At 71.3% G+C, this 56,479-nt stretch carries 49 protein-coding genes and 5 pseudogenes (2 of these 54 only partly in view); 21 read left to right on the plus strand and 33 right to left on the minus strand.

Annotation, left to right across the window (positions count from 1 at the left end; translation table 11 throughout):
• Positions 1 to 387, plus strand: a pseudogene (locus tag OHT61_RS30320) (GNAT family N-acetyltransferase) (its annotated part extends 54 nt beyond the left edge of the window); the annotation flags it as partial.
• Here the strand turns inward: OHT61_RS30320 and OHT61_RS32600 are convergent.
• A pseudogene (locus OHT61_RS32600) lies at positions 382 to 474 on the minus strand (hypothetical protein); the annotation flags it as partial. The pseudogenes OHT61_RS30320 and OHT61_RS32600 overlap by 6 nt on opposite strands.
• A 188-nt stretch (positions 475 to 662) precedes the next feature.
• Between OHT61_RS32600 and OHT61_RS30325 the strand changes: the two are divergent.
• The 5 genes from OHT61_RS30325 to OHT61_RS30345 all read left to right on the plus strand — a co-directional run bounded on the left by OHT61_RS30325 (position 663) and on the right by OHT61_RS30345 (position 6,263).
• Positions 663 to 1,031: a nuclear transport factor 2 family protein gene (locus OHT61_RS30325; protein WP_329042583.1), complete on the plus strand. Its 369-nt coding sequence runs from the start codon at positions 663 to 665 to the stop codon at positions 1,029 to 1,031.
• Between the two features lie 280 nt (positions 1,032 to 1,311).
• Positions 1,312 to 2,157, plus strand: a complete 846-nt coding sequence (locus OHT61_RS30330; RefSeq protein ID WP_329042585.1) for a GNAT family N-acetyltransferase — start codon at positions 1,312 to 1,314, stop codon at positions 2,155 to 2,157.
• 156 nt (positions 2,158 to 2,313) lie between these two features.
• A complete protein-coding gene (locus tag OHT61_RS30335) occupies positions 2,314 to 3,213 on the plus strand; it encodes an ABC transporter ATP-binding protein (RefSeq protein ID WP_443049585.1) in 900 nt (299 codons plus the stop codon).
• Positions 3,210 to 4,190: an iron-siderophore ABC transporter substrate-binding protein gene (locus OHT61_RS30340; protein WP_329042586.1), complete on the plus strand. Its 981-nt coding sequence runs from the start codon at positions 3,210 to 3,212 to the stop codon at positions 4,188 to 4,190. The genes OHT61_RS30335 and OHT61_RS30340 overlap by 4 nt, the downstream gene beginning before the upstream one ends.
• A gap of 6 nt (positions 4,191 to 4,196) precedes the next feature.
• Entirely contained in the window at positions 4,197 to 6,263 is a 2,067-nt protein-coding gene (locus tag OHT61_RS30345) for an iron ABC transporter permease (RefSeq protein ID WP_329042587.1), read from the plus strand.
• A 121-nt stretch (positions 6,264 to 6,384) separates the two neighbouring features.
• On the opposite strand, the gene OHT61_RS30350 is transcribed toward OHT61_RS30345, so the two are convergent.
• From OHT61_RS30350 to OHT61_RS30365, 4 genes are all read right to left on the minus strand, one after another.
• Positions 6,385 to 8,013: a hypothetical protein gene (locus OHT61_RS30350; RefSeq protein ID WP_329042589.1), complete on the minus strand. Its 1,629-nt coding sequence runs from the start codon at positions 8,011 to 8,013 to the stop codon at positions 6,385 to 6,387.
• Between the two features lie 406 nt (positions 8,014 to 8,419).
• Entirely contained in the window at positions 8,420 to 9,310 is an 891-nt protein-coding gene (locus tag OHT61_RS30355) for an LLM class F420-dependent oxidoreductase (protein ID WP_329042590.1), read from the minus strand.
• A gap of 108 nt (positions 9,311 to 9,418) precedes the next feature.
• Positions 9,419 to 10,342: an RNA polymerase sigma-70 factor gene (locus OHT61_RS30360; protein WP_329042593.1), complete on the minus strand. Its 924-nt coding sequence runs from the start codon at positions 10,340 to 10,342 to the stop codon at positions 9,419 to 9,421.
• Between the two features lie 559 nt (positions 10,343 to 10,901).
• A complete protein-coding gene (locus tag OHT61_RS30365) occupies positions 10,902 to 11,519 on the minus strand; it encodes a hypothetical protein (RefSeq protein WP_329042595.1) in 618 nt (205 codons plus the stop codon).
• Between the two features lie 570 nt (positions 11,520 to 12,089).
• On the opposite strand from OHT61_RS30365, the gene OHT61_RS30370 reads away from it, so the two are divergent.
• Positions 12,090 to 12,539: a spore-associated protein gene (locus tag OHT61_RS30370; protein WP_329042596.1), complete on the plus strand. Its 450-nt coding sequence runs from the start codon at positions 12,090 to 12,092 to the stop codon at positions 12,537 to 12,539.
• A 139-nt stretch (positions 12,540 to 12,678) separates the two neighbouring features.
• Here the strand turns inward: OHT61_RS30370 and OHT61_RS30375 are convergent, their stop codons facing one another.
• The 7 genes from OHT61_RS30375 to OHT61_RS30405 form a co-directional block, all read right to left on the minus strand.
• Positions 12,679 to 13,677, minus strand: coding sequence for a nuclear transport factor 2 family protein (locus OHT61_RS30375; RefSeq protein WP_329042597.1), 999 nt, complete (start codon positions 13,675 to 13,677; stop codon positions 12,679 to 12,681).
• A gap of 107 nt (positions 13,678 to 13,784) precedes the next feature.
• Entirely contained in the window at positions 13,785 to 15,131 is a 1,347-nt protein-coding gene (locus OHT61_RS30380) for an MFS transporter (protein WP_329042599.1), read from the minus strand.
• Between the two features lie 272 nt (positions 15,132 to 15,403).
• Entirely contained in the window at positions 15,404 to 16,240 is an 837-nt protein-coding gene (locus OHT61_RS30385) for an HpcH/HpaI aldolase family protein (RefSeq protein ID WP_329042600.1), read from the minus strand.
• Entirely contained in the window at positions 16,237 to 17,010 is a 774-nt protein-coding gene (locus OHT61_RS30390; protein ID WP_329042601.1) for an SDR family NAD(P)-dependent oxidoreductase, read from the minus strand. The genes OHT61_RS30385 and OHT61_RS30390 overlap by 4 nt, the downstream gene beginning before the upstream one ends.
• Complete coding sequence (gene hisD, locus OHT61_RS30395; RefSeq protein WP_329042602.1) at positions 17,007 to 18,317, minus strand: histidinol dehydrogenase; 1,311 nt, start codon at positions 18,315 to 18,317, stop codon at positions 17,007 to 17,009. The genes OHT61_RS30390 and hisD overlap by 4 nt, the downstream gene beginning before the upstream one ends.
• A 118-nt stretch (positions 18,318 to 18,435) precedes the next feature.
• Positions 18,436 to 19,194: an alpha/beta fold hydrolase gene (locus tag OHT61_RS30400; RefSeq protein WP_329042604.1), complete on the minus strand. Its 759-nt coding sequence runs from the start codon at positions 19,192 to 19,194 to the stop codon at positions 18,436 to 18,438.
• A complete protein-coding gene (locus OHT61_RS30405; RefSeq protein WP_329042605.1) occupies positions 19,191 to 20,414 on the minus strand; it encodes a hypothetical protein in 1,224 nt (407 codons plus the stop codon). The genes OHT61_RS30400 and OHT61_RS30405 overlap by 4 nt, the downstream gene beginning before the upstream one ends.
• Positions 20,415 to 20,732: 318 nt before the next feature.
• Between OHT61_RS30405 and OHT61_RS30410 the strand changes: the two genes are divergently transcribed.
• Entirely contained in the window at positions 20,733 to 21,728 is a 996-nt protein-coding gene (locus tag OHT61_RS30410) for a LacI family DNA-binding transcriptional regulator (protein WP_329042606.1), read from the plus strand.
• A 40-nt stretch (positions 21,729 to 21,768) separates the two neighbouring features.
• Here the strand turns inward: OHT61_RS30410 and OHT61_RS30415 are convergent, their stop codons facing one another.
• The 3 genes from OHT61_RS30415 to OHT61_RS30425 form a co-directional block, all read right to left on the minus strand.
• Positions 21,769 to 22,143 (minus strand): hypothetical protein, encoded by a 375-nt coding sequence (locus OHT61_RS30415; protein ID WP_329042608.1) that lies wholly within the window; start codon positions 22,141 to 22,143, stop codon positions 21,769 to 21,771.
• Positions 22,144 to 22,339: 196 nt separating this feature from the next.
• On the minus strand, positions 22,340 to 23,857 hold the full coding sequence (gene glpK / locus OHT61_RS30420) for a glycerol kinase GlpK (RefSeq protein ID WP_329042610.1): 1,518 nt from the start codon (positions 23,855 to 23,857) through the stop codon (positions 22,340 to 22,342).
• A 27-nt stretch (positions 23,858 to 23,884) separates the two neighbouring features.
• Entirely contained in the window at positions 23,885 to 24,730 is an 846-nt protein-coding gene (locus OHT61_RS30425; protein WP_329042611.1) for an MIP/aquaporin family protein, read from the minus strand.
• A 516-nt stretch (positions 24,731 to 25,246) separates the two neighbouring features.
• On the opposite strand from OHT61_RS30425, the gene OHT61_RS30430 reads away from it, so the two are divergent.
• The 3 genes from OHT61_RS30430 (at position 25,247) to OHT61_RS30440 (ending at position 26,703) form a co-directional block, all read left to right on the plus strand.
• Complete coding sequence (locus OHT61_RS30430; RefSeq protein ID WP_329042612.1) at positions 25,247 to 25,477, plus strand: hypothetical protein; 231 nt, start codon at positions 25,247 to 25,249, stop codon at positions 25,475 to 25,477.
• On the plus strand, positions 25,477 to 25,734 hold the full coding sequence (locus tag OHT61_RS30435; protein ID WP_329042613.1) for a hypothetical protein: 258 nt from the start codon (positions 25,477 to 25,479) through the stop codon (positions 25,732 to 25,734). Before OHT61_RS30430 ends, OHT61_RS30435 begins: the two co-directional genes overlap by 1 nt.
• A gap of 114 nt (positions 25,735 to 25,848) precedes the next feature.
• Positions 25,849 to 26,703, plus strand: a complete 855-nt coding sequence (locus OHT61_RS30440) for an SDR family oxidoreductase (RefSeq protein ID WP_329042615.1) — start codon at positions 25,849 to 25,851, stop codon at positions 26,701 to 26,703.
• 45 nt (positions 26,704 to 26,748) lie between these two features.
• Here OHT61_RS30440 and nhaA read toward each other — a convergent pair whose 3' ends face one another.
• The gene (nhaA, locus tag OHT61_RS30445) at positions 26,749 to 28,629 is read right to left on the minus strand and encodes a Na+/H+ antiporter NhaA (RefSeq protein WP_329042616.1); all 1,881 of its coding nucleotides are present in this window, start codon (positions 28,627 to 28,629) and stop codon (positions 26,749 to 26,751) included.
• Positions 28,630 to 28,857: 228 nt separating this feature from the next.
• Positions 28,858 to 29,316: a hypothetical protein gene (locus OHT61_RS30450; protein WP_329042617.1), complete on the minus strand. Its 459-nt coding sequence runs from the start codon at positions 29,314 to 29,316 to the stop codon at positions 28,858 to 28,860.
• A gap of 290 nt (positions 29,317 to 29,606) precedes the next feature.
• On the opposite strand from OHT61_RS30450, the gene OHT61_RS30455 reads away from it, so the two are divergent.
• The gene (locus OHT61_RS30455) at positions 29,607 to 31,889 is read left to right on the plus strand and encodes an ATP-binding SpoIIE family protein phosphatase (RefSeq protein WP_329042619.1); all 2,283 of its coding nucleotides are present in this window, start codon (positions 29,607 to 29,609) and stop codon (positions 31,887 to 31,889) included.
• Positions 31,890 to 32,026: 137 nt separating this feature from the next.
• Here the strand turns inward: OHT61_RS30455 and OHT61_RS30460 are convergent, their stop codons facing one another.
• A complete protein-coding gene (locus OHT61_RS30460; protein WP_329042621.1) occupies positions 32,027 to 32,869 on the minus strand; it encodes a SigB/SigF/SigG family RNA polymerase sigma factor in 843 nt (280 codons plus the stop codon).
• A 309-nt stretch (positions 32,870 to 33,178) separates the two neighbouring features.
• On the opposite strand from OHT61_RS30460, the gene OHT61_RS30465 reads away from it, so the two are divergent.
• Positions 33,179 to 34,366 carry a PP2C family protein-serine/threonine phosphatase gene (locus tag OHT61_RS30465; protein ID WP_329042622.1) on the plus strand — a complete coding sequence of 396 codons (1,188 nt, stop codon included), beginning with the start codon at positions 33,179 to 33,181 and terminating at the stop codon, positions 34,364 to 34,366.
• Between the two features lie 442 nt (positions 34,367 to 34,808).
• Here the strand turns inward: OHT61_RS30465 and OHT61_RS30470 are convergent, their stop codons facing one another.
• A complete protein-coding gene (locus OHT61_RS30470; protein ID WP_329042625.1) occupies positions 34,809 to 35,387 on the minus strand; it encodes a TetR/AcrR family transcriptional regulator in 579 nt (192 codons plus the stop codon).
• Positions 35,388 to 35,479: 92 nt separating this feature from the next.
• Here OHT61_RS30470 and OHT61_RS30475 point away from each other — a divergent pair, with 92 nt between their 5' ends.
• Entirely contained in the window at positions 35,480 to 35,926 is a 447-nt protein-coding gene (locus OHT61_RS30475) for a DUF1772 domain-containing protein (RefSeq protein ID WP_329042627.1), read from the plus strand.
• Between the two features lie 419 nt (positions 35,927 to 36,345).
• Here OHT61_RS30475 and OHT61_RS30480 read toward each other — a convergent pair whose 3' ends face one another.
• Positions 36,346 to 36,837 carry a MarR family winged helix-turn-helix transcriptional regulator gene (locus tag OHT61_RS30480; protein ID WP_329042628.1) on the minus strand — a complete coding sequence of 164 codons (492 nt, stop codon included), beginning with the start codon at positions 36,835 to 36,837 and terminating at the stop codon, positions 36,346 to 36,348.
• A 308-nt stretch (positions 36,838 to 37,145) separates the two neighbouring features.
• Between OHT61_RS30480 and OHT61_RS30485 the strand changes: the two genes are divergently transcribed.
• Positions 37,146 to 37,538, plus strand: coding sequence for an STAS domain-containing protein (locus OHT61_RS30485; RefSeq protein WP_329042629.1), 393 nt, complete (start codon positions 37,146 to 37,148; stop codon positions 37,536 to 37,538).
• Positions 37,539 to 37,599: 61 nt separating this feature from the next.
• Here the strand turns inward: OHT61_RS30485 and OHT61_RS30490 are convergent, their stop codons facing one another.
• Positions 37,600 to 38,436 (minus strand): hypothetical protein, encoded by an 837-nt coding sequence (locus OHT61_RS30490; RefSeq protein ID WP_329042630.1) that lies wholly within the window; start codon positions 38,434 to 38,436, stop codon positions 37,600 to 37,602.
• A 183-nt stretch (positions 38,437 to 38,619) separates the two neighbouring features.
• A complete protein-coding gene (locus OHT61_RS30495; protein WP_329042631.1) occupies positions 38,620 to 39,438 on the minus strand; it encodes a response regulator in 819 nt (272 codons plus the stop codon).
• Positions 39,439 to 39,545: 107 nt separating this feature from the next.
• Between OHT61_RS30495 and OHT61_RS30500 the strand changes: the two genes are divergently transcribed.
• From OHT61_RS30500 to OHT61_RS30510, 3 genes and pseudogenes are all read left to right on the plus strand, one after another.
• Positions 39,546 to 41,159: a sensor histidine kinase gene (locus OHT61_RS30500; RefSeq protein WP_329042633.1), complete on the plus strand. Its 1,614-nt coding sequence runs from the start codon at positions 39,546 to 39,548 to the stop codon at positions 41,157 to 41,159.
• Between the two features lie 124 nt (positions 41,160 to 41,283).
• Positions 41,284 to 41,676, plus strand: a pseudogene (locus tag OHT61_RS32605) (ATP-binding protein); the annotation flags it as partial.
• 910 nt (positions 41,677 to 42,586) lie between these two features.
• Positions 42,587 to 43,975, plus strand: coding sequence for a helix-turn-helix transcriptional regulator (locus OHT61_RS30510; RefSeq protein WP_329042635.1), 1,389 nt, complete (start codon positions 42,587 to 42,589; stop codon positions 43,973 to 43,975).
• Here the strand turns inward: OHT61_RS30510 and OHT61_RS30515 are convergent.
• The gene (locus OHT61_RS30515; RefSeq protein WP_329042636.1) at positions 43,970 to 44,911 is read right to left on the minus strand and encodes a GNAT family N-acetyltransferase; all 942 of its coding nucleotides are present in this window, start codon (positions 44,909 to 44,911) and stop codon (positions 43,970 to 43,972) included. The two genes, OHT61_RS30510 and OHT61_RS30515, sit on opposite strands and share 6 nt — an antisense overlap.
• Positions 44,912 to 45,135: 224 nt before the next feature.
• Entirely contained in the window at positions 45,136 to 45,663 is a 528-nt protein-coding gene (locus OHT61_RS30520; RefSeq protein WP_329042637.1) for a GNAT family N-acetyltransferase, read from the minus strand.
• A 319-nt stretch (positions 45,664 to 45,982) separates the two neighbouring features.
• On the opposite strand from OHT61_RS30520, the gene OHT61_RS30525 reads away from it, so the two are divergent.
• Complete coding sequence (locus OHT61_RS30525) at positions 45,983 to 46,540, plus strand: pyridoxamine 5'-phosphate oxidase family protein (RefSeq protein ID WP_329042638.1); 558 nt, start codon at positions 45,983 to 45,985, stop codon at positions 46,538 to 46,540.
• 22 nt (positions 46,541 to 46,562) lie between these two features.
• Here OHT61_RS30525 and thpR read toward each other — a convergent pair whose 3' ends face one another.
• Positions 46,563 to 47,156 (minus strand): RNA 2',3'-cyclic phosphodiesterase, encoded by a 594-nt coding sequence (gene thpR, locus OHT61_RS30530; protein ID WP_329042639.1) that lies wholly within the window; start codon positions 47,154 to 47,156, stop codon positions 46,563 to 46,565.
• Between the two features lie 233 nt (positions 47,157 to 47,389).
• On the opposite strand from thpR, the gene OHT61_RS30535 reads away from it, so the two are divergent.
• A complete protein-coding gene (locus OHT61_RS30535) occupies positions 47,390 to 47,698 on the plus strand; it encodes a hypothetical protein (RefSeq protein ID WP_327111569.1) in 309 nt (102 codons plus the stop codon).
• 132 nt (positions 47,699 to 47,830) lie between these two features.
• On the opposite strand, the gene OHT61_RS30540 is transcribed toward OHT61_RS30535, so the two are convergent.
• A complete protein-coding gene (locus OHT61_RS30540) occupies positions 47,831 to 48,334 on the minus strand; it encodes a DUF4396 domain-containing protein (RefSeq protein WP_329043442.1) in 504 nt (167 codons plus the stop codon).
• Between the two features lie 1,172 nt (positions 48,335 to 49,506).
• Entirely contained in the window at positions 49,507 to 50,727 is a 1,221-nt protein-coding gene (locus OHT61_RS30545; protein WP_329042640.1) for an alginate lyase family protein, read from the minus strand.
• 142 nt (positions 50,728 to 50,869) lie between these two features.
• On the opposite strand from OHT61_RS30545, the pseudogene OHT61_RS30550 reads away from it, so the two are divergent.
• A pseudogene (locus OHT61_RS30550) lies at positions 50,870 to 51,639 on the plus strand (phosphotransferase); the annotation flags it as partial.
• A gap of 288 nt (positions 51,640 to 51,927) precedes the next feature.
• Here OHT61_RS30550 and OHT61_RS30555 read toward each other — a convergent pair.
• From OHT61_RS30555 to OHT61_RS30580, 6 genes and pseudogenes are all read right to left on the minus strand, one after another.
• Positions 51,928 to 52,566, minus strand: a complete 639-nt coding sequence (locus OHT61_RS30555; protein WP_329042641.1) for a Dps family protein — start codon at positions 52,564 to 52,566, stop codon at positions 51,928 to 51,930.
• Between the two features lie 341 nt (positions 52,567 to 52,907).
• Positions 52,908 to 53,072: pseudogene (locus OHT61_RS30560) on the minus strand (SpoIIE family protein phosphatase); the annotation flags it as partial.
• Positions 53,073 to 53,159: 87 nt separating this feature from the next.
• The gene (locus tag OHT61_RS30565) at positions 53,160 to 53,387 is read right to left on the minus strand and encodes a DUF5133 domain-containing protein (protein WP_329042642.1); all 228 of its coding nucleotides are present in this window, start codon (positions 53,385 to 53,387) and stop codon (positions 53,160 to 53,162) included.
• A gap of 191 nt (positions 53,388 to 53,578) precedes the next feature.
• Positions 53,579 to 54,193, minus strand: a complete 615-nt coding sequence (locus OHT61_RS30570) for a GOLPH3/VPS74 family protein (protein ID WP_329042643.1) — start codon at positions 54,191 to 54,193, stop codon at positions 53,579 to 53,581.
• Positions 54,194 to 54,546: 353 nt separating this feature from the next.
• Positions 54,547 to 56,070, minus strand: a complete 1,524-nt coding sequence (locus OHT61_RS30575) for a catalase (RefSeq protein ID WP_329042644.1) — start codon at positions 56,068 to 56,070, stop codon at positions 54,547 to 54,549.
• Between the two features lie 179 nt (positions 56,071 to 56,249).
• Positions 56,250 to 56,479 carry the 3' end of a VOC family protein gene (locus OHT61_RS30580; RefSeq protein WP_329042645.1) on the minus strand. 244 nt of this gene lie beyond the right edge of the window, so only the last 230 of its 474 coding nucleotides appear in the window; its start codon lies beyond the right edge, outside the window; its stop codon occupies positions 56,250 to 56,252.

A 56,479-nucleotide genomic window follows, 5' to 3' on the forward strand; every position in this document is an offset into this window, starting at 1 on the left:
CTGCTTCTCCGCCCGATCGAGCGCAGGGACGTGGCCTTCCTGTCGCTCGTGTGGACCGATCCCGATGCGCGGCGCCACTTGGGCGGGCCTCTGAGCGCGACGGCACTGAGCGCCCGAGAGGATGGGTGCGTCGGGCACTTCGGAGCTTTCGTCATCGTTCGCCGCACGGACCGAGCCGTGCTCGGCCTGGTGTCCGTCGAACCCCGCTCCCGTTGGCAGGGGCGGACCGAGGTGTCGTACCAACTGCTGCCCGCGCACCGGCGCCGTGGTTACGGCAGAGAAGCGGTCGGTGCGGCAGTGGACTGGGCGCTCGGTGACGCCGACTTCGGGCCGGCGGGTGTGGTGGCGGTGACCCAGGAGGCGAATCACCGTTCTCGTCGCTTGCTCGAATCGCTGGGCACGGGCCTGATCGATCACGTCGTCGAGTGGGACGCGCGGCAAGCGGTGTACGCCCTGGACCACGAGCGCACGCACCTCGGACGGTCTGTCGTCAGGTACGAGGAACTGCCGGGCACCTCACCTCACGGTTCGATCCGGACGCCCGGATCGGACCCGGCCGCGTCGTAGCCCTGGAGAATCACACCGCGCTGTCGCCCCGCCGGCGCCCGGCGGGTCCGGCTGATGACGCCGGGCGCCGGCACCAGGGGTCCTACAGTGCGGGTATGGCGGATGACGACGGTGAGCAGGCGGTCCGGGCGGCGATCGAGGGGGAGCTTCGGCTGCTGGATCCCGAGGTGCGGGCATCGCCGGACCTCGTCACCCAGCTTCTCGACCCCGGGTTCGCCGAGATCGGTGCGTCCGGCAGGCGTTGGGACGCCGCATCGATTCTCAAGGTGACCGGGGACGGATCGGTGAGTTCGCAGCGGCCGGTCGAGGTCGGTGCCATGTCCGGCTCCGTGCTGGCTCCGGGCGTCGTCCACCTGACGTACCGCACCGAGCACGACGGGCGCAGTGCGTGGCGCAGTTCGCTGTGGCGGAGGACGGAATCCGGCTGGCGCCTGTACTTCCACCAAGGGACCCCCGTCGACTGAGCGGGTAACGCGACGGCGGTCAAGCGGCGTTGCCGGAGAGGGCACCCCGTTCGGGTTGCCGGCCCGGTCGGGGCCTGTGCCGTACGCGGGACGGAATGCGGCCGGAGGCAGGGGTGTTCCGGCCGATCCCGGGGCGGACCCGCGTCCGGGACGGTGCCGGGACGCTCCGAGGCTGTGCCGTCGGACCCTAGGCTCTGTTCGCCGGGTTTCCACGCGTGGTGACGACGCCGCGGGCCCGGGGCAGTCGAGTCCTGCCACCCACCGGCGAAGGAGCGAAGCGGTGACGTCGTTCGAAGTGACCACAGCAAGTGTCGCGGGCATGTCGAGGTTCACCGAGTGGGCGGAGGACGAGGGATGGAACCCTGGACTCTCCGACGCCCTGCTCCTCCACTCGGCGGATCCCCGGGGCTTCTTCCTCGGACAGCTCGACGGTGAACCCGTGGCCTCCGTATCCGCGGTGCGCTACGGCACGGACTTCGGCTTCCTCGGGTTCTACATCGCCCGCCCCGAGGTCCGCGGGCAGGGATACGGCATCCGTATGTGGCATGCCGCGATGGACCACCTCGCCGGCCGCAACGTCGGCCTCGACGGAGTGGTGGAGCAACAGGAGAACTACCGCAGGTCCGGGTTCCGGCGGGCATGGACCCATGTGCGTCACGCCGGTGTCCCGACCGGGGGCGGGGTCGCGCCGGGCGTCCGGCTGACGGACGGACGGGACGTGCCTTTCGGGCTGCTCGCGGACTACGACCGGCGCTTCTTCCCCGCGGACCGTCAGGCCTTCCTCTCCCAGTGGATCGGCCACCGCTCACACACGTCATTGGCAGCCGTGCGTGACGGGAGGCTGGAGGGGTTCGCCGTCATGCGGCCGGCCGTGACCGGATCCCGCATCGGCCCGCTCCACGCCTCGTCGCCGGACATCGCGTCCTCCCTCGTCCACGAACTCGCGGGCCGGACGCCCGGAGACCCCGTGGCCCTGGACGTGCCGGACATCAACTCGGCGTCCATGAAGCTGATGGAACGCCTCGGGCTGGAGGCCACCTTCGAGTGCGCCCGCATGTACACGGGGCCCACCCCGGACGTCGACACCGCAGGCATGTTCGCCGCGACCACGATCGAACTCGGCTGACCCCGCGGGCAGACGCCGCCGGGCGCGGCCCGGCTGTGGTGGCCCCGCGCCCCGCGCCCCGCGCCGCACGGTGCACCGGCGCGCTCGGGGCCGCTCATGCCCGTAACGAGGGGGTGCGGTCAACAGCATGCATTAGGTGAGGCTAACCTAATGCCCATGAGAGCTGGTGAGAGCACTTCTGGTGCTACGCATGCCCTGATGGCCGAGGGCATGCCACTGACGCGTGGCCACGGTCTGTCCGCAGACGGTGTGACCGTGGCGTACGGAAAGGTCGATGTCGTCCACGGGGCCGCCATCGCCCTGCGGCCCGCCGAGGTGACCGTCCTCGTCGGGCCGAACGGGAGCGGGAAGTCCACGCTGCTGAGGACGCTCGCCCGCCTGCAGAGCGCCCGTACCGGCTCGCTCACCGTCGACCCGGGTACGGACGAGGCCGCGGACGGCTTCGCCCTGAACGCCCGCGACTTCGCGCGGTGCGTCGCCCTCCTGACCCAGTCCCGGTCCACGCCCGGCGGGCTGACCGTCCGGGACGTCGTGGACTTCGGCCGCTACCCGCACCGGGGCCGATGGGGGCGCCCCGACCCCCGCGGAACCGCCGCGGTCGACCGCGCGCTCGGCCTGACCGGCGTCGGGGAACTGGCGGGGCGGGGCGTCGACCAGCTCTCCGGCGGACAGCTCCAGCGCGTATGGCTCGCGAGCTGTCTCGCCCAGGAAACGGGTGTCCTCCTCCTGGACGAACCCACCACCTACCTCGACCTTCGCTACCAGGTCGAACTCCTCGACCTGATACGCGATCTCGCCGACGACCACGGAATCGCCGTCGGTGTCGTCCTCCACGACCTCGATCAGGCGGCTGCCGTCGCCGACCGTGTCGCCCTGCTGAACGCGGGGCGCATCGTCGCCGACGGAACCCCCGAAGACGTGTTCACGCCCGAACTCCTGACGGATGTCTACGGCATCCGCATCGACGTCGGCACCGATCCGTCGACCGGCCGGCTGCGCACCCGCGCGATCGGCCGTCACCACTCCAGATCCGAAAGGCTCAGCACCTCCCGATGAGACGCAACCTTCTCGCCACGGCCGCCGTCGCCGTCGCCGCACTCTCCCTGGCCGCCTGCGGAACCACCGAGCCGTCCTCGGACGAGCCCGCCGCAGCGGACAAGCCCGCAGGGAAGATCACCCTCACCGACCACACCGGCGTGAAGGTGACCCTCGACGGCCCCGCCAAGAAGGTCGTCGCCACCGAGTGGAACGTGATCGAGGACCTGGTCGCCCTCGGGGTGGCCCCCGTCGGAGTCGCCGACGTGAAGGGCTACACCGCGTGGAACACCGCCGCCCCGCTCACCGGTGACCCCAAGGACATAGGGACCCGCGGCGAGCCGAGCATCGACACCGTCGCCGCCCTCGCGCCGGACCTCGTGGTGGCCACCACCGACCTCTCGCCCGCCGTCGTGAAGCAGCTCCGCAAGGTCGCGCCCGTCATCGAGGTGACCGCGGCCGACGCCGCCGACCAGATCGGCACGATGAACGACAGCATCGACCTCATCGCGAAGGCCACCGGCACCGAGACCAAGGCCGACGCACTCAAGAAGGACTTCGAGGCGAGCGTCGCCGAAGGCAAGAAGGCCCTTGAGGACGCCGGACTCGGCGGTGCGAAGATCGCGTCCGCCGACGGCTACGTCCAGGCGAACCAGGTGTCCGTCCGCGCCTACACGGGCGGCTCCCTCCTCGGCGCCGTCAACGAGCGGCTCGGCCTCGAGAACGCCTGGACCGTCAAGGGCGACAAGGACTACGGCCTCGCCACCACCGACGTCGAAGGCCTCACCGGCCTCGGCGACGTCCAGTTCACGTACGTCGCGAACGACGCCGACGGCGACGCGTTCAGCGGCCTCGCGAAGAACGCCGTGTGGAAGTCGCTTCCCTTCGTGAAGAACGGCGACGTGCACCGGCTGCCCGACGGCGTCTGGATGTTCGGCGGCCCCCGCTCGATGGAGGCGTACATCGACTCCCTCGTCGACGCCCTGACGAAGAAGTAGTCCGCCGTGGCCGTCATCGAGAACACCGCGGTCGGCCGTGACCGCACTGCCGCGGCCACGACGGGCGCGGTCGCGGTGGCGGCCGGGCTCGCCCTGCTGGTCGTGGTGCTCGCCGCGGTGGACATCACCCAGGGGACCGCCGACGTGGGTGCGGCGGAGGTGTGGCACGCACTCACCGGCACCGCCCAGGCGGGGGACGCCTCCGTCGTCGTCGCGTCCCGGCTGCCGAGGATGATCGCGGCCGTCCTCGTGGGAGTGGCACTCGGCATGTCCGGCGCCGCCCTCCAGGCGGTCAGCCGCAACGTGCTCGCGTCACCCGACACCCTCGCCGTCAACGCCGGCTCCTACCTGTCGCTGGGCGTCATCGCCGTCACCGGGACCACGCTGCCGCTCCTCGCCTCCTCGGGCGCCGCGTTCGTCGGCGGACTCGCGGCCACAGCCGTCGTGCTCGGCCTGTCCGGGATCGGCAGGGGCACCGTCCGCCTGGTCCTCGCGGGCAGCGCGCTCGCCCTGGGGCTCAACGCGGTGACCGAGGCGCTGCTCCTGCTGTTCCCCCAGCGGACCGAGGGTCTCTACCGGTGGGGGCAAGGGGGCGTCGGACAGAACGGATTCGACGGAGTGGCGCAGATGGCCCCGGTCATCGGCGTCGCCTTCGCGGGGCTGCTGCTCGTCGCCCGTCGCGTCGACGCCCTGGCTCTGGGCGACGACGCCGCGAGGGGACTCGGCGTACCCGTGCGGGGGACGCGCATCACCACCGTCGTGCTCGCGACCCTGCTCGCCGCGGCGGCAGTGACCCTCGCGGGACCGATCGGCTTCGTCGGCCTGTGCGCTCCCGCGCTCGTGCGGCCCCTCTCCCGTCGGTTCCGGGGACTCTCGCGGTCCCGGGTGAGCCTGCCGGTCACCGGACTCGTCGGTGCGGCGCTCGTGCTCGGCTCGGACGTACTGCTGCGCGCGGTGGTCCCGGCGGACCTGGCGGTGGAGGTGCCGACCGGTGTCGTCACGACCGTGGTCGGCGGCGTCTTCCTCGTCGTGATGGCACTCCGTACCCGCGACACCGCCGGCGCGGACGCCCCCGACCGGCTCCGGATACCCGGCAGGACGGCGTTCCTGACGACTGTCGTCGTGCTCGGTGTCGTGCTGGCCGGAGTGACGGTCGGGGCCGTGCTGCTCGGTGACTCGAAACTCCTGCTCGGTGACGTCGTGAACTGGGCGCAGGGGCACTCCGGACGGGTCGTCACCTACGTCCTCGACACGCGCGTGCCCCGGGTGACGGCCGCCCTCCTCGCGGGTGCGGCGCTCGCACTGTCCGGGACACTCGTGCAGGCCGTGACGCGCAATCCACTCGCGGAGCCGGGTGTCCTGGGTGTCTCCGGAGGCGCGGGCCTCGGTGCCGTACTGCTCGTCACGAGCGTGCAGGCTCCCGGTTCCTGGGCGATCGCCGCAGCCGCGTTCGGCGGGGCGGCGGTCGTGTCGTCGATCGTCTTCGGTCTGGCCGCGCGTGGTGGCTTCGGGCAGAACAGGCTGGTCCTGCTCGGTGTCGGGGTCTCGGCCGCGACCGCCGCGCTGATCAGTCTGGTCATCGTGCTGAGCGACCCGTTCGACACCACGCGGGCCCTGACCTGGCTGTCCGGATCGACTTACGGGCGGACCATGCCCGATGTCGTCCCGGTCGCCCTGGTGCTCGCCGTCGGCGTGGCCGCGGCCGTGGCCCGCCGCAAGGAACTCGATCTCGTCGCGCTCGACGAGGACACTCCGAAGCTGCTCGGTCTCGGCCTCACCCGGGCGCGTCTCGGCTTCCTCGTGCTGGCGGTCCTGCTCGGCGCCACCGCGGTGGCGGCGGCCGGCACGATCGGGTTCGTCGGGCTCGTCGCCCCGCATGCGGCACGCGCCCTCGTCGGACGCCGGCACGTACGCGTGGTGCCGGTCGCGCTCCTGCTCGGGGCCCTGCTGGTCGGCCTCGCGGACCTCGCCGGACGTACGGTGATCGCTCCTGCCCAGCTCGGTGCGGGTCTGATGACCGCCGTCATCGGAACCCCGTACTTCTTCTACCTGCTGGTCCGCACACGGCGCTGACACGACGTGGGGGCGGGGCGGGGGCCGGTCGTTCGGCCGGCGCCCCGCTCCTTCGGCGTAGCGCCCGCCGCTCCGTCCGACGAGGTGGGCCGGGCTCTCACCGCCCGGCCCACGCCGCGCGTCACCCCAGAGGCGTGGTGCACTTCGTCGTCGTGCCGTCCGACACACAGGCCCGAACCGCACGGCCGTCCGTCGCCTTCATCGTGCCGGCGTCGGCCACCTTCGCGTACGAACCACCCGGCTGCCGGTCCTCCAGCCAGGCGGTGACACCCGGGGAATCCGTACGCGCCCAGGCGTAGTAGTCGGTCACGGACCACTTCGGCCGCGAGCCCGTCAGCGTGACCCGGGCGCCGCTGGGCAGAGCCACCGTCGCCCAGTCGGTCGCGACCGAGGCCCACGTGGTGACGCTGCTCGCGAGGACGCCCTCGCACCTCTGACCCGGTGCGCACGGACCGATCGCGCCCGTCGTCCACGACTTGTCGATGTTGTTGCCCTGCTGGGTGGCGAACGCCCACTCCTTGCCGTCCACGACCAGCCCGGCGATCTCGTCCTTCGACAGCGGGTCGAGCGCGACCATCTTCGTCGTGCCCGAGGCGGTCAACCGCGCGCCGGGCAACGGCTCGGGGCGGGTGGTGCGTGAGTCGGCTCCGCCGGACGGGTGCCGCATGAGGGTGGCGGAGACGTCGGCGCGACCCGGCGGGAGTTCGGCCTCACCCCAGTAGTACAGGTGGTGAGGGTCCCAGGCCGGGCGGCCCTGGTAGATCTTCAGCCGGCCGCCCTGGAAGATGTTGGCATCCTCCACCGCGGTGGGCTTGTAGCTCGGCATCCACTCGGTCACGCTCGCCGGGTCGATGTCCGTGCACGGGAGTTCGGCGCACGGAGCCTGCGACGGAACCGTTGCCGTCGCGTCCGGGTCCCTCGTGCACTGCGTGCCCGTCGCGTCACTGACGCAGGCCCGCAGTTCCGGAAGCCAGGAGTACGCGCGGGTCGAGCCCGTCGTCGTACGGGAGGCGCCGGCCGGGGTGAAGGCGGTGTAGACGGGCCCCCAACGCCCCTCACCCTGCCAGGCCTCCAGCCAGAACCGTCCACCCGCCGGCAGTCCGCCCTCGGCCCAGCCCAGATAACTGCCCTGCTTCAGGCGTCCGTCCACCTTCTGCACGAACGCGCCCGACGGCAGCTCGACCCGGCGGTACTCGGGGCGGTCCACGTACGACCAGTCGGACGCCGGGATCGCGTCCGGGTCGGCGTCCGGACACCATCCCTCGCACGGTCCGGCCGGGACCACCTCGGCACCGTAGGAGGCGACACAGCCGCGCTGGGTGCCGTCCGTCACGCAGGCGCTGTTGGTGTACGCGCCCTGAGGGATGGAGGTCGAGTACACGAACATGCCGGTGGTTCCGGTGGTGTCACGGTACGAACGCGGGTGCTGCAGCGTCAGCTTGATGTTGATGCCGTCGCCCCAGTTCTCCTCGGCGCGCAGCCACGCGTGTCCCGCCGTGACCCCGGACCCGAACCGCACATCGGCCCACGCGTAGGTGCGGCTCGTGTCCCAGGCGGGCTTGCCCGTGTACAGGGTGATCCGGGTGCCCGAGGCGAGCGTCGTCTCCTTCAGGACCTTGGGCGCTCCGCCCGACGCCCAGGCCGTCACCAGCCCGGGATCGGCTCCCTCGCAGGGGAGTTGAGGGCAGGGGGCCGCCGCGGCGGCGGGCGCGGCCGTCGCCGTCGGTGCCGTCAGCAGGGCGGCGGTCACGGCGGCCGCCACCGCCGAGGCGCAGCGTGACCACCACCGCAGCCGAGCCCTTGTGCCCGCCTGTCTCCGCTCTCCACTTTCCGGTCTGTGGCCGTTCGTCGTGCGTAAGGCTGTCGCGGTGTCCATCGCACCTCCAGTGCGTCGCATCCCTGCCATGACGGGAACCTGGCCCGGGGCGATGGAACCGGTGCCCGCTCTCCGGCCCGTCTCGTCCGCGTCTCCGTGATCCGGTGGCTCCACGGCCGTCGGACGCGAGGGAGAAGCGCCACGGACATGGCGGAGGCCGAGGTGCCCCACCACGAGGGTGGAGCACCTCGGCCTCGGGTTCGCTGCACGCCGGGGGAGAGGGGCTGCTCCGCCGGGCCTTCCGGACTCCGGGGGCCCGGCATCGAGGGAGGCCCGGTCTCTACACCTCGTCGGCGAACACGGAGGCCAGTTCCCGCCATTCGGGAAGCGGCAGACCGGAGCCACCCTCGTCGGCGGTCAGAACCTGGAACGCGATGTGGTCCGCACCCGCGTCGTAGTACTCCGTCGCGCGGGCCTTCACCTGTTCGGCGTCGCCCAGGGCGAACAGGGCGTCGAGCAGCCGGACGCTCCCGCCGTCCTCGAAGTCACTCTGTGCGAAGCCCAGGCGCAGCAGGTTGTCGGTGTAGTTGGGGAGCTGGAGGTACATCTCCAGCATCGTCCGCGCGGTGGTGCGGGCCCGGTCGACGTCCGTGTCGAGCACGACCGACAGCTCCGGGGCCAGCAAGGCGTCGGGGCCCAGCGCCTCGCGCGCCTCCGCGGTGTGCTCGGCCGTGACGAGATACGGGTGTGCGCCGAGCGCGCGGTCGGTCGCGAGCTTCAGCATCTTCGGGCCGAGCGCCGCCAGAACCCGTCGCCCGGAGTCGACCGCCGGACCTGCCGCCTCGAGTGCGTCGAGGTACGACACCATGGCGCTGTACGGCTTCGCGTACTGCGGCACCATCGGGCCGTGGCTGACGCCCAGGCCGAGGACGAACCGGCGCCGCGCCGCCGCGTCGAGGGTCTCGATGCTCGCCGCCACCTCCTCCGCCGTGTGGTCCCAGATGCTCAGGATGCCCGTGGCCACAGTGACCTTGGAGGTGGCGGAGACCAACGCGACCGCGTCGTCGGGCGACGGACTGCCGCCGAGCCACAGCGTGCCGTACCCCAGGTCATCGAGTTCGGCCACCGCTTCGGCGATCGCCCGCCTGCCCGCGTCGTCGGTCCGTGACCCGTGCAGGGCTCCGCTCCAGATGCCGACCCGTCCGAATGCCGTGCGCGTCTCAGAAGTCATGGTCTGATCAACAGCGCCCCGCCGCCGCTATTCCCGGGCCGCGCCTGGTTCATCCGAACGGGTGGCGACGTTTCCCACCGCACCCCCGGTGGTGACCGCGGACCACCTTCATTCCACGAGCCTGCGTGCCGCACGGACCTGGTGATGCAGGGCCCACGCGTCCGCCACCGGGCCCAGATGCGCGAGCTTGTCGGGATTGATGACCGTCCCGATCGCCTGGATCCGTCCGTCGAGCACATCGAGCGCCATCGTGTGCAGCACTCTGCCGTCCCTGTCGCGGAAGACCGCGCCCGGCCGGCCGTTGACCTCGTGCGTTTCGAGCACGACGTGGGTCCGGAGCATCGACGGGAACACGGAGGCCAGAAGCCGGGCCACGCTCTCGGAGCCGTTGACGGCCCTGGCGAGCTGCGGAGCCTTCCCGCCGCCGTCGCCCACCATCGTCACATCAGCGGCCAGGAGTTCCCGGAGCCCGTCCACATCGCCGTCCCTGAGGGCGTCGAAGAACTGCGCCGCCAGGACCTCCCGTTCCTTCCGGTCCGCCTCGAAGCGGGGCCGTCCCGCCGTCATGTGACGCCGGGCCCGCACCACCAGCTGCCGGCACGCCGCCTCCGACCGGCCGACCGCGGTGGCGACCTCGGGGAAGCCGAAGCCGAACACCTCCCGCAGCACGAACGCCGCCCGCTCCAGCGGGCTGAGCCGTTCGAGGAGCAACAGGGCCGCCATCGACACGGAGTCGGCCAGCTCCGCGGATCGCGCCGGGTCCTCGTACGGGTCGGTGAGCAGTGGCTCGGGGAGCCACGCGCCCACGTACTCCTCCCGGCGCACACGAGCCGACCGCAGCACGTCGATGGAGACCCGGGTCACCGTGGCGGAGAGGAACGCCTTGACCGATCTCGGTTCGGTCGAGGAGGTCTCGAAGCGTAGCCAGGTCTCCTGGAGGGCATCCTCGGCCTCACTCACACTCCCGAGGATCCGGTAGGCGATCGAGAAGAGCAGCGGCCGGAGTTCCTGGAACTCCTCGGTCCTGCTCATGCGCAGCCGCCCCTGACGGCACGGGGTCCACGGGACGCCGCACAACGGTACGCGCGGGCCGGGCGCCGACACGCGCCGTCCGGCCCTTCGGCCCGCCGCTCTCCAGGGGAGGACCCCGCCCCTCCCGACAGCCGGCCTGCCGTCAATCCGTCACCTGTTCGCGTCGCGAGGTCCATCGTCCACTCCTTCACAGCGAATCCCCTGGACTCCTCGGGACGAGACAGCGCCCCTCACTGTGACATCGCCGTCCACCGGACACGGGGAAGCATGTGTACGCGTCCCGGGCCTGTCCGGACGGGAGCGAACACGGGCGGTCCCGGTCACATGCGCGGTGTCGGACGGGTGTGCGCCCCGGATCCGTCCGTTCACGTCGGCCGCTGGCCAGGGGCCGGGCTTCGTGACCACGTCAAGGTGTGCGACGCGTGTCGTCACGATCTGGTGGACGCCCTGACCTCGCCGTCCGCCCGGAACACGGCTACGCGGTGACAGGGCGCCCCGGACGCCGGTGCGTCGTCGTGACCCGTCCGCCGGGTGAACGACGGGACGACGCCTGACAGGGCTATCGTGCGTTTGCCTCGGCTGTTTCGGGAGCGGCGTCGGCCGACGCGCGAGGTGACACGAGACCGTAGAAGACGGAGCGTCCCTGCTTGTGACGCTCCAACAAGCCCTGCGCCACGCCCTGTTCCAGCGTGTTGCGCACAACGGCGACCTGTACGCCGCGTTTCGGCTGCTCCTGCGTCAATGCGGCGGCGACCTCGGCCGACGACTTCGGCTCCCGCTGGCCCGACAGGTATTTTCCGACCAGTTCGCGCCAGGTCGGCTCGCCGGTGGACTTCGCCCCACCGCCCTTCGCGGCGGTGGACTTCGGCCCGCCACTCTTCGCGGCGGTGGACTTGGACCCACCACCCTTCACGGCGCTGGTCTTCGGTGCCGCGTCCTTCGCCGCGGCGGACTTCGTCTTCGCCGGCTCCGACGCGGATCTCCCCGCCCGCTTGCGGACCGCAGGCCTGCCCTTGGCCCGGCGGGCCGGCGGCACCGAGGCGGTCGCCCGCGACTCGACGGCGGGAGCGACCGGCTCCGCCGTGGTGTCCAGCACCGCCTGCATCCTGATCAGGACCTGCTCACCGCTTTCGAGGTGGATGAGCTGCTCCTGAAGGTTCGTCAGTTCCGCACGCACTCGCTCCTGTGCACTGCGGTTCTCCGACAGATCGTCGGCGATTCGCTGTGCGTAATCCGCGCTGATGCCGGCTGGTGGAGAATTTTTGGCCATGTGATCCTCGTCGTTGGCTGAGCTTCAAGGTGTGTGGTCGCTGATGCTACTCACACCGACAAGGTCACGGAGGCATTCTTTTACGCAAAGTGTGACCTACTCGAACAGGGGACTGCTCCTGTGCCGCGCCCTCCACACAGTTCGCCCATCGATTTGCCTGCCGTGATCCGACCCGTCGCCGTCCTGGGACGGGTGCCACCGCTGCCGGATCACCAGGAGCGGCCGAGGTGCTGGATTCAGCCAATGGTGCGGGTGTGGTGGTGCTGTGAAGTCCGCTGTTCGAACCAGGTCGACTCGGCACCGGAACGGCTCACGAGGCTGCTCGCCGGGTGGCGCCCGCCGTACCGCTCGCGCCGGGCGGATCCGCCTGGCGCGGCCGCGCCGACAGCTCGGAGTGATTGCCGCACAACCATCTGTGCCTGTCGCGGGTCACATCAAGCAGGAGCAAACAGCTCTCAGGGACACAAGGGGGAAATAATGGGAATCAGGCGCAATATCGCGACTGCCGGAGCGGTGACCGCACTGGTGGTGGGGGCCACGACCGCATTCAGCGCCACCGCTTCCGCCGCGCCCAACGTCACGCCGCAGGGTGTCTGCGGCAGTGCGTACAAGACCGTCAACTCCGTGCCCGTCGGTTCGCTCGGGACCGTCTACCTGACGTACAACTCCGCGAACGGCAAGAACTGCGTCACGACCATCCGGTCGACCCCGGGCAAGGCCAAGCCCATGTCCACGTACATCTACGTGCCCGCCACCGACGAGTACGCCGGTGACAACGGGAACTTCACGTCGTACGCCGGCCCCGCCCGCGTGTACGGCAAGGGCTACTGCGTGAGCTGGGGCGGCAACATCGACAACGTGTACGTGTCGGTGGAGAACTCCAACTGCGCCTCGCTGAAGGAGCGCAGGACGGTCGAGGTCCGCTGATCCGGACGTCTGCCGGCCGCGGGTTCCCGTGCCGCTTCCCGTGATCCTCCTGGCAGCCCCGGCCTTCCGGGGTGTCGGACGGTGTGCGTGGGCCGCGGACGGCCCGGGAACCCGCGAGGGGCCGGCGGGTGGTCGCCGATCAGTAGATGTTGGCCTCCACCTCCGGCCCGTCTCCCCGGGTGCCGTTGATCTGGGCCCGGAGCGAGATCTCGTCGTAGACGCGGTGCTCACGGACGATCCTGCCGCCCTGGACCAGGAACTGAGACACACCCAGCACGGTGACCGGCCGGTCGGTCAGCGGGCCGAAGGCCGGTGTTCCCCGGTAGGTGCCGTGCATGGTCCAGGTGACGGCGATCCGCAGGCCGGCGTACCGCTCGGCGTGGTTGGTCTGCACGTCCCGCACCGCGAACCGGGCGTCGGGGAAGGCTCCGACCATGGTCAGCAGATCACTCTGGTACCGCTCGGGGCGGATGACGGTCCGGTCGCCGATCGTGTGCAGGAAGAGATCCCGCACCATGTAGTCGTTGACCTTCTGCAGACGGCGCTGCGTCCACACCTCGTCGATGAACTCCAGCACCATCTCGCACTCGGGGCGGAACTCGTCGGGGCGAGGTCCGCTGACGCCGGCCAGCAGCACGTCCGCGGGAGGCGCCTCGGTCATCGACCCGCTGTAGCCCTGGAACCGGAGGGCGCGCGCCGCCTCGTCCGGGTCGGCACCGCGCTGCAGGCAGTCCGCGAGCTCGTCCCGTACCACCCACTCCTCGACCATCCGGCCCCTGCGGTAGAGGCAGTTGGCGACGGTCCGCTTGCGGATCCGGATGTTCCTGCCGTCGACCAGGTGTTCGTCCGCCGAGAAGACCAGGTGCGAGCTGAGGAAGGCGTCGTCACCGCGGGCCTCCCACACCACGTCCTCGGCCTGGCCGATGTGGCCGGGCGTGCTGCCCATGCGCATGGTGCTGCCCTCGATCACACCGTCGCGGCCCACCACGGTCCCGAGACTCGTGTGGACGATCGAGTCCGGCTCGTAGTTGTCGACGATGTAGGAGATGTCGCGACCGACCCAGATGCGGTCCGTCACCTCGCGGATGAAGTCGTCCGGGTCGGAGTAGGGGAGGTGGGCGACGGGGTCCAGCGGCATGGTGTTCACCTTTCGGCCGATCATGTGAATGCGTATGTAGTGGATGGTGCTGCGGGAGAGTGTCTCCCGTGGTGGCGCCGGGTCACCGGCAGTCGGTCCGGCATGGCTCAGGCGGAGAACTTGTCCGACCCGAGATGACTCCGGTACGTCTCGGTCATGAAGGCGCTCACGACGACCAGGGCCAGGACCGCGGCGGCCGCGAGATAGACCCACACGGCGTAGATCGTGTCGAAGCTGGAGACCAGCAGGGCGGCGACGAACGGCGTGATCCCCATGAAGATGGAGAACGAACTGTTGTAGGCGATCGCGCTTGCGCTGAACCGCGTGCGCGTCGCGAAGAGTTCCGCCGTGCAGACCGTGACGATGCCGGTCAGGAAGAACTCGGGGACGATGTAGATCAGCTGGCTGGCCACGGCCGCGCCGAAGGTGCCTCCCTCGCCGACCCGGAAGGCCAGCGGGACGAGGACGATGCAGGCCACGGCACCGGCGATCAGCATCGGCTTGCGCCCGATCCGGTCCGAGAGGGTGCCGGCCAGCGGCAGCAGCGGGATGAGCACGGCGATCGAGAGCGCGTTGGACGTCAGCGCCATCCAGCGCGGCAGGCCCAGGGTCCCGGTGAGGTACTGCGGGTAGAAGGTGACCCAGCTGTAGGACAGGATCGCGAGCATCACCGAGACGCCGCAGAAGACGAGCATCGGCCGCCACTGCGTGCGCAGGGCGTCCAGGACCGGCGACTTCGCCACCTCCGTGCCGTTCTCCGTCGCCCGGACGAACTCCGGCGACTCCTCGATGCGGCTGCGCAGCCAGATGCCGACCGCGCTCAGCGGAAGCGCGAGGAGGAAGGGTATGCGCCAGCCCCAGGAGTCCAGGGACGGGCCCTGGAAGAGCCAGCTGGTCAGAGCGGCGGTGCCGGCCCCGGCGAGGATTCCGGCGAAACAGCTGTTGGAGGCGTACGAGGCGTAATAACCCCGTCGTTTCGGCTCCGCCCACTCCACGATGAAGGCGACCGCCCCGACGTACTCACCGCCCGAGACCATGCCCTGCACGACGCGGAGCAGCAGCAGGAGCACCGGGGCGAGGATCCCGATCTGCTGGTACGTCGGCAGTGCCCCGATCAGGGCCGTGGTGACGCCCATCAGGACGATCGTCCACAGCAGCGTCTTCTTGCGGCCCACGCGGTCGCCCCAGCGGCCGACGAGCGTCCCGCCCACGGGCCGGAAGAGGCACGCGATGGCGATGATCGCGTAGGTGCTGAGCACGGCAACCGCGGGGTCGCTCTCCGGGAAGAAGGCCGGAGCGAGCACCGGGGCCATGTAGCCGTAGAGGCCGTAGTCGAACTGTTCGACGAAGTTGCCTATGCTTCCTGCGCCGATCGCTCGGCGAATCGCATTCCGCTTCCGGATGTCGATCCCCTGGGTGCCGGGGGCGGTGGTGGGTGGAGCTACGGCGGACACGGCTTCTCCCTTCGCGCGGTGACTGGGGTATGCATACGTATGAACTTCTGCCGAACACTAAGGAGCGGCGCTGAAGCCGTCAAGAGGTGGAGAGGTGCTGCTCGGTGAGCGTTTCGAGGAGGCCGGGGGGCGCGGCGGACCCAGGCCGGAGGCCGTACCGGGACACGCGGAGCGCGCCCCGCCGGCCGGCGTAGGGACGCCGACAGGGTGCGCAGGGCACAACCGGGGGCACGCTCACCCCTCCGCCCGTACACCCGCGCCTCATCGGACGCTCATGCCGGCCCCGGCCCCGGCCGCCTTCTCTCCCACACACCCGCAGAGCCGGAACCCCGCGGTTCCGGTGCGGCGAGCGAGCGGAAGGTGTCCATCAGGACCTGCGCCATGTTGCAGAGCACCAACTGCGCACCCGCCCGGCCGGCCGCCCTGGCGCCCTCGGCGCCCGGGACGATCGTCATGACGGACCGCCCCGCCGCCCGCGTCGCCCGGTGCACCTCGGCGGTCAGGCCCTCGATCACCCCCTGCGCCGGGAAGCCGCAGTCGGCGGCCAGGTCCGCCGGGCCCACCAGGATCGCGTCGAGCCCCTGCGTGGCGGCGATATCCTCGGCGGCGGCACAAGCCCTCTCCGTCTCGATCATGGCCACGACCAGGGCTTCGCGTGACGCCGCCACGTGCTCGGCCGCCGGGACCGTCCCGAAGCGCCCGGCTCTGCTGTACGTCGCGAAACCCCGTGTCCCCAACGGCGGGTAGTGGACGGCCTCGACCGCCCGTCGCGCGTCCTGAGCCGACTCGATGTGCGGATGGATGATGCCCGCGGCGCCCAGGTCCAGACAACGCAGTGCGAGGGCGGGCTCGGACGTACCCACCCGCACGAGGACGTCGATGCCCTGAGCGGCCGCCGCCGTCAGATGGTGCTGGAGGAGAGCCGTGTCCGCCGGTCCGTGCTCGCAGTCGACGACCACGTAGTCGAGACCCGCGACGCCCGCCATTTCCACCAGCGTCTCCGAGGGCAGCCGCAGCAGGACGCCGTGGAGCTGTTCACCGCGGGCCAGCCTGGACTTGAGGGAACGCCGCCCGGAGCGGGCCGCGGGGGAGGGGAGCGATGCCGTCACCGCGCCACCATCCCCGCCGAGAGGTCGATGTCCGCACCGCACAGCCCCGGCATCCGCAGCATCGCGAGCACGGCGGCGCCCACCTCGTCCTCGGTCACCATCCGGCCGAGGGCGGACCGGGAGACGAAGGCCTCCTCGGCCTGGGCGTAGCTGCCGCCCGTGCGCTCCGCCTCCAGCCGGAAGTTGCGCTCCATCCTCGGGCCGGAGACCGGCCCCGGCGACAGCGAGTTCACCGTGACACCCGACGGGCCGACCTCGCCCGCGAGGGTGGCCGTCAGACCGATGACCGCCATCTTGGACGCGCAGTACGGCGTACGCCGCAGCAGCGGCCGCTTGCCCGACACCGAGGCGATGTTCACGACGTCCCCGGTGCCGCGCTCCGTCATGGCGGGCAGGAAGGCCCGGCACATCAGGAACACTCCGCGCACGTTGACGTCGAAGACCTCGTCCCAGTCCGACGGAGAGACGTCGACCAGTGGCGCCACGGGTCCTGCGATCCCGGCGTTGTTCACGAGGACCGAGATCTCCTCGCCGGCAAGGCCCGCCGCCAGTTCCCCGACCTCCTGCGGTGACGACACGTCGCACACCCGGTGGACGACACCGGGGCCGAGGCGCGAGGCGGTCTCCCTCAGCGCGGACGCGTTGCGGCCCGTGATCACCACCCTCGCCCCGTCGGCCACCAGCGAACGGGCGATCGCGGCACCGAGACCGCTGCCGCCTCCGGTGACGAGCGCCGTGCGCCCGCTCAGCGGGGCCCGGCCGCCGCTCATGCGCGGGCCTCGTCGTTCCACGGCAGCGTGCCGTTGCCGTACTTCGCGGAGCGTACGTCGCCGGAGCGGGCATGGCCCTCGAAGAGCTCGACGCGTGCCGCCCGCCCGCACACCTCGCCGAGCAGCGCCGACGACGCGGTGTCCGTGACCTCCTGATAGGTCACCGTCTTGAGGTACTTGCCCACCCACAGGCCTCCCGTGTAGCGGGCGGCTCCCCGGGTGGGCAGGACGTGGTTCGTGCCGATGACCTTGTCCCCGTAGGAGACACAGGTGCCCTCGCCCAGGAAGAGCGCGCCGTAGTCCCGCATCCGGTCCAGCGCCTGGCGAGGGTTCTCCGTGAGGACCTCCACGTGCTCGGTCGCGTAGGAGTCGGCAACGGTGAACGCCTCGTCCAGCGAGTCCACCACGACGATCTCGCCGTGGTCCCGCCACGCAGGGCCCGCGAAGTCGTTCGTCGGCATGCCGGGCAGCAGCCGTTCGATGTGGCGCTCGGCCTCCCGGCCCAGCGCCTCGGACGTGGTGACGAGTACGGCGGGTGAGTCCGGGCCGTGCTCGGCCTGCGAGAGGAGGTCCACGGCCACCACGAAGGGGTCCGCGTGTTCGTCGGCGATCACCAGGATCTCCGTGGGACCCGCGAAGAGGTCGATCCCGACCTCGCCGAACAGCTGGCGCTTGGCCTCGGCCACGTAGGCGTTGCCGGGACCCGCGATCAGCGGCACCCGGCCGACCGTCTCGGTGCCGATGGCGAGTGCCGCCACCGCCTGGACCCCTCCCAGCAGATGGATCTCGTCCGCGCCCGCCATGTGCATGGCCGCGACGGTGGCGGCGGGGATCTCCCCTCGGATGGGCGGGGTGCACGCGGCGACCCGCTCCACCCCGGCCACCTTCGCGGTCACGATCGTCATGTGCGCCGACGCGGTGAGGGGAAAACGCCCGCCCGGCACGTAGGCGCCCGCGCCGGCCACGGGTACGTGCCGGTGGCCCAGCCGGACACCGGGGAGGGTCTCGATCTCCACATCGTGGAGCGAGTCCCGCTGCGCCCGGGCGAAGGTGCGCACCTGCTCCTGCACGAAGCGGATGTCCTCCAGGACCGTGTCCGGCACCCCGGCGACGATCCGCCTGATCTCGTCCGGGCTCAGGCGGAAGGACTCGGGGCTCCAGTTGTCGAACTTCTCGGAGTACCGGCGGACCGCTTCGTCGCCGTGTTCGCGGACGTCGCCGAGGATGCCGGCGACCCGGTCGGCGACGTCCGCGCGAGCGGAGCGCACCTGGGCGTCGGGGGCGGAGGACTTGAGGAAACGAGGCATGTCGCTCTCTTTCGGGAGTGGTTCTCGATCGCGGGGGGAGCAGCGGAGAGGGAGTGCGGGGGCGGGGGGAGGAGACGCGGCGTACTGGCCGGGGCGAGGTGTGCCCTCAGGTGCTCGATCAGCGAGGTGCGCCCGGGTCGGAGAGATGTGCGGCCCTGTGTGCCGCGGCCCGGTCGACCAGATCCCGCAGCGCCGACGAGACGGCCTCGGGGCACTGCCAGGGCAGCAGGTGGCCCGCTCCGGGCAGGTCGTGGAGCCGCGCCCCTGGCAGTGCCCGGGCGATCACGCGATGGAAGTCCGGGGGGCACAGGGCGTCCTGCCCTCCGGACAGGACCACCGCGGGGCAACGCGCCCGGCGCAGCGCTCCGACGGCGTCCCGTCGGGTGGCCTGGGCGGCGAGCTGGGCGCGCGCGACGCGAGGGCCGACGGCGAGTGCCATACGCCGGTAGCGGTCCGCCGATCCGCCGGGTGGAGGGGACGCGGGGAACATGGCCGGCAGCGTCTGCTCCACGACGTCCCCGAAGCGCCCGTCGGCGATCAGCCCGTCCATCGCACGCCAGGCGGCGTACTGGTCGGGGCGGGGTGCGCCGGCGTTCGTCGACATGACGCACAGTCCGCCGATCCGTTCCGGGGCCCGGCGCAGCGCCTCGAAGGCGACGATGGCCCCGAGGCTGAGTCCGACCACGACGAACGGCCCGCTCACCGAGGAGAGCAGATCCTCGGCCATGGCGCCGATGTCCGGCTTCGCCGGTTCGACGTGGTGGACCGCGTGCCCCTCGGGGAAGTCGACGCCGGCCCAGAGGGACGCGTCGCACAGCATGCCCGGGACCGTCACCACGGGCAGCGGACCCGACGGCCCGCCGGCGGGGGCGGTCACCAGCGGCGCGCTGAGCGGGGCAGCAGCGCGTAGGGCGCGACGTAGCCGTTGTGGTCGATGCCGAACCCGGCGTCGGCGGCGCTCTTCTCGACCTCCTCGTCCCAGTCCAGGCGGACCCGGCCGTCACCGGAGTTCACGACCATGAGGTCACCCCGCCCGTCGCCGACGTTGCGTACGGTCCGCCACGCGTCCTGGGGCACCGAGAGCATGTCGCGCGGGCCCAGCCGAACCGGGACGGGGTCGGTGCGGTTGAGGGTGATCTCCCACAGGCCGTCCTTCACGATCAGCGTCTGTGTCTCACGTTGCCGGTGGAGGGAGATGCCCTGGCCGGGCTCGGCGCGCAGCCAGGCGACGTTGTGCCCGTGAGGGTTGAAGATCCGCGGCTCCTGGTGCAGGTCCTCCGTCATTCCGAACCCGATGACGCAGCTCAGGAGGGCGCCTCCGCCGGGCAGGGCGCTGTCGAGGAACGGCTGCTCGGACCAGACCAGGTCGTCCGCCGACGCCACACGGCGCCGCATCTCATCGGGGCTGTAGTGGCGCAGCCGGTCGATGTGTTCCCGCGCCATCGGCTTCGTGAGTTCCGTCCCGTCGGGGATCTCGTCGCCGGCGACCGTGTCGATGAGTTCGTTGTCGGCGCTGAGGTAGAGGCCGTGGTCCTCCGCCTCGCGCAGGACCGATGGGCCCCAGATGATGCCGCCGGTGTGGTCCATGCCGAGCACGGTGAACATCCAGCCGTCGTCGGGTCCGGTGTTCGTGAAGCCGCGGAAGATCCAGGTGGGGACGGAGGCGATGTCACCCGCCCTGAGCAGGTGCTCGCCCTCGGAACCGTCGGCACCCCAGCGCAGCAGGTACTCGCCCTCGGTGCAGACGAACACCTCGGCCGTGTAGTGGAGATGGAGGTTGTTGGTGATTCCGTGGGGCATGGCGGCCGCACCGATGTTGTAGCCGTGCGGCAACCGGAGGTTGACGTGCTGCCCGGCCGCCTGCGAGACGCCGGGCCCGATCATGGCGTAGTTCTCCTTCCGGTCCGACCCCGGTGTGCGGCAGTCGATGAACGCCTGGTTGCAGGAGACGAAGTCGCCGCGGCGGATCGTGCGGCGCTCCAGCTCTGCGGCCGACACGACCGCATCGGCCGCCTCGGACACGACCGGATCGGACACGACCGGATCGGACACGACCGCATCGGGTCGGACTGCATCGGGCACGAGTGCATCGGACATGACGGCTCCTTCGTCTTCGCTTGGAATACGTATGCATTCCCATGACAGGTCCTGTCCGGGCGTATGTCAAGGGGTCGCTCGGGATCGCGTCACGGTGCGGGGTGAGCCGTAGGTGCATCGGCGAAGCGTGAGGGTGAGGATTCACCGAACGTCTCCACCGCCACAACAGGCCGCCGGTGTCCGGTGATTCGGGAGGGGAAGGTGCGGGGACGCCGCCCGGAGCGTTCGCCCGGCGGCCTCCCCGAAACGGTGCTACATACGTATAGTGGTGCCGGAGTGCCGCAGTGCGTTGTCCGTGCGGCGGCGAGGAGAGGGCGGATGTCGATCACGAGTCACGACGTGGCCAGGCTGGCAGGCGTGTCCCAGCCCACGGTCTCCCGCGCCCTGCGCGACGATCCCCGGGTGTCCGCCGCGACCCGTGAGAAGGTCCGGCAGGCCGCGCAGGCGCTGAACTACGTGCCCAGCGAGGCCGGCCGTACGCTCTCCACCCGGTCCACCCGGCGCATCGGGGTGATCGTGACCGACCTGACGAATCCGTTCTACCCGCACGTCGTCGCGCCCCTGCACGACGAACTGCAGCGTCTCGGCTACCGCATGATGCTCCTCACCGAACGCTCGGACGAGGCGGTCGCCGAGGAGAAGCTCCTCGACCAGTCCCTGGACGGCGTGGTGCTCGCCACGGCCACCACCGATTCCCGGCTGCCCGCCCAGCTCGACCGCCGGAACATGCCGTACGTCTTCCTCAACCGCGACATGGGCGGGAGCGGCGACTACGCCTCCGTCGTCGACAACGAGGGAGGGGGCCGCCAGGTCGCCGACGTGCTCATCGGGCTCGGACACCGGCGGATCGCCGGGATCTTCGGTGCGGCCAACACGACGACGGGGCGTGAGCGCGAGATGGGCTTCCGGCTCGCCCTCGCGGACGCGGGTGTGGGACTGCCCGCCGACCGCGTGGTGCGGGGCGCCTTCGAGTACGAGACCGGCTACCGGGCCCTGCCCACCCTCCTCGACGCGGCCGAGACCCCCACCGCCGTCTTCTGCGGCAACGACGTGGTGGCCATCGGCGTACTGAACGCGGCCCTCGCGGCAGGACTCCGGGTCCCCGACGACCTGACCGTGATCGGCTTCGACGACCTCCCCATGGCGGCATGGGAGGTCTTCCGGCTGACCACGGTGCGGCACGATCTCGGAGAGCTCTCCCGTCAGGCGGCGCGGCTCCTCGTCCGGCGCATCGACGGCCAGGCAGACCCCTCAGGTGAACGCCTCGTCCTGCCCACCGAGTTCGTGCCCCGGGCCACGCACGCGCGCTGCTGATCAAAGCCCTCGTGGGAGGACGGCGGGACATCGGGGAGCGTCACCGCATCAGCGTCTCGAACCCCGCATCGTCGCAGTACGTCACGACGCGGCCCTCCGCCTCCGAGTCGCCGTGGTGCATCGCGGCAGCCGTCGCCTCGCCCAGCGTGCGGCCTCCGCCGACGGGTTCGTCCTTGAGCGCGCGCATCGCGAGGAAGGCGTCCTGGGCGGTGGCCTCCACCTCTTCGAACCCTGATGCCGCCGGATCCTCCGTGTCCTCCGCGTTGCGCGCCCTCTGCCAAGTCCCCAACTGCGTGCAGTAGCTCTTCCGCTGCTCGGTCAGCCACTGCGCGTCGCCGGCCGCGGACGAGGAACACCCCGCCCCCGTCGCCACCAGAGCCAGAGCCGTGACCAACGCTCCGAACGCCCGCGCCATTTCGCCCCTGACTGTCACGTATTCCGCCCGACGCAGTCGTCCGCGGTCCGGCAGGAGCGTACTCCCTGCGCGCCCGTCCGGGGCAGCGCCCATCGGCACGCACGGGGGCCGGCCGGCATCCGCTGATGCCGGCCGGCCCGTCGTCGTCACGAGGGACCCGCGCGGGCCGCCCCGATGTCCGCACGACCCGAAGAGGTCAGGGGACCTTCACCCAGTCGAGGGTGCGCTCCACGGCCTTCTTCCAGCCGGCGTACCCTTCCGCGCGCTGCTCCTCGGACCACTCGGGCGACCAGCGCTTGGACTCGGCCCAGTGCGTGCGCAGTTCGTCCGTGTTCTGCCAGAAGCCCGTGGCGAGCCCCGCGGCGTAGGCCGCGCCCAGCGCGGTCGTCTCCGCGACCACGGGACGGCTGACCGGGACGCCGAGCACGTCGGACTGGATCTGCATGCAGAGGTCGTTGGCCGTGACACCGCCGTCGACCTTGAGCACGTCGAGGTGGACACCGGAGTCCTGCTCCATGGCCTCGACCACGTCGCGGCTCTGGTAGCAGATGGCTTCCAGGGTCGCCCGTGCAAGGTGCGCGTTGTCGTTGTAGCGGGCAAGCCCGACGATCGCTCCTCGGGCGTCCGAGCGCCAGTAGGGCGCGAAGAGACCCGAGAACGCGGGGACGAAGTACATCCCGCCGTTGTCCTCGACGGTGCGCGCCAGTTCCTCGCTCTCCGGCGCGGTCTTGATGATCTTCATCTGGTCGCGCAGCCACTGCACCGCGGAGCCGGTGACCGCGATGGAGCCCTCCAGCGCGTACACCACCGGTTCGTCACCGAACTGGTAGGCCACCGTCGTGAGCAGCCCGTGCTGGGAGCGGACCAGCTCGTGACCGGTGTTGAGCACGAGGAAGTTGCCCGTGCCGTAAGTGTTCTTGGCCTCGCCGGGCGAGAAGCAGACCTGTCCGACGGTGGCCGCCTGCTGGTCGCCGAGGACGCCGCCGATGGGGATGGCGGCCCGCAGCGGCCGCGACGTGCGGGTCGCCCCGTACGCCTCCGGATGCGACGAGGGATTGATCTTGGGCAGCATGCTCCGGGGGATGCCGAAGAATCCCAGGAGCTCGTCGTCCCAGTCGAGGGTCTCCAGGTCCATCAGCATGGTGCGGCTCGCGTTGGTCACGTCGGTGGCGTGGATGCCGCCGTCGGGACCACCCGTCAGGTTCCACAGGACCCAGGCGTCGGTGTTGCCGAACACGGCGTGACCGGCCTCGGCCGCCTCCCGTACGCCGTCGACGTTCTCCAGGATCCACTGGATCTTTCCGCCGGAGAAGTACGTCGCCGGCGGGAGGCCGGCCTTGCGGCGGATGACGTCGCCCTTGCCGGAGCGATCGAGGTTCGCCGCGATGACGTCCGTACGCGTGTCCTGCCACACGATGGCGTTGTAGTAGGGCCGCCCGTTGCGGCGGTCCCACACCACCGTGGTCTCGCGCTGGTTGGTGATCCCGATGGCCGCCAGGTCGGTCGGCGACAGGCCGCCGTACCGGAGGGCGTTCTGGATCACCGAGTTGGTGCGTTCCCAGATCTCCACGGGATCGTGTTCCACCCAGCCCGAGCGAGGGAGGATCTGGGCGTGTTCGAGCTGGTGCTTGGCGACCTCGTTGCCGCCGTGATCGAAGATCATGAATCGGGTGCTGGTGGTGCCTTGGTCCACCGCGCCGATGAAGTCCGCCATGATGTCCTACCTCTCCTGCCGGTGCTGTCAGTCCTGGGGTGCCGGGACGCGTCCCGGCGGCTCGGGTTCGGCGACCGGCAGGAATCGGCCGATGAAGCCCTTGTACAACCCTCCGCCGAGCAGGGCACCGACCACCGGGCCCGCGATGGGGACCCAGAAGTAGAGATTCCCGTACTGATCCCGCCAGGCTCCGTCGTAACCGGTGATGAAGCTCGCGAGCCGGGGGCCGAAGTCACGGGCGGGGTTGATCGCGTATCCCGCGTTGGTTCCCCAGGCCATGCCGATCGCCACTACGACCAGGCCGATGATGAACGGGGCCAGGTTCGCGCCGGGCGGTGTGTTCAGCATGTCCGTGATGGCCATGACCAGCAGCAGCAGGATGGCCGTGCCGATGACCTGGTCGCGGAACGCGCCCCACTCGTGCACGGGCAGAGCGGTGTTGCCGTTGGCGGGCAGGGTGGAGAAGACGATCTGCGTCTTCTCGGTGTGCCCGGGGTCGGCCTTCGCCAGTGCCTCGGTGTAGTTCCAGCGGACGAGGAGGGCTGCCACGAAGGCGCCGGCCGTCTGGGCCAGCGCGTAAGGAGCGACCTTCTTCCAGGGGAACCCCCTGAACGTCGCAAGGGCGATGGTCAGGGCGGGGTTGAGATGAGCACCGCTCAGCCGGGCCGCCACGTAGACGCCCAAGGTGACTCCCAGCCCCCACGCCCAGGAGATGCTGTCGTGGTTCCCGAGCCCGCCGGGCGGATCGGTCAGGGCGCCGCCCGCCACCACTTGGGCCACCACGCCGCACCCGAAGAGGATGAGGATCAAGGTGCCCGCGAACTCGGCCGACAGTTCGCCGACCAGTCCGAGTTTCTTCCCTCGCTCAGCCATGGAAGCTCGCCCTCCGCCGGCTGGACCGGCCGTCGATTATGTGAGCAGTGTCAGCAGGCTAAGACGGTTCGCGGAAGTGCGCATATCAGGGCGAACCGTCCGTCAGGTTCAGGCGCGCCGCACGTATCGGGGTGAGGAACCGTTGCGGGCGTCGGTGTGCCGGGCGGCCTGGGGCGGCTGCGCGGGGTGCGCACGGCCATCACCCGTGGGTGGGTGTGCTGCCCCGATCGGGTGAGAGGGCCCGTCCCTCGGCCCCGGGGGCCGGTCGAGTGGGGTGGTGAGGGCGGCGTGCGGTCGCCGGTGCCCGCCCGCCCGGCGGGCGAGGCCGCGGCCCCGGTGGGCGAGGCCGCGGCCCCGGTGGGCGGACCGGGCGTCGAAGTGTGCCCGGGCCACTTCGGGTGGCCGGTGAACGTGCACGGGAGAGCGTGGCGTTCACCGGTTCGTGCGTACCGGGGACCGGGCCCGGACACCGGCGCTACCGTGAGGAGAACGCCGTACACACGCCTGGAGTCCTCGATGAGCGATCAGCCCGTCCCCGACGCGGTCCGCGCGCAGTTGGAGCCCTCGGCCGCCGACGCGGTCCGGGCCTACGCGGCGAAGACCCGCGCGGACGCCGACCGCCTCGCCGCCGTCCTGGAGGACATCGCGGCCAACGGCCTGCCGCCCGTCGACGCGTGCACACCGTGGGAGGATCTCCGCGACGCACGCCTCGCCCACCTGGCCGCCCAGCGTCCCGCGGTGGCCTGATGGCGTCGATGCGGGCCCGCATCGCCTTCAGCGACTCGGCGGCCAAGCAACTCGAAGAGCTCTCGGAGAGTGCGGTGCACGCACTGGACCGCACCCTCGTCGTCATCAGCGTCGACCCGGACATCGGCGAGCCGATCCCCGGCACCGGTGCCGAGCCGCCCCTGCGCCAGTACGCCGACGCGATCGAAGAGGTGCGGGTCCTGTACTTCGTCACAGCACTGCGGACAGTGGTCGTCGTCGCCTACATCGAGGCCTGACCCGGGAGCCTGGCGGAGCGCGCGCAGGGAGCTCGCCGCAGAACCGCTCCGGGCATCCCGTGATCCACGCCGATGCGGACGGAAGCTGTCCTATTGCCCTCGTACGGTCGGCCCATGACTCAGACGCGGAAAGTTCTCGTCACCGGTGCGACCGGCACGGTGGGACGGCAGGTCGTCGCCGAACTCCTCGCCCACGGGCACGTGGTGCGCGCTCTCAGCCGGAATCCGGACGCGGCCTCCCTCCCCGCGGGTGTGGAGGTCGTCCGGGGCGACCTGACCGATCCCGACAGCGTGGCCCCCGCCCTGGACGGCGTCACGGGCCTTCACCTCGTCACCTTCGGCGGACCGTACTTCACCCCGCTCGAAACCGGACCGCGGCTGCTGGAACTCGCCCGCGCCGCCGGCGTCGCCCGTGTCACCGTGCTGCACGGCGGCGGACCCTCCCTGGTCGAAGACGCGGTGCGCGCCCAGGGAGGCATGGCCTGGACCGTGCTCATGCCGGTCGAGTTCATGGCCAACGCCCTGGAGTGGGCGGGCGGCATCAGGGATTCGGACGCCGTACGGGAACCGTTCGTCTCCCGGCTCAGTGCCATGGTCCACGAGGGTGACATCGGTGCCGTCGCGGCCGTCGCCCTCACCGAGGACGGGCACGCCGGACAGGAGTACGTGCTCACCGGCCCTCAGCTGCTGACCGTGGGGGACAAGGTCGCCGTCCTCGCCGCCGCGCGAGGGCGGGAGATCGCCCTGACCGAGCTCACCGAGGACCAGGCGGTGGCACGCTGGCGGGCCGCGGGCCTGCCCGAGCAGGTCATCGGCTTTCTGATCGAGGCGTACGGGAACACTCCGGCGGTGGGCCGTACCGTCGTCGACACCGTGGAGAAGGTGACCGGGCTGCCCGCGCGCGGGTTCGACCGCTGGGCCGAGGAGCACGTCGCCGCGTTCCGCGCCGCCCCCGTGGCCGCGGTGTAGGAGGACGCGTGCGGAGGGCGGGCGCGCGCCACGGCGCGCCCCTCCTCAGCGCGGCACCATGGTCCGTGCCTTCGCGACGCGCACGGCGGTGGACAGGCTGTCGATGTCGTAGGCGCCCTGATGCCGGAGGCCGTTGACGAAGAAGGTCGGCGTCCCGGCCACGCCGCTGAGGTCGGCCGATTCGACGTCCTCGGCCACGTGCGCCATGCCGGCGTGGCTGCGCATGTCCCGCTGGAAGCGCTCGGTGTCCAGCCCGATGTCCTGCGCGTATCCCACGAGGTGCTCGAAGCGCAGCGCCCCCTGGTGGTCCATCAGCATGCTGTGCATCTCCCAGTACCTCCCCTGCGACGCCGCCGCCTCGGCGGCCTCCGCGGCGATCTGGGCGTGCACGTGGACGTCGGTCAGCGGGAGGTGCCGCCAGACGTAGCGCACGTCCCCGCGGTCCCTGAGGAGTTCCCGCAGGACCGGTTCGGCCTCGCCGCAGTACGGGCACTCGTAGTCGCCGTACTCCACGACGGTGACCGGCGCCTGCTGCGGGCCCCGCACATGGTCACGCGCCGGATCCACGGGTACGGCGAGATCGATGATTGTCTCCGCCCTGCCGAGCAGCGCCCGCACCCGCAGCCGGCGGGGGAGCAGCGCGATCACGCCCGTGGTGAGCCGGCTGACGAGGAAGGCGCAGATCACCGCACTCAGGATGCTGATCTTCGCGTCGGTGAGGAGCGGGCCGTCGAAGGCGAGGGACGCGATGAGCAGGGACACCGTGAAGCCGACCCCGGAGAGTGTTCCTCCGATGAGGATGGCCCCCCAGCCGACGGGAGGCCTGGCCCGGCCCCTGCTGAACACGGTGGTCAGCGCTGACGCCCCGAGAACCCCCACGGGCTTGCCGGCCACGTACCCGACGAGGATGCCGAGGGTCACGGGCGACGAGAAGGACCGCGCCAACTCGTCGCCGGTGACGTGGATACCGGCGTTGGCCAGGGCGAAGAGCGGGACGATCGCATAGCTGGTCCAGGGGTGGAACAGGTTCTGCAGGCGCTCGTTCGGGGACACGGCCGAGGTGAGGCCCGCGCGCACGGACCTCTCGAGTTCGGGCGTCGGCTGCTCCCGGAAGAGCCGGAACAGCCCCGTCGCACGTTCGAGGTCCTCGCGTGACGCCGGATAGGCACAGGTCACAAGACCCATCGCGAGCCCGATCACCACGGGCTCCACGCCGGATTCGAGGAAGGCCACCCAGATGACCAGGGCCAGCACCGCGTACACCACACCTCGGCGCACCCACAGCCGCCAGGAGAGGAGGATCACGCCCAGGGCGATGAGGGCGCCGACGAGCACGGGCACATCGACGTCGTCGCTGTAGACGACGGTGATGACCGCCAGGGCCAGGAAGTCGTCCACCACCGACATGGTGAGGATGAAGACCCGGAGCCCCGGGGGTGTCCGGCGCCCGATGATGGCGAGCATGCCCAGGGCGAAGGCGGTGTCGGTCGACATGGCGGCACCCCAGCCCTCCGCCGCCCCGGTGCCCGCGTTGAAGGCGAGATAGACGGCGACGGGGACGAGCATGCCGCCCGTGCCGGCCGCGAGCGGGAGCACGGTCCGCCGCCGGTCGCGGAGTTCGCCCATGTCGAACTCGCGGCGCGCCTCCAGCCCGACGACGAGGAAGAAGAACGTCATCAGCCCGCTGTTCACCCACGAACGCGCCGACAGCCGCATCTCGTACGTGCCGATCCGGACGGACAGGTCGGTCAGCCAGAAATCCTCGTAGCCGGACGCCGCGACGTTGGCCCAGACGAGGGCCGCCAGCGTCGCCGCCACGAGCGCCACCGCGCTGCCGGACTCCGTCCGCAGGAACGTCCGCAACGGTGAGGGTGAGGTGGCGCCGACCTTCGTCTGCCGCGTGAAGTCGGAGCTCCCGATAGACATACCCAACCGCTCACTAGGCGCCGCGACGTGATCCAGGCGAATGTAGCATTTCGCCCCAATCGGGCGGAGTTCCGGACTCGGCAGGGGCGAGCGGCGCATCGGTCAGGGACTCCGGCCGGCCATGCATGCGTTCCGCGACCCCCCGAGCAGCCGGTGAGCAGCGGTACCAGGGCGGGGGTGAGCAGCGGTCCGGCCGTCAGCGGTCCAGGGCGTCAGCGGTCCGGGCGGTCAGCGGTCCAGGCCGTCGAGGACACCCACGGTCACCCACGCGTAGGCCAGGTGCGGGACGATGTCCGAGACCCAGTCCGATGCCGCCCACGTCCGTGGATCGGTCACTCCGAGGACCGTCATCGGACCGTTCGTCCCGATCAGCGCGCCGATCGACGCGGCGGTGTACTGGACGGCCATGGACGGGCGCCATCCGGCGGCGCGTGCGACGGCCAGGGCGACACCCATGCCGAGCCCGGCGGCGAACCCCGTTATCGGCGCGAGCCCGGCGACGCGGTTCTCCAGCGTCGGGCCCTCGCCGGGGATGCGCACATGGAGCTTTTCGGCCAGCCTGCGCAGGGTCACCTCAGGCGTGTTGCTGGCGGCCCGGCCCCGGAACGCCATGTCGGCGTAGCTGACGATGTTGAGCGCCGTCGTCCCGGCCGCTCCGGCCGCCGCCCCGTACAGGAGGGGACGCATCAAACGGATCATGACGAACCTTCCGTCGCGCGATCGGATGGGTCCCGGACCCATGACTCCCGCCCCCGCGTGCACAGCAAGCGTCGCATTCCCGTCCCGGCGCCGCATCACCGGCGACGCGCGAGCCACCGGGCGCGTATTCGGCGGCGCGCGGTGAACCGTCGGTGGCGCCCGGTGCGGCGTGGACCGGTTGCCGACCGTGCGCCCAGCCATCAGCCTGGAAGAGACGTCGCACGGCCGGGGCGCCGATGCCCATCCGCGGGAACGGGCCGTGCGAGGAGGTGCCGCCGATGGCACACGACACTTCATTCATCCTGGACGACACCGGCCGCGTCACCGAATGGCGCGACGGTGCGGGAAGGTACCCGGCGCTCTCCGCGGCCGACACCGTGGGAATGAGCGCGGGGCAACTGCTCCGCGCCCTTGTGGAGCACCCCGCGGACGGCGGTGAACCCCCCGAACAGCTCGCCCTGTCGGTCGACGCGGCAGGCGTCGACGCGCACACACTCGTCACCGTGGCGCATGCCGCGCTCGGTCCCGCCGCGGCGCGGCTGGAAGCGGCCTTCGAATTCTCGGCCTTCGAGCAGTCCACCGCGGGACTGGAGATGTACGACGCCGAGTCACGTGTCGTACGCAGCAACGCCGCGGCTCTGGCGATGCGCGGACGCACCGAGGGACAGGTGATCGGGAACCGGGTCGCGGAACTCGGTTCCCGCCTCCCGATGGCCGACTTCCTCCAGGAGGTCCTCGACGGCGGAGACCCGGCCGTGCGGGGGAAGGTCCAGGGCCATGACGGGCGAGGGCAGCCGAGAGTCTTCGCGGTCACGGCGTTCCGGCTGAGAGACGGCCGCCGGACCATCGGCGCCGGGTCCGTGATCCACGATGTCACCGCACAGGACCGCGCCCAGGGCGCAGCCCGACTCCTCGCCCGCGCCCACGAGACGATCGGCACCACGCTGGACGCGATGAAGACCGCGCGGGAACTCGCCTCGGTGGCCACCGAGGACTTCGCCGACGCGGTGTCGGTCGACCTGATCGACGCCGTGCTGCAGGGGTCGGACGCGCCGCCACCGCCCGTCGGCACCGACATCGTCCTGCGCCGGGCCGCCTTCGAAGCCCCGGGGGACCTGCAGGCCGTCTACGCCGTGGGGGAGATGAGCTACTTCACCTCTCCCACGCCGTACACACAGGCCATGGCGGACCTGACACCGCGGCTGCTGGCCCCCGAAACCTCGCCCTCCGACTGGCTGATGCACGATGTCGCCCGCAGCGGTGCCCTGCGGGACGCCCGGATCCACTCGATGATCGTCCTGCCGCTGTCGTACCAGGGGAGGGTCCTGGGGCTGGCCAGCTTCTACCGGGGGCCGCGCCACCCCGTGCCGTTCGACCCGCACGACGTGGATCTCGCCGAGCAGGTGAGTGCCACGGCATGCATCCACATCGAGAACGCGCGCCGCTACACGAGGGAGCACACCACAGCCGTCACCCTGCAACGGAAGCTGCTTCCCAAGACGTTCCCCGAACTGTCCGCCGTGAGCACGGCGCACTTCTACACACCGGGGAGGCGGCACACCGTCTGGTTCGACGTCATCGCCCTGTCCGCCGCCCGCGTCGGCATCGCCATCGGCCAGGTCCCGCAACAAGGTCTCGACGCGTCGGTGACCATGGGGCGCTTCCGGACGGCGCTCGGTACGCTCGCCTCGCTCGAGATTCCTCCCGATGAACTGCTGGCCCATCTGGACGACGTCACCGGACGGATCCTTCCCGGCAGCCCTGCCTCCTGGCCGTCACCGGCCGACGCCCCCCGCTGCCTGTACGCCGTCTACGATCCCGTGTGCGGGGAACTCACCGCCGCGTCGGCCGGCTGGCCCTCGCCGCTCGTCACCTCGGTGACCGGCGAGGTGGCGCCCGCGGGCGTACCGGTCGGTGCGCCCCTCGGGCAGGGCGCCGGCTACGAACTGGGCCGCACGACCGTCGCCCCGGAGAGCATGCTCATTCTCTACTCCGAGTCGATCCTGGAGTCGGGTGGGCGCGGGGAGGACCGCATGGCCGAGCTCCGGGGAGCCGCCGCCTGCGCCGGTCACGATCCCAAGGCCACCTGCGACAGCATCGTCCAGACCCTCCTCGGGCGGCAGGCGGCCGACGGCGCCGCCATCCTGGCCGTCCACACCCACCGCCTGCCCGACGACCGGGTGGCCACCCTGACCGGCAGCCGGGACCCCGCCGCCGTCGGTGACCTCAGGGAGCGGGTCGGCCATCGACTGGAGGCGTGGGGACTCGAATCGCACGCGTTCACCGCCGAGATGGTCGTGAGCGAACTGGTGACCAACGTGATCCGGCACGCGAGCGGCAATCCGACGGTACGCCTCGTGCGCGACCGGTCCCTGACGATCGAGGTGTCGGACGAAGCGTCCACGGCCCCGCACCTGCGTCACGCGCGGGTCCAGGACGAGGACGGGAGAGGGCTGATGATCGTCGCCGCTCTGGCCCGGCGATGGGGGACCCGCTACACCGCGCGCGGAAAGGTCATCTGGGTCGAGGAGTCCCTCGACGAGGAGCCCGCCGCCGCGTAGGCGCGCCCGGAGCGGCCTCGCCGGGGCACGGCTTCGCCGCGCGGCGGCTCACCGGTCGGTCGAGCGTCCGCGCGGCGCTTCACGCCGGTCCGGCGGCCCGGCCCCCGTACCGGCGTGAAGCCGAGGGTGCGGTGCGGTCAGGCCAGCATTCCCGAACGGAGCTTGGCGAGCGTGCGGGTGAGGAGCCGGGAGACGTGCATCTGGGAGACGTCCAGCTCGGCCCCGATCTGGGACTGCGTCATCTCCTGGCCGAAGCGCATCTCGATGATGCGGCGCTCGCGGTCGTCGAGCTGCCCGAGGAGCGGGGCCAGGGCGTGCAGGTTCTCCACCGTCTCCATGGCGGAGTCCGGCTCGCCCAGGATGTCGGCGAAGGTCCGGGATCCCGTACCGGTGGTCTCGCCGGTGTCGGTCGGCAGGTCCAGGGAACCGGCGGTGTAGCCGTTCGACGCGATGATGCCCTCGATGACCTCGTCCTCGGTGAGGTCCAGGAAGGCGGCCAGTTCCTTGGCCGTGGGGTCGCGGTCCATCCGGGTGGCGAGTTCGTCCTTCGCCTTCGCGAGCTCCACACGCAGTTCCTGGAGCCGCCGGGGGACGTGGACGGCCCAGGTGGTGTCACGGAAGAAGCGCTTGATCTCACCCACGATGTAGGGGACGGCGAACGTCGTGAACTCCACCTCGCGGGACAGCTCGAACCGGTCGATGGCCTTGATGAGGCCGATCGTCCCCACCTGCGTGATGTCCTCCATGTCGCCGCTGCCCCGGTTGCGGAAGCGTCGCGCTGCGAACCGGACGAGCGAGATGTTCATCTCGATGAGGGTGTTGCGGGCGTACTGGTACTCCCTCGTCCCCTCCTCGAGGACGCGCAGCTGCTCGAAGAACAGGGTCGACAGAGCGCGTGCGTCCTTCGGTGCGACCTTGCCCGCGTCCTCGATCCAGGGCAGCTCGCCGACGCGCTGGGGCGACGGCTCCGAAGTCGACATACCGTCAGTCGGTATGGTGCCTGCGGTCTGTTCAGTGATCATTGCTGGTTCCCACCCTTGGTCGTACGGGGAGCGCTTCGTGCCGAGCCCCTGCCCTGCCTCGGGACGCCCATGCGTGAGATGACGCAGTTTTTCTTGCTGTGTGGAAACTGTTGTCTCGGGACATCGTAGGATGAGCAGCGCCGTCCACCGGTGCGACCCTGCGGGCGCGCCGCGCTGGATCGGGACAGGCCCCTTACGCTGGAGGCCGAGGCCGGGGCCCCAAAGGCGAACCGGGGTTCGGCGCAGCACGACGAGAAACAGGATCACGTGGACAGATTCGCTGCCGTCGAGCGGGAGCTGCGCAAGGCCGCCCCCCACCTCCTCGCCGACGTCGTCACGGCGGCCCTGCGGGAGCACTACGACGTGCAGAGTGTCGAGTTGCGGCTCGCCGACTACGGGATGACCACGCTCCAGGTGGTGTCCGAGGCGCCTCTCGCCGAACCCGTGCACGTCCACGACAGTCCGCAGGGGCGCGCCTTCGGCGCCCAGGAGCCGTACGTGGAGTCCCGGGGCACCCCGGGCCCCGTCACCGCGCACCTTCCGGTGACCGTCCGCGGCGACCGGCTCGGTGTCCTCACCGTCACGATGTCGGAGGGCGGGTGCTCCGCGACGGACCTCGCCGAGATGCAGCAGATCGGTGAGGCGCTGGGCCACGAGATCCTCGTCGCCGAGAGGGACACCGACCTCTACCTCCTGGCCCGCCGGGCCACTCGGCTGACCCTCGCCGCGGAGATGCAGTGGCAACTGCTTCCGGGCCGCTCCGTGAGGCGGCCCGAGTTCTCGCTCGGCGCCCACCTGGAACCGGCTTACGCGATCTTCGGTGACAACTTCGACTGGTCCGTGTCGGCCCACCACCTCACGCTCACCGTCACCAACGGCATGGGCAAGGGGATGGAGGCCGCCCTGCTGACCAATCTCGTCGTCAACGCACTGCGCAACGCACGCCGCGCCGGCCTGGACCTTCCCGGGCAGGCCAGTCTCGCCGACCAGGCCGTCTACGCCGAGTACCGCGGCACGCTGCACGCGGCCGTCCTGCTGCTGCGTTTCGACCTGGCGACGGGCGAGGTCGAGGCCGTGGACGCCGGATCACCCCGCATGTGGCGCCTGAGGGACCGCAACGTCGAGCCGCTCGGCTTCGACGCCCAGCTCCCGCTCGGCATGTTCGAGGAGACGGAGTACGTGACGGAGCGCCTGCGGGTCGAACCGGGTGACCGGCTGCTCATAGGGAGCGACGGGGTCTACGACAGTGCTTCGGCGGCGGGCGAGCGCTACGGGGAGCGCGCCCTGGCACGGTCTCTGTCCGCGCACCGGCTGCTGCCCTCGGAACAGGTGCCCCTCGCCGTGCTCCGCGATCTGCGTAGCTACCGAGGTGACACGCCGCTGGACGACGACGCCCTGGTCGTCTGCATGGACTGGTTCGGCAGGCAGCCCCCCTCGGGCGACACATCCGCGTGATGCCTGATGCCTGATGCCTGATGCCTGATCCGTTGCCGCGGCCGTAGCTGAGCCGGCCGATCGTGTCCGGAGCGACTTGGTGGCCGGCGGCGGCAGGCCGAGGCGGACGTCGGCCCGGGCTTGTCGCGGCGCGGGGCCACGGCCCGGTGCCGGTTCAGGAGGCTGTTCGCCTGCGCTGGTAGTGCCGCTCTTCGGTCAAGCCGGGGATGTCCACCGCGCGATCCTTCGCGCGGGCGGGCCGGCTGTCCGTCGTCTCCGGGGTCGCACAGTCCTGGTCGGCGCGAACCGGGTCGCGATCAGCGAGCACCGCAAGCTTCCCGAACGGGTGCCGGCCGGGCTGCTGGGCGACAGTCCGCGCCGCGCGGATGCCGGTGACCCGAAGCGTTGCCTCGGGCAAGCGGTGGGGCCGGGAACCGGGGGCCCGACCCCGCCGGGACGGGTGTCAGACGAGGGCGAGCCGGTCCACCAGCAGCTCCACCCTCGGTGCGGCGTCCTCCGGCGGCAACCGCCCCGCCCTGGTCAGCGTCGCGAGGCCGTGCAGGGACGCCCAGAACACCTCGGTGAACAGGCCCGGGTGGACACCGTCCCCGGCGACCTCGGTCAGGCTCTCCAGCAGTGCGGCGAAAGCGTCCTTCAGCGGCTCCGGGGTGTCCTCGTGCGCGTACGCCAGGCCGCCGTCGAGCTGGAACAAGGCGTCGTACACCGCCGAGTTGCGTGCGGCGAAGTCCAGGTAGGCGCGGGCGAGCGCGGTGATCCGCTCGCGTGGGCCGTCCGCTGCGGCGGTCGCGGCACGCACCACTGCGGCCAGTTCGGCGGCGCCCTCCAGGGCGACGGCGCCGATGATCTCCCGCTTGCCGCGGAAGTGACTGTAGAGGACGGGCTGGCTGTACTCGATGCGCTCGGCGAGCCGACGGGTGGTGACCGCGTCCCAGCCCTGCTGCTCGGCGAGTTCGCGGGCTGTCGCCACGATGAGGCGCTCGCGCTCCGCCCGTTCGCGCCGCTTGCGTTCCTGAACCGACATGACTCGGATCCTAGCACCGCTAGACAAGAGAGCGGCAGCAGTACTAGCGTCGACCTGTCATCTAGCAGCGCTAGATTCCAGGAGGGGTCATCATGCTCAACGCACTCGAGGTGTTCACCACCGTCATCGTCGGCCTGATGGTGGGGGTGGAGTTCTCCGTCGCCTTCGTCATGAACCGGATCTTCAACGCCCTTCCCGAGGACAGTGGCCAGCTCGCCCGCGCCCACGGAGGCCGGATGCTCGGCGCCCTCATGCCGTTCTGGTACATCGGCTCACTCGTTCTCAGTGCGGTCTGGGCCGTCGCCGGATGGGGCCACTCAGGCACCGGCCTCGTCGTCATCGCCGCCGTCCTGCTGATCGTGAGCGTGCTCATGTCGATCCTGCTGCTCGTCCCGATCAACAACCGGGGCAAGACGTGGACGCCCGAGAACCGGCCCGCGGACTGGAAGGAGCAGATGAGCCGCTGGGACCGCTACCACTACGTCCGCGTCGGCGTCATCGTCGCCGCGTTCGCCTTCCTGGTCACCGCTCTCGTCTGAGTGCGGTGTCCGCAGGGGGTTGAGGCGGGCCGACGCCGACCGGCAATCGCCGCCTTCGCCCTCCGGTCAAGGGCGGCCCGCCTTCTCAGGCTCGGCGGCTTGCGCGATCAGGCCCTCCGGCAGTGCCTCCAGGGCCCCGGTGTCACGCCACTGCCGGACGTGGTCGTGGGCGGTCGGCCATCTGCCGGACACCGCGCGGCATCTCCCGCCACGGTCTGCCCGTCCTGAATCTCCGGATCGCCGCCGTACTGCTGCCGCGGCCGCCCGGTGCCGGGGTCCTGTTCATGGACCGGCGACAGCGGGTCCGATGAACTCCCGCTCCACGCCGGTCGGTTGTGCTCATCGCGTAGGACGGTCTGCCGGGCCAGGTCGTGTCACGGAGACGCGGCCCGCAGATCGAGCGCGACTCGATACGTTCCCTAGCCGGTCGACCGCAAGGGTCTCGCGTCGCCGCTGTCCTGCCCCGAGGCCGCGTTGCGGAAGGCCCGGAGGCCTTCCAGCAGTGCCCGGCGCGACTTGGCCGGCATCGCGTCGATCGTGGACATCAGTACCTCTTCCCTGCGCATCCGCAGGTCGGCCAGGTACGCCTTGCCGTGTCCGGTCAGGCGCAGCTCCAGTTCCCGACGGCTCACCGGGCTGGGGGTGCGCTCCACGAATCCCGTGGCCTGCAGTCGGTCGCACAGTCTGCTGACCGAAGGGGAGGCCGAGCCCAGCGCCTCGGCGAGCATCCGCAGGTTGATGCCCTCCTCGCGGTCCAGGATGTACAGCACCCTCAGCTGGGAGGGGGAGACCGGACCGGTGGGCACTGCTTCTCGCCCGTGTTCCCACAGGACTTCGAGGAGTTCGACGAATTCGGAACCCTCGCGGGCCGCGTCCCGGGACCGCTGGTCGGGTTCGGGGTTCAGGCCCATGGTGATGACACTCCGATCCGGCTACGCCTCACTCGTCCGTCTGGCCACCGGACCGGGCAAGCGAGCCGGGCATTCATCGCGCTCGTATGGAAAGCCAGGACATCGGTTCCGGGGCACACGCGTGGCCCCCGACATCGTACCCCCGTCATCCACGGTTCCGAGCTCCCGGTGAACCCCGGTATGTTTCCCTATGACAATAGTTGCCATGGAGTACGATGCACTGGTCGACATCCGATGTGTGATCTTCGGCGGTCACCGCCGCTCCTGCCGCGACGGCAATCGTTCCCCGGCCTGGAGTACTGACACCCATGACGCACCGCCCCAACCTCGTCCTCACCGTCCTGCAGCCGGCGGACTCCGTCGCGGTGCTCACCGTGGCCGGGGAGATCGACGTGGACAGCGCGCCCGCCCTGCGGACGAAAGCCATGGAGCTGATCCGGCAGGGGAGACCGCACATCGTGCTGGACCTCGCGTCCGTGGAGTTCTGCGACTCCTCCGGCCTCAACACGATGATCGGCATCCTGCGCTACGCGAAGGACCGCCACGGTTCGCTCTCCCTGGCGGCGCCCCCGCCGCACGTCACGCGACTACTGGACGTAACCGGCGTGGGCGTCCTGATGCCCGTCGCCACCCACCCGTCCGAGGCCGTGGAACGCCTCGTCGTGCCCCGTGGCGCCGACGAGGGGCACGGAACGGCCTGAGGTGGCCCTGGCCTCTCCCCGGTACGCAGGCGGCAGCCCGGCCGGGCCGCACGTGGCGAGGTCAGGGGTGTTCGAAGGCCTGGAGCACCCCCGCGGCGGAGAAGCAGAGTGCCCCTGCGAGCGTGCCCCAGTCGGCGATGTCGACGTTCACGGCGCTTCCCGTCGCGGGACGGGTGAAAGCGGACAGCGCCGAGACGATGAAGAGCGCGGATCCGAGCTGGTTGACCGCGACGATCCACCAGCCCAGGTCCCGGGGGAGGGCACGCGGACGCCCGTGGCAGACCTCGACGAGCGCGAGGTGTCCCGAGACGAGGAACAGGACGCACCCGACCACGTCCGGCGCCCAGACCAGCGTGTCCACCTGCTGCACGGAGAGGCCCTCCAGCAGGGAACTCACCAGGTCGACGCCGAAGACCAGCGTCCCGACGAACAGCACGAACGTGCTCAGCCAGTCGATGCGCGAGGGCTCGTAGCTCCACCATCTCCACCTGGGCGAGGCCAGCCCCGCCCTCCCGGCCTCCTGGCGTGGAGCGTTGACCGACTGGAGCAGGGAGGCGTAGCCGCCGGTGTTGAAGAACAGGCCCCCGACGAAGTAGATCCAGGCGCCCGTCGCGGATGCCGGGCCGAACTGGGCCACGCCGGCGCCGCATGCGAAGAATCCGCCACCGACCGTGAACGAGCCCGCCGCGACGGCGTTGAGCCTGCGAAGGCGACGCACGGACACGCTGTCGGCCGTCCGGGAACGCGCTTCCCGTGCTCCGGCGGCCCGCACGCCCAGCAGTCCGCGCTTGCGCGCCCGCCGCGACTCCCAGACCGCGGTGCTGCCGTCCGCGAGTCGCCAGGTCAGACGGGTCGTGAACGGGCCCGCGCCTTCGGCGGTCTCCTGGGTTCGGCTCACCCGGCGACCCTAGCCGTCCGCCGTCGCACCGGCACGGCCATCCGCCGCGCGCCGAGAGCACCGGCCGTCAGCCTCACGGCGCCGCCACGTCATCGCGAAGCCGTCCGGCCATCGGTCCGCGCGGCGGGAAGGCCCCGGCTCACCGGCCGGGGCGCCGCGCGGACCACTCGATGGCCCCTTCGCTCAGCGTTCGTCGCCCAGGTGGCGGGGAAGCGTCGTGGCCGTGTCGAGGAAGAAGGAATCGATGCTCTGCACGGTCTCGATGAAGTCGTCGAGGTTGACGGGCTTGGTGACGTAGGCGTTCGCGTGCTGGCGGTAGGCGTCGTCGATGTCGTCCGGCGCGGCGGACGTGGTCAGCACGACGATCGGGATGCTCGACAGGTCCGGGTCGTTCTTGAGGACATTGAGGAGCTCGCGGCCGTTCATCCGGGGCATGTTCAGGTCGAGCACGATCAGGTCGGGCCGGTCGGTCTGCGGGTCGCGGAGGTACTCCAGTGCCGCGACGCCGTCGTCGGCCCGCTGGATCCCGCGCGCCATGCCCTGCTCGGTCAGGGCCTCTTCGATGAGCATGGCGTCGGCCATGTCGTCCTCGACGAGCAGAACGGTGTAGCTGCGGGGGACGAGGCCGTTCATGAGGGGGCTCCGGGTCTTGTCGTGGGGAAGCGGTCGTGATGCGGGACGGGCGGTGAAGACGAGTCCGGGCCAGCGCTTGCGGGCACCCTGGCGACTGACGCCCCAGGCCCGGCCCAGCTGTGGGTAGCCGGCGCCCTCCTGCGCGGCGGCCCGCGCGGCCAGGGCCGCGCACTCCTCCACCGCGCGGCCGAGGTACGCCAGGGCCTGCAGCGACGCCAGTGCGTCGTTCCGGGGACCGTCGGAGCCCGGCTCGCCGGCATCCGCCACCGGTGTGCGCAGGACGAGCTGCCGGGCGGCTTCGGCGACGGCCTGTCGTGCCCGCTCGGCCAGCTCCTCCTGTTCCGGAGTCATCTGCGTCTCAACTGCCATGGGAGCACCGTAGACGGCGGGCGACCCCGGGGACAACCGTGGTTGTCCCCGGGGTAGGGTAGCGCCCGCCCAGGTGTGCCGCCGGGGACGAGGAGGATGAACCCGACGTGCAGATCGACGCAGCGCAGCGACAGGCCCCCGTAGCAGAGCCCGCCGCGGGGGGCTGGACCACCCGCGGCTGGCTGGGTTTCTGCTCCGCGGCGGCACTGGCCGTCCTCCTCGCCCTGGCCGGGTGCGGGGTGTGGGTCCTCGCCCACGCCACCGACGTCAACAAGCAGCTCACCGAGCGCTGGTCGCCCGCCCTGATCGCCTCCGTCCGTATGGAGAGCGCCCTGATCAACCAGGAGACGGGCATCCGGGGATACGGCATGACGGGCAAGCGCGAGTTCCTCAGCCCCTATCAGGACGGCCTCACCCAGCAGTCGGCCGCGGACGCCGAACTGTCGCGCCTGGTCCGGGGCGACGAACGGGCTGTGGCCGACCTGGCCGCCGTGCGGGAGCGTTCCGAGCAGTGGCAGGCCACCACGGCCCGGCCCATCAGCGAGTCGGGCGACCCGGTGGGCTCGGCCCTGCGGCACATCGAGTCGGGCAAGGGCAGCTTCGACGCCCTGCGTGCGGCGCTGTCCCGGCAGCAGACCCGCATCGAGGCGGAGAGGGACCGGTCCCGCGACGACCTGCAGCAGGCGCGAGACCTCCGCAACACGGTGTTCATAGCCATCGGCGGCGTGGTCCTCGCCCTCATGGCCCTCGCCTTCGCAGGGCTGCGCCGGGGCGTCCAGCTTCCGCTCGACCGGCTGCGCACCGACGTGCGGAAGATCGCGGACGGCCGCTTCGGCCATTCCATCGTGCCGTCCGGCCCCGCCGATCTGCGCGCACTGGCGACCGACGTGGACGGGATGCGCCGGCGCCTCGCCGGTGAACTGGAGTACAGCGACCGCGCCCGCTCCGAACTCGACGAACGCGCGACGGAACTGCGGCGCTCCAACGAGGAACTGGAGCAGTTCGCCTATGTCGCCTCGCACGACCTGCAGGAACCGCTCCGCAAGGTGGCGAGCTTCTGCCAGTTGCTGGAGCGCCGCTACGCGGACCAGCTCGACGACCGTGCCAAGCAGTACATCGCGTTCGCCGTCGACGGTGCCAACCGCATGCAGACCCTCATCAACGACCTCCTCACCTTCTCCCGTGTCGGGCGCCTGCACGCACAGGACGCCGACGTCGGCCTCGAGGAGCTGCTGCGCCGTACCACCAGCTCGCTGGGCGTGGCGGTGGAGGAGACCGGGGCCGTCATCACACACGACCCGCTTCCCGTCGTGCACGGCGACCCGACCCAGCTCGGGGTCCTCCTGCAGAACCTGATCTCGAACGCCATCAAGTTCCGCGCCCCCGGTGTCGTGCCCCGGGTGCACATCAGTGCCGTGGAGCTCACGGACGTCTCCGCCGACCTCTCCGGTGAGGCAGGCGGCCCCCGTTGGGAGTTCGCGGTGAGCGACAACGGCATCGGGATCGGTCCGGAGTACGCCGAGAGGATCTTCGTGATCTTCCAGCGTCTCCACACGCGCGACAGCTACCCGGGCAACGGCATCGGACTCGCCCTCTGCAAGAAGATCGTCGAGTACCACGGCGGCACGATCACCCTCGACACCGCCCACACCCCCGGGACCCGCTTCGTCTTCACCCTCCCCCCGGCCCGTTCGGACGTGCCGGGAACGGACAGCCCCTGAAGGTGCCTTCGGCGCGAGCGCGGGGCGTCATGGCGTCGCGCGGGGGCCTGCCCCGGCTTCCACCCGTTCCCACCTGGTCATACTGGTCGGCAGGAGCCATGGACGACGCGGGGGCGAGGACCGGATGTTGCTGGGGCGCGGTGCGGAGCAGGACCGGATCGACCTGATCCTGGCCGACTGCAGACGGGGGAGGGGCGCCGCCCTCCTCCTGCACGGCGAGGCGGGCATAGGCAAGACCGCGCTGCTCGACCACGCCGCGGCGCGAGCCGGCGGAATGCGCCTGCTGCGCGTCGAGGGCATCGAATCGGAGATGGACCTCGCCTTCAGCGGGCTGCACCAGCTGTTCCTGCCCGTACTGGACCTCGTCGACCGGCTTCCGCCGCCCCAGGCCACCGCGCTGCGGGCGGTCTTCGGCCTCGGCGACGACCGCGTGGAGGACCCGTTCGTCATCGGCCTCGGGGTGCTGTCGATGCTCTCGCGGCTCGGCACCGACGCTCCGCTCCTCTGTCTGATCGACGACGTGCAGTGGCTCGACCAGCCGACGGTGGACGCGCTCACCTTCGCGGCCCGCAGGATCGGAGCCGAAGCCGCCGCCCTGCTGTTCGCTGCGCGCGACGGTGCTCGCGGCAGCGTGGCACCCAGGCTTCCCACGCTCGCCGTCAGAGGGCTCGACCGGGCGGCGGCCGCATCCCTGGTGACCGGGCTGCCGCCGTCCGTCGCGGAGACGATCATCGAGCAGGCGCACGGCAACCCGCTCGCCCTCCTCGATCTCCCGGGCGCGCTCACGCCGGCCCAGCGGGCGGGACAGCTCGGCCCGCTGGCCTTGCCCGAAGGGCCCACCGCGTTGCCCGGCCGGTTGCAGGAGTCCTTCGCCCGCCAGATCGACCGGCTGCCGGAAGCGACGCAGGTGGTGCTGCTGGTCTCCGCCGCGGACGACACCGGGGAACTGCCCCTCGTGCTGGGCGCGGCGGGCCGGCTGGGGGCCGCGGTCCAGGACCTGGAGCCCGCCGAGCGTGCGGGGCTGGTCTCCGTATCGAGCCGGACGCTCCGCTTCCGGCACCCGCTCGTGCGGAACGCCGCCTATCAGGGAGCGCCCCTGGGCAGGCGGATCGCCGCCCACGAAGCGCTCGCGGAGACGTTGGACGCCGACCGGCACGGACACCGGCGGGCATGGCACCTCGCGGCGGCGGCGACGGGACCCGACGAACGGGTGGCAGCGGAACTGGAGCACGTCGCCGAATGGGCCGGCAGCCGGCAGGCGACGGCCTCCGCGTCGGCCGCGTACGAGCGGGCCGCCCAGCTCACGCAGGACCCCCGTGCGCGGGCCCGACGCCTGATCGGCGCCGCCCGGAAGGCCGCCGAAGCCGGCCAGGACGTGCGCGCCGGCCTCCTGGCCGACCAGGTGACGCTCCCTCTGACCGATCCCGGTGCCGAAGCCGAATCTGGCCCGGGTCCGGGCTGTGGTCGAGCTCGGTTACGGCAGCCCTTCGACCGCCGGCCGCATCCTCCTCGACTGCGCGGACGCCGTGTCACGCAGCCGTCCCGACAAACTCGCCTCCCTGCTGACCGACGCCGCGCACGCGGCCCTTTCCGCCGCGGACACCGATCTCGTCCGCCGGACAGCGGACCGCCGGCCGGACCTTCCCGTGCCCGCCGTGCCCGCCCTCCTGCTCAGCGGCCGGATTCCCGAGGCCCTGGACGTGCTGCGTACGCTCGTCACAGCCTGCGGACTTCCCCGGACCGGGCTCATGGACCGGCTGATGACCGGTATCCACTGCCGGCTGACCGGAGCCCACGAAACCGCGCACGAGATCGCAGCCGCCGCTGTGGAGCTCTGCCGCGCCCACGGCATCAGCGGGTGGCTCCCCACCGCGCTGCACCTTCTGGCGGTGACGGAGGTCTCGCTCGGCAGGTTCGACGAGGCGCGGACGCACGCCTCCGAAGGGCTCCGACTCGCCGGCCACCACGACCTCGATCACAGGGCGGCGCATCTCCGTTCCGTCCTGGCCGTCGCGGCCGCCGTCCGGGGCGACGAGGAGACCACCCGGGCCCTGGCCGGGGAGGCGCTGGCCTACACCCGTCCCCGCGGCGTGGGGCAGGGTACGGCGACGGCCCTGTGGGCCCTCGGCCTGCTCGAACTCGGACTCGGCCGGGCACAGGAGGCGCTGGAACACCTCGACGCGGCACTCGCGGCGGCCGGTGACCCTGTGCTCGCCCCCCATCTGCTGCCCGACCTCGTGGAGGCCGGCGTTCGCGCGGGCCGCCCGGAACGGGCGGTGGAAGCCGTCCGCCTGCTCGCGGACTGGGCCGCTGCCACCGGGCACCCGGCCCCGACCGCCTCGGCGCATCGCTGCGCCGCCCTGACCGGCGCCGACGATGAGGCCGAGCGGCACTTCCAGGCCGCCCTGCTGGCCCACACGGGCGGCAGCGGATTCGAGCGGGCGCGGACCGAACTCGCGTACGGCGCATGGCTGCGCCGGATGCGGCGCCGGATCGACGCCCGCGACCAGCTCAGCGAGGCGCTGACTGCCTTCGAGCAGATGGAAGCCCGTCCCTGGGCCCTGCGGGCCCGTGCCGAACTGCAGGCGGCGGGCGGGCACCAGGACCGGTCCGGGGACGGGACCGACATCCGGATCAGCCGGCTCAGCCCGCAGGAGCGGGAGGTCGTGCGGCTCGCGGCCACGAGGGCGACCAACCGTGAGATCGCCGTACAGCTGTTCCTGAGTCCGCGCACGGTGGGGCATCACCTCTACCGCGCCTTCCCCAAGCTCGGCATCAGTTCCCGCACGGAGCTGGCCTCGCTGCTCACGTCATGACCCGGGCGCCGAGTAGATCATCCGGATCTCGGTGGTGCGATAGCTGGCCCGGGCGAAAGCCGCCGCCATCGGGGCGTTGCCCGTATCCGTGGTGGCGGTGATCAGTTCCGCACCGGACTCCGCCTGGACGCGCGTGATCTCGGCGAGCACGTCGTCGACGTATCCGTGGCCGCGGAACTCCGGCACGACGCCGAGGTAGCCGACGTTGCGGTTGTACGGCGTGGCCGAGGGGACCGCGAGCCCCGCGATCTCGCCCTCCGGGGTGCGGGCCAGCCGCCACCACTCCCGCTCGCCGGGGCAGCCGAGATAGAAGTCCATCTCCTCCCGGGCCGTGGCCTCGGGGCCGAGGGTCGCCAGATTCCGTCGGGTCTCACCGTCCAGGCTGCCTTGGGCGATCCGCCGGAACACCTCCAGGAACTCCTCGTCGGTCGCCTCGGTGAACGTGAGCCGGCCTCGGGACCGAGGCACTCCGGACTCGGGACGCCACTCCAGGCGCAGGCGCTCCACCTCGTCCGTCAACCCGGCGGCCAGTGCCGCTGTGCGGCGCCACGCGAGGGCGCCCGCCACGGCCGGATCCGAGCGCCAGTCAGGGCGCAGCGTCAGGTTGTACAGCGGGAGTCTGGACGCGCCCTGAGAGGCGAAGGCCCCCAGGCCCGCGGTCAGGAGTTCCGTCGCGAGCGCCGACGGGTCGGCGACCGAGCCGTCCACGTGCAGACAGTCGAGAGCGATCGGGTGCGTGCTGGACGCCTGGCCCCACCACAATGCCCGGGCCACGACCCGGTCGTCCTCCTCGGCGATCCAGGTCCATTCCGGCCGGTACATACCCTGGCCGAGTTCGTCCACATAGCGCGCGGCCTCGATCCAGCCGACGGGTTCGTCGACGGTGACGGCGACGACACGCTCGAGGTCGGCCTCGGTCGTAGGGCGAATGATCATGTAGGTCCTCTGTGTTCGACGTGCGTGATGATGCCGCGCCGGGGTGGAGTCGGCGTGCCAGTAGGAACACTAGGCGGGACGACCTGCACCGGCATCGGTCGTCACGACTTAACGTCGCCGGTCGCGAAGACGTACGGGTGCCCCGGCCGGGAGCGGCCCCCGCCGGTAGCCGCCGGGCCGACATGCCTACGGCGTCGCGGTCGTCGGGCTGCCGGCCCACTCGCCTACTCGCTCAGGATGCGCTCCCACAGCAGTCCGTCGTGCCAGCTGCCGTCGAGGCGGATCGAGGAGCGGGCGACCCCGTACGGGCTGAACCCGTTGCGGCGCAGCACGCGTTGCGAGGGAAGATTCGCCATACGGGTGGACGCCTCGACGCGGTGCAGCCCGAGCTCGTCCGTCATCCACCGGATCGCAAGCCCGACGGCGCGCCCGGCGTGCCCTTGGTTCTGGGCGACGCAGGCGATCCAGTACCCGAGCGAGGCGCGGCGCAGGTGCGGCTGCGGCAGGATCCCTCCGACGGTGACCTGCCCGATCAATCGGCCGTCGGCCAGCACCACGCCCGGCCACACCGTGCCGGCCCGGTGAGCGGCCAGCAGGCCGTCGATCCTCTCCGCCTGGCCGGCCGGGGTGAAGAACTCGGGCGGCTGGGCCGGCTCCCACGGCCGGAAGGCCTCGACGTCCCGTGCGCGGTGCGCGGCGACCGACGCGGCGTCCCCCGGCTCGATCAGGCGGATCGAAGTGCTGCTGCCCATGGAGTGACCCTCTCGCCATGCGTCGGATGAGACGGCCGGTGCCACGTGCGGCTGCCTGTGCGCGGCACCCTACGCCCGGTGGGTCGTGGGGCTGCCCGTGCGCGGCACCCTACGCCCGGTGGGTCGTGGGGCGGAACCGGCGGCTCCTGCCGGTCGATGAGGTCCGACGCCTCTCGACGGCGCGGCCGGTGAAGACCGGGAGCCTCGGATTGTTGCGGCCGGCCGCCGCCGGACGGGTCGCGGTGGGTGCGTACGGGTGTGGCGGTGGATCCGGCAGGGCATCGCGTCGTCGACCGCGCAGGACGAAAGGAGATCTGCCATGCCGGCACACGGATCCCGCAAGCAGCCCACCACCGAACTCGACGCCCGCTACAGCTCGGCGCTGAACCCCCGCCCGGGCGCCGAGGACGTGACGGCCACCGACTGGGCCGAGGCGCAGGAGCAGTTGCGGGGCGCCGAGATCTTCTGGGTGTCCACCGTGCGGCCGGACGGGCGCCTGCACGTCACTCCGGTCATCGCTGCCTGGCACGACGGAGTGCTGTACTTCTCCACCGGAACGACCGAGCAGAAGGCCAGGAACCTCGCGCATGACGGGCACTGCGCCCTGACCACGGGCAGGAACTCGCTCATCGAGGGTCTCGACGTCGTCGTCGAGGGAAAGGCGGAGCCGGTCGCCGACCCCGCGGTGCTGGACGAGGTGGTCGAGGCGTACGAGAGGAAGTACGGAGCGCACATCACGTCACCCGAGGGCACCTTCCACGGAATCGGGGACGCCTTCCGGCGCGGGGACGCACTGGTGTACGCGGTGCACCCGGACACCGCCTACGGCTTCGGCCGGAACGACGGTGTCTACTCCCACACACGGTGGTCCTTCTGAACCGTCGGGCCGCCCGGTGGCTCTACGCACCGTGGTGTCCGCTCCCGAGGGGCCAGGCTTCGATGTCGCGGTAGTGGATCGGCCCCCGGCTGCGGCCGGCGTTGCTGCCCACCAGGTGCAGGCGTTCGGCGAACCACGGAGTGCCGCTGAAGCCGGCGAACCCCGCGGCGATCTCCGCCGTCGACGTCCGATCGCCCCGGCGGGCCCGGGCCAGTGTCAGGTGCGGCCGCAGCGGTCGCTCCACGAAGGCGACGCCGCACCGCTCGACCGCGGCGCGCACGTCGGTGGCCAGCAGGTGCAACGCGTCGAGGTCTCCGTCGACACCGCTCCACACCACCCGGTCGTCGAAGTGTCCGCTGCCCCGCAGCGCCAGCCTCGGCGCCGGTCGCGCCGCCGCGACGCCGGCGAGCGGCTGCCGCAGGAGCGGAACGGTCGCGACCGGCAGCTCGCCGAGGAACGCCAGAGTGATGTGCCAGTCCTCGATGCGGTTCCACCGCATCCGGGGGTGCGTGCCGTAAGCGGGGCGCAGTTCCCGCGCGAGTTCCTCCTTCGCGTGGTCCGGCGGGGCGAGGGCGATGAACACGCGCACGGTCGCGGGCGGGGTCTCTTCGTTCACATCGGACTTCGTACCCCATGAGAGCGTCCGGTGCGAAGCCCGGCCCCGCCCGGTGCGGGACATGCGGGGGCGCCGTCGGTGGGGCATGGGGCCGGCGCCCTGGGTGAGCGGGTGGGCGGGGTGCGCTCGGCGGTGTACCGACCCGGCTTGGGCGGGATCCTCGGTGACTTCTGGAAATGTGGGCAGTCGGAACGGGACGCAAGACGTTTGCGCACCGGACGTGAGGAGCTGCCATGACCACCTTTGTCATCACCGTGCCCGGAACCTTCGTCACCGGCATCACGGACACCTCCCGTGCCGCCCTGGAGGGGAAGCTCGCCGCGCAGCACACGGACGTGAGTGAGAGCGAAGGTCTCGACCTGCTCACCCTCAACGACGACGGGACTTTCTCCATCCGGCTCGAAGTCGATGCCTCCGACCGGTACGAGGCGGAACTGGAGGCCGTGGGGCTCGTCTCCAGCGCGCTGCAGGAGACCGGCTACTCGGAGACGGACGCGCCGCTCGGATCGCCCGCCGTCACCGGCATCGACAGCGACCTCTGACCGGCTCCGGGTCTCGTCGGCGGGGACGGCCGGCAGGAGTCGGTCACGTGCGTGGGGGCGATGCCGCATCACCGGTATCGCCCCCACGAGGGTGAGGCCCCCGGCCCGCCGCGTACGGACCGAGCGGTCCCGTCAGTGGTACCCGTGGACGACCGCATGGCCCTTGCCGCGGCCGATCATCCACCTGTTGACCGGGGTCGTGATCACGAAGGCGATCGCCAGGCCGCCCAGCAGGGCCCACCAGAACAGCCCGTCCGCCAGCTGTGCCTCCATCGCACCCGGGACCAGCGCGATGATGCCGTTGTCCACGAGTTCCATCACCGCGATGGAGACGGTGTCGGCCGCCAGGGCCACCTTCAAAGCGGCCCTCGGGCTCAGCCCGGCCCCACGGATCGCGAACAGGGTGAAGGAATAGCCGAAGACGAACGCCAGGGCGATCGCGAGGATCATGGTGGGCGCGTTGCCCCACGCCAGAGCGGTGCCGAAGACCATGCCGAGGATCTCACCGACGGCGCAGCCGGTCAGGCAGTGCAGGGTGGCCTTCGCCGCGGCGCCCCAGGTGACACCACCTTTCCCATGCCCTCCGTGCGCCGCGTGGCCGTCTGCGGTTCCGGTGTGGTGCGCGCTGTCGTCCATGGCCCTCTCCCATCCTGAGCTCGTCATGCGCCGCTCCGGCGGATGCACAGAAGTGAACCATATACCCCCCTGGGGTATTCCCGCAGGATGCTGCCCACCAGCGGCCCACTGCTCCGGCCCGCTGACCTGGGCCTTGGTTCTCGCGTCCGATTCGACCAATCCGTAGGGCCGTTGAGTGCGAATGCCCCAAGGGGCGAAGAGGTCCGGCGGTCTCGCCGGACCTCTTCGGCGCACGGGTGGTGCGGACCCCGGCAACGGACGAGCCCTGCCGACGGCCTGTTCGGCAGGCCGACACAGGTGGAGATACAGATGGGCATACCCCACGCGGCAGCCGGTGACGTACAGGGGGACGGTCAGGACGACACAACGGACGGCACAGGCGACGGCCGGCGGGTCGTGCATTATCGGAACGACGGCACCCCGCGCACCCTCCGGCGTTCCGTCGACGGTCCGGAGTGTCCTGCCGCGGCTGTACCCGTGAGCGGGGCGCACGGGCGGGATGCCGGGCTCCCCTCGGGCCGGCCGGTCTTCGTCGACGTCACCGGGCGGCGCGGCCGGACCTGGCGCCGGGCGGGAACCGTCACCGCGCTCTGCTGCGCCTGCTACGCGACGACCGTCGGCATCGCCCTGGTCGGAGGAGATTCCAGCGCTCCGTTCCTGCACATGCCGCGCGCGATGGGCCTAGCGCGTGCGCCCCCCTGCCGTCGGCCCGTCCGTCGAGCCCCTTCGCGTGGGGGCGTCCTCCGGTCCGGCGGACATCCGCGTCTCCGGCGCACGGCCGGCCGTTCCTCCAGCCGGTGCGGGGCCCTCCGCCGCATCCTCAGAAGGAGGAGTCCAGGCCGGCGCGGGTGGCGACGAGCCCGCGAGCGACCCGCCCACCGCCGCTCCAGAGACCGGCGGAGCCCCGGGATCCGGGGACGCTTCCACTGAGGGCGGCGGCAGCGCGCCCGAGCCCGAGCCCGAGCCCGAGGGTGACGGGGCCGGCGCCTCGTCCGGCGATCCGGTCGGGGATCTCCTGGCAGGGCTCCTGGGCGGGTTGCTGGGGCGGCGCTGACCGGCTGTGCGGGCAGGCCGCGCGCGAGCCGGATGTATGACGCCGGCTCGGCGGGATCGGCCCCCGCTTTCCCGCGCCCGGGAGCGCGGGGGCCAATCCCTGGCCTGCTCCAGGGAGGTCAGGACGGGTTGTCGCCGTGGGTCAGGGTCTCCCAGGCCACGAAGAGGTTGTTGCTGCCGGCGGGCCGGCTCTGCTCGGTCAGCCGCTGGGTGTTGGTCATCGCGATACCGAGGCGGTTGTGCAGGGCGTTGTAGCCGACCTCGGTGACGGGCCCGAGGCCCAGGTGCAGCGATCCGTTGCACAGCGAGCCGGGAACCGCCTCGCCGAGCTGGTACTTGGACTGGAAGCCGAGCGCCTGCCGAAGGCGTTCTCCGACATCCGTGCCGTAGAGGTCCTGTCCCTGGATCCGGCTGGTCTCGGCGACGTGGGCGATGGCCGAGATGCCGTACCCCGTGTGCGTGAAGTCGCGGCAGGTCTCCTGGGTGAGTCCGGTGACGAACGTGGACTGCCCCTGCCAGTAGTTGACGATCTTGGCGGTCGTGTCGAGGTTCTGGCTCGGGACCGTCCTGGGCAGGGCGCCGTCGGAGGCGAGGTAGACGTAAGCCGCCGTGCGCGTCCGGAACTTCGCCATGGCCTTGTCGTACGACGTCCTGTCCTCGAGGAAGACGGAGATGCCGACCGCGGCCTCCATCATCGACAGTTCCCAGTTGCCGTTGGAGTTGGACCCGTTGATGACCTTGGGAAGGTAGACGTCACGCAACATGGTCGAGAAGCGGCCGGAGTTGGCCCACGTCCCGGTGTAGGTGTACTTGATGATCTCGGCCGCCTTGGGCCACGAGGAGCCGGCCCACCCCGTCTGCAGCGGGGCGTTGCTGTTGGTGTGGCTCTTGATGACCGCCGACCAGGCGTCCATCAGCTGGATGGACTTCTTCGCGTACCGGTCGTCGCGCGTGATGTACCAGGCGAGTGCGTCGGTGTACGCGGCTATCGCGTCCTCCCGCTCGTCCGTGCAGCCGTAATTGGGGTTGGAGTACGAGCCGCACTCCACGGTCGCGCGAGGTGCGGGCGTCCGGTTCAGGTCCGCGTACCTGCTCGCCATCATCTGGTCGAACGCGCCCTTCCAGGGCTGGGCGCCGGAATTCACCTTGCCTCGGACGAAGTCCAGTTGTCCCTGGGAGACGGTGACTCCCGGGTGGGCGAAAGCGGTCGGCGCGGCCTCGGCGCGTTCGGCGCCCGGCCAGGAGAGGAAGCTCGCGATCAGGGCGATGAGAGCACCGGCCGCGACGGCTATGGGGCCGGGACGCCGTCTCCGGCGGTGCACCACGGGGGAGTCAGGCATGTGGGGGGCCATCCGTTCTTGTATGTGAACGTTGCACTGGCTGATGAACACGCGTGCTGATCGGTGACCATAGGTACAGACCAGAAGGCCGTCAAGAGTGCGAACCGGATGCGCCGCACAACCGCAGTTCAAGGATGAGAACCGACTGCCCTGGGCCACGGCTTCCGCGGACGAACTGCTGCGCAAGGAGCGTCTTGCTGCCCGGCCTCGCCCCGCACTTACCCCTTCGGATTCCCGTCCCCCAGCGCCTCGGTGCGCCGTCCGAACGGTTCCCGCGTCCCTGGCTGGTCACCACCTGGGTACCGGGTGAGCCCGCCGACCGCGTTCCCGCCACACGCGCCGCCGACGCGGCAGTGGCGCCGGCCGGTTTCCTGACGGTCCTTCACCACCCCGCCCCCGACATGGCGCCCTTCGGACGGGACCGTGGCGGCCGGTCGGCGGACACCGCCGGACCCTTCGAGCGCGACCTCACTCGGCCGCCGGGCTGGGGCTGGTCCGTGATCCGGACGCCGTCGGCGCCGTGTGGGAGGACGCCGCCGCCGCACCCGAGTGTGCGGGGCGCCGCCCCTGTGGCTCCACGGCGATCTGCATCCGGCCAACGTACTGACCACGAACGGCACCCTCTGTGGCGTGATCGACTTCGGGGACCTCTTCGCGGGCGACCCCGCATACGATCTCGCCGCCGCCTGGATCCGCCTGCCGGACGGCGCCGCAGAGCTCTGCCACGCCGCCTACCGGCCGAGGCCGGACGCCGCGGCCCTGCGCCGGGCACGCGGCTGGGCGGTTCTGTGCGCACTCACCGGCATCCGCATCGGGGACGCGGGTGTCCACGGCCACCCCGGCGGCAAACCCACCTGGGGCCCGCCCGCGCAGGCTGCGTTGCGCCGCCTCACCGCCACGCTGTCCCGGTGATCGCCCCCAGGGGTGGGAGCAGGCCCGAAGGGATGTCCATCGCGCCCGAGGCCCGCATCCCACCGCCCGAGGACCCGGCCGACACCCCCGGCACCGAGGCCCGGTGGCCTCTCGGACCCCGCTTCGGCGCACACGACTGAGCCCGGTGAGCCCGGACCGGGGAGCAGCGCGCGACGGCGCCTTCGCCCGGCCTACCGGCGCTCTGATCCCACGGCCGGGCAGCCCCGGGGCCCGGCCGTCACGGCCCGGTCCGATCCTCGAGGGACTGCCCGCCGCCCGCCGTCCGGTTCAGGCCGTGCGCTTGCGGGCCCCGGGCTTCTTGGCGGCCCGCTTGCTGTTCGCGGTCTTCGTCGCGGGGATGGGCTGAGAGGGCCCGGCCGCCGCGGCGGCCTTCTTCTCGCTGCCCGAGTCGGCCGTGCTGAGGGCGCCGGCGCTGTTCTCCAGGTGCGCGCGTACGAACCACTGGAACTGTTCCAGGGAACGCAGGTGCTCGATCAGCAGGTCCTCCGTGACGGGGTCGAGGGACGCGGCCTTCGCGGCGGCCTTCCGGTGGTCCTCGATGATGCCGGTGTACACGAGGTCCAGAGCGCCGAGGTGGGCGATGGCGTCGGCCCGGCCCACGCTGTAGTCCTGCCATGTCCGCTCGGCGACCAGGACGCCCGCCGTCCCCTGCGGCACGCCGCCCAGGGCCGAGATGCGCTCCGCGGTGGCGTCCGCCATGCCCCGGACGGCAAGCGTCTGCGGGTCGAGCATTTCGTGGACGGCGATGAAGTGCGGCCCCGTCACGTTCCAGTGGATGTGCTTGAGGGTGAGCGCCAGGTCGTTGAGGGAATGCAGGCGCATGCTCAGCAGGTCGATGACCTGGGCGCCCTCCTTGGTGGTCAGGCCGGGAACGGTGTAACGCGGAGTGGGGTTCTTCGGGGACATGATGCTCCTGGGTGGATGGGACGCTCTGCCGTCGTTCATCTCCCACCCGCACAGCGGACGTCACGCGCGTCGGCGTCGATACCACTTGACCGGCCCTGTCGAGGGTTCGCGCGTTCGACGAGGCGGGCGGAGCCGATCCGGCCGCGTCCCGTGGGCGCAGGACCCGGCTTCCAGGGACGCTCCCGTAGTCCTTGGCGGGCGCGCGACCACGACTACGGCACCTCGCCCTGTTTCGGGACGCCCGGATGCAGCGGGTGAATCGGACGTGCCTGCACCGCGCGGTGCACGGCATCCGGCGCCGCGCGCTGATCCATCACGCATCGCGGATCACAGGGCAGCCCTCAGCGGCTTCCCCTCGACGCACGCTCACCCGCCGCGGTGGCACGGATGACCGACGTCGTGAAACCGGCGAGTCCGAACCGCGAGCCGTCGGCCGGACGTGCCTCGGTCACCCCGTCCGTGGAGAGGAACACCCGGTTACCGGGTCGCAGAGCCATCTCGTGGACGGTACGTGACGTTCCCGCGGCCTTCCTGGAACCCCGCCTCCTCGCACGGAGGGGTGCCGCAGCGGAGCGCGAGCACCCGGCGGGCCCTCAGGCGCTGAGGAGCGAGTCGTCCTCCGTGCGTGCGCCGGGCAGCCGGTGACGTGCGGCGACGAGGGCCGATTCGACGTCGCGGGTGCCGGTGGACACGCAGAGCGTGTAGGCGACGTCGTCCATGCGCCGCCGGACCGCCGCGTCGCCGTTCTCGGCGTGCAGGATGCGCAGGGTGTCGTACTGCTCGACGAGGTTGCGCAGGACCGCGGGGTGGGCCATCAGCACCGGATTCTCCTTCTCGGCTTCACACAGGGGTGGTTCGCCGAGCCGTCTACCCGGTGCACTCGCCGCCATACGTGCGGGCACCCGGGCCGGGTGTCCCGCAGGCCCGGGTCCGCCGTTGCCGACGACCCCGCCCCGGAACTCCCGGACCGGGGGGTCACCCACCGCACGCCGGCATCGCGTTGCCGGCTGCTTCAGGGAGCCCGCCAGACGTTCGCGAACGCCGAACTCTCGATGGACCGACGCTGACGCACGGCCTCCAGTTCCATCACCGCGTCGTTCACCGCCGCCAGCACGGTCGTCACGGCCTCGTCGTCGGGAACCGGCTCCTCGTCGCTCTGCTCGCCCGGGATACCGACGGCCGACGCGAGGGCGGCGAGGACCGGCTCCTCGGCCTCCCACCGGTTCACGGCCCGTCGACGGGAGGGCGTGTCGGCGAGCTCCAGGCGGTCCGTGCCGAACGACAGCCGCCCGCGGTGCTCGCGGGTCAGTTCACCGGCGTCCTCGAGCGCGCTCCGGTACGACGCCGCGAGGTCGCGGCCCCGTCGCCACAGCCAGTCCTCCACCTGTTCGTGCTCTTCAGGGGGCGTCTGCCCGGTGAGCGCGGCGGACGCCTCGGCCAGGAGGCGGTCGTCCGGACGTACCTGCTCGGCGGGGACGATGCGATCGCCGTCGAGGACGACGGCCCCGGCTCCGATGAGATCGACCAGCTCGGCTCCCGCGAGCGCGAGCGACAGGTCACCCTGCCCGACGGAGTGCTTCGACTCCAGGTCCAAGGCGATGATGAAAAGGTCCTTCGCCGTAGTCATGCACGGCTCCCCTCGGATTCGTCGGTGGCGACACATCACCACCTGGTCGGCTTCCGCGTACGGCACACCCGGCGGCCCGGCGCCGGATCCGACCGCCACCGCGCGTGCCGGGCACGTGTGGATCGACAACCGGACGAGCCGGCATGGGATTCCCGCGGTGCCGCCGTTCGTACGCCGCCCCAGTATCCCCGCAGACAGCCGGCGAGGGGTGCCGGCGACAGGTCCGCCCGGCATGATCCCGAGCGAAGACCCCGTTGATCGACGACCGGTGGCCCCCCGCGAGCGCCCGGAGGCGCGTAGCGGAGGGCCACCGGTGCGGCCGGACGTGGTCCTGTCCGGTGCGAGCCTGCAGGTCAGGCCTTGTCCTGCATGGACCGGCGCGCCGGGTTGCCCTGCTCCGAGGCCTTGGGGTCCTTCTCGCCCGCCTTGGCGCGCACGCCCTCCTCGATGCGCCGGCCGATCGACGCGTCGATGTTCGACCAGTACTCGAAGGCCCTGCGCAGGATGGGCTCGGTGACGCCGTTGAGGAGGTGCCCGACGACGTTGTCCACCAGACGGTCCCTCGCCGCGTCGTCGAGGACCTCACGCACCAGCGTGCCCGGCTGGCCCCAGTCGTCGTCCTCCGAGTGGTCGACGTAGGCCGCACGGGTGATGTCGCCGTCGGCGTGCCAGCTCGGCGGGGAACCGTAGCGGGCGGTGTCGGCCGCCGGACCGCCCTTCGAGTTCGGGGCGTAGACGGGGTCAGTGGTCTTCCGGAACGCCATCGCGCCGTCCTTGGAGTACGTGCGTACCGGTGAGACGGGTGCGTTGACCGGGAGCTGCTGGTAGTTGGCGCCGATGCGGTAGCGGTGCGCGTCCGCGTACGAGAACAGGCGGGCCAGCAGCATGCGGTCCGGGCTCGGGCCGATGCCCGGGACCAGGTTGTTGGGCTGGAAGGCGGCCTGCTCGATCTCCGCGTGGTTGTCCGTGGGGTTGCGGTCCAGCGTCATCCGCCCCACCTCGATCAGCGGGTAGTCGCCGTGCGGCCAGACCTTGGTGAGGTCGAACGGGTTGAAGCGGTAGTTCACCGCGTCGTCGTACGGCATGACCTGGACGTGCAGCGTCCAGCTGGGGAACTTGCCGTCACGGATGTGTTCGAAGAGATCACGCGTGTGGTAGTCCGTGTCCGCGGCGGCCATCTGGTCACCCTCGTGCTGGGTGAAGGTCTCGACGCCCTGGTCCGTCTTGAAGTGGTACTTCACCCAGAAGCGCTCGCCCTGCGCGTTGATCCACATGTACGTGTGGGAGGTGTAGCCGTTCATGTGGCGCCAGCTGCGCGGGATGCCGCGGTCACCCATCAGCCAGGTGACCTGGTGAGCCGATTCGGGTGAGAGCGTCCAGAAGTCCCACTGCATGTCGTGGTCGCGGAGGTTGCTGTCCGCGCGGCGCTTCTGCGACCGGATGAAGTGCTGGAACTTCATCGGGTCCTTCACGAAGAACACGGGGGTGTTGTTACCCACCATGTCGTAGTTGCCTTCGGTGGTGTAGAACTTCACGGCGAAGCCACGCGGGTCGCGCCAGGTGTCGGGGCTGCCCCGCTCGCCGGCGACGGTGGAGAACCTGACCACCAGCTCGGTCTTGGTCTTGGGCTGGAAGAGCGCCGCCTTGGTGTAACGGCTGACGTCGTTGGTCACCTCGAAGCGCCCGAAGGCGCCGCTGCCCTTGGCATGCGGCTGGCGTTCGGGAATCCGCTCCCGGTTGAACTGGGCCATCTGCTCGATCAGGTAGGAGTCCTGCAGCAGGATCGGTCCGCCCGGGCCGACGGTGAGCGAGTGTTCGTCGCTCTCCACCGGGATGCCGGAGTCAGTGGTGGTCGGCTCGTGCGAGGTGTCGGTCACTTTCGTTCCCCTTCGCGGTGGGAATGGTGAGAGCGAAACGTCGAGCGGGACGGCGCGCGCCGGCCGTGTCGACATGTCGTCCGCATCGACGTCGGGGCCGGGCGTGGACTCCCGAACGAGACGCTACGCCGACTGGTGTCCCTCCGCTCTCCGAACATGGCCGCACTTGTAACCCGGTATCAACCCGGCCAAACGCAGAGAAGCGGGTCATTGGAAACGGAGATTCCGGATCCCTTTCCGCGGGTGGCCGTCGTTCGCACCCCTGCCGGAAGAACCCGGAACAACCCGGAAGAAGAGGGCCCGCTCGCGCCACCGCACCGCCGGGGCAGGGCCCGGGACGTCGTCCGCCGGGGCCGGGCAGGCCGGGAGCGCCCCGCCCGCCCGGCGTGATCAGGCCGGGCGGGCGGCC

This window comes from Streptomyces sp. NBC_00178 (genome assembly GCF_036206005.1).
Lineage (GTDB): Bacteria > Actinomycetota > Actinomycetes > Streptomycetales > Streptomycetaceae > Streptomyces.

Bases quoted from the DNA above. Each gene is read 5' to 3' on its own strand.
- OHT61_RS30325 (WP_329042583.1), top strand. From the start codon at position 663: ATGGCGGATGACGACGGTGAGCAGGCGGTCCGGGCGGCGATCGAGGGG.
- OHT61_RS30335 (WP_443049585.1), top strand. From the start codon at position 2,314: ATGAGAGCTGGTGAGAGCACTTCTGGTGCTACGCATGCCCTGATGGCC.
- OHT61_RS30340 (WP_329042586.1), top strand. From the start codon at position 3,210: ATGAGACGCAACCTTCTCGCCACGGCCGCCGTCGCCGTCGCCGCACTC.
- OHT61_RS30355 (WP_329042590.1), bottom strand. From the start codon at position 9,310: ATGACTTCTGAGACGCGCACGGCATTCGGACGGGTCGGCATCTGGAGC.
- OHT61_RS30360 (WP_329042593.1), bottom strand. From the start codon at position 10,342: ATGAGCAGGACCGAGGAGTTCCAGGAACTCCGGCCGCTGCTCTTCTCG.
- OHT61_RS30370 (WP_329042596.1), top strand. From the start codon at position 12,090: ATGGGAATCAGGCGCAATATCGCGACTGCCGGAGCGGTGACCGCACTG.
- OHT61_RS30375 (WP_329042597.1), bottom strand. From the start codon at position 13,677: ATGCCGCTGGACCCCGTCGCCCACCTCCCCTACTCCGACCCGGACGAC.
- OHT61_RS30390 (WP_329042601.1), bottom strand. From the start codon at position 17,010: ATGAGCGGCGGCCGGGCCCCGCTGAGCGGGCGCACGGCGCTCGTCACC.
- hisD (WP_329042602.1), bottom strand. From the start codon at position 18,317: ATGCCTCGTTTCCTCAAGTCCTCCGCCCCCGACGCCCAGGTGCGCTCC.
- OHT61_RS30405 (WP_329042605.1), bottom strand. From the start codon at position 20,414: ATGTCCGATGCACTCGTGCCCGATGCAGTCCGACCCGATGCGGTCGTG.
- OHT61_RS30410 (WP_329042606.1), top strand. From the start codon at position 20,733: ATGTCGATCACGAGTCACGACGTGGCCAGGCTGGCAGGCGTGTCCCAG.
- OHT61_RS30415 (WP_329042608.1), bottom strand. From the start codon at position 22,143: ATGGCGCGGGCGTTCGGAGCGTTGGTCACGGCTCTGGCTCTGGTGGCG.
- glpK (WP_329042610.1), bottom strand. From the start codon at position 23,857: ATGGCGGACTTCATCGGCGCGGTGGACCAAGGCACCACCAGCACCCGA.
- OHT61_RS30425 (WP_329042611.1), bottom strand. From the start codon at position 24,730: ATGGCTGAGCGAGGGAAGAAACTCGGACTGGTCGGCGAACTGTCGGCC.
- OHT61_RS30430 (WP_329042612.1), top strand. From the start codon at position 25,247: ATGAGCGATCAGCCCGTCCCCGACGCGGTCCGCGCGCAGTTGGAGCCC.
- OHT61_RS30435 (WP_329042613.1), top strand. From the start codon at position 25,477: ATGGCGTCGATGCGGGCCCGCATCGCCTTCAGCGACTCGGCGGCCAAG.
- OHT61_RS30440 (WP_329042615.1), top strand. From the start codon at position 25,849: ATGACTCAGACGCGGAAAGTTCTCGTCACCGGTGCGACCGGCACGGTG.
- nhaA (WP_329042616.1), bottom strand. From the start codon at position 28,629: ATGTCTATCGGGAGCTCCGACTTCACGCGGCAGACGAAGGTCGGCGCC.
- OHT61_RS30450 (WP_329042617.1), bottom strand. From the start codon at position 29,316: ATGCGTCCCCTCCTGTACGGGGCGGCGGCCGGAGCGGCCGGGACGACG.
- OHT61_RS30455 (WP_329042619.1), top strand. From the start codon at position 29,607: ATGGCACACGACACTTCATTCATCCTGGACGACACCGGCCGCGTCACC.
- OHT61_RS30460 (WP_329042621.1), bottom strand. From the start codon at position 32,869: ATGTCGACTTCGGAGCCGTCGCCCCAGCGCGTCGGCGAGCTGCCCTGG.
- OHT61_RS30470 (WP_329042625.1), bottom strand. From the start codon at position 35,387: ATGTCGGTTCAGGAACGCAAGCGGCGCGAACGGGCGGAGCGCGAGCGC.
- OHT61_RS30475 (WP_329042627.1), top strand. From the start codon at position 35,480: ATGCTCAACGCACTCGAGGTGTTCACCACCGTCATCGTCGGCCTGATG.
- OHT61_RS30480 (WP_329042628.1), bottom strand. From the start codon at position 36,837: ATGGGCCTGAACCCCGAACCCGACCAGCGGTCCCGGGACGCGGCCCGC.
- OHT61_RS30485 (WP_329042629.1), top strand. From the start codon at position 37,146: ATGACGCACCGCCCCAACCTCGTCCTCACCGTCCTGCAGCCGGCGGAC.
- OHT61_RS30495 (WP_329042631.1), bottom strand. From the start codon at position 39,438: ATGGCAGTTGAGACGCAGATGACTCCGGAACAGGAGGAGCTGGCCGAG.
- OHT61_RS30515 (WP_329042636.1), bottom strand. From the start codon at position 44,911: ATGATCATTCGCCCTACGACCGAGGCCGACCTCGAGCGTGTCGTCGCC.
- OHT61_RS30520 (WP_329042637.1), bottom strand. From the start codon at position 45,663: ATGGGCAGCAGCACTTCGATCCGCCTGATCGAGCCGGGGGACGCCGCG.
- OHT61_RS30525 (WP_329042638.1), top strand. From the start codon at position 45,983: ATGCCGGCACACGGATCCCGCAAGCAGCCCACCACCGAACTCGACGCC.
- OHT61_RS30535 (WP_327111569.1), top strand. From the start codon at position 47,390: ATGACCACCTTTGTCATCACCGTGCCCGGAACCTTCGTCACCGGCATC.
- OHT61_RS30540 (WP_329043442.1), bottom strand. From the start codon at position 48,334: ATGGACGACAGCGCGCACCACACCGGAACCGCAGACGGCCACGCGGCG.
- OHT61_RS30545 (WP_329042640.1), bottom strand. From the start codon at position 50,727: ATGCCTGACTCCCCCGTGGTGCACCGCCGGAGACGGCGTCCCGGCCCC.
- OHT61_RS30555 (WP_329042641.1), bottom strand. From the start codon at position 52,566: ATGTCCCCGAAGAACCCCACTCCGCGTTACACCGTTCCCGGCCTGACC.
- OHT61_RS30570 (WP_329042643.1), bottom strand. From the start codon at position 54,193: ATGACTACGGCGAAGGACCTTTTCATCATCGCCTTGGACCTGGAGTCG.